Raw genomic sequence first — 56,853 nt, 5'->3', positions numbered from 1 at the left:
ACTACCTGCCGCGCACCTGCGACGGATCGACGCTCAGCTCACTCGTCCACGCTTGGATCCTGGCCCACGTGGACGGGGACGTGGCCTGGCGGATCTTCCTTGAGTCGCTGTTCAGCGACATCACCGACACACAGCGCGGCACCACGGCCGAGGGCGTCCACCTGGGCGCGATGGCCGGGACCGTCGATCTCGTCCAGCGCTGCCACGCCGGAATCAGGACCCGCGGCGGCACCCTCCATCTGGAGCCGCACCTGCCCGGCGCGATCGGCGAACTGCGCCTCGGGCTCCGCTACCGGGGCCACTGGGGCATCGACCTGACCTGCCGGCAGGATCTACTCCGCGTCATGCTCCGCCCCGACGCCACGTTCCCCATCCGCATCTCCTACGCGGACGAGGACGTGGAGATCCAGCCGGGCGCGTCCTGGGAGACCCCGCTCCAGCACGGCAGGACGACGCCGGGCGACCGACCCGGCCGGCCCGGATGAACTCGATCGGAGATGAACTCGATCGGACTCGTGTACGCCGACGGAGGCCACAGCCCTGCGGGACGGGCTGCGGCCTCGCGGTCTCGGCGGATCACCGGGTCAGGACGACCTTGAGCGCGCCGGTGCCGGCGGCGTCGGCGAAGACGTCGTAGGCCTTGAGGAACTCCTCCATCGGGAAGTGGTGGGTGACGAACCGCCCGGCGTCGAGCCCGCCGCCGGCGACCAGCCTCAGCAGCGTCGGCGTGGAGAAGGTGTCGACCAGGCCCGTGGTGATGGTGATGCCGCGGATCCACTGCTCTTCCAGATGCAGGACGGCCGGGCCGCCGTGCACGCCGATGTTGGCGATGTGGCCGCCCGGCCGGGCCAGCGCGACCGCCGACTCGAACGTCTCGGGGATGCCCACGGCCTCGATGGACACGTCCGCGCCCAGCCCGCCGGTGAGTTCGCGGACGGCGGCGAGCGGGTCCTGCCGGGAGTTGTTGATCGTGATGTCGGCGCCGAACCGCTTGGCCGCCTCCAGCCGGCTGTCGGCCAGGTCGATCGCGATGATGTGGCTCGGGCTGAACAGCCGCGCCCCCATGATCGCCGACAGCCCGATCGGTCCGGCGCCCACCACCGCGACCACGTCGCCCGGCCGGACGGCGCCGTTGAGCACGCCCACCTCGTAGCCGGTCGGCAGGATGTCGGCCAGCATCAGCACGTCCTGCGCGGGAACGCCCTCGGGCAGCGGGTGGACGGAGGTGTCGGCGAACGGCACCCGCACGTACTCGGCCTGCGTCCCGTCGATCGTGTGCCCGAGGATCCAGCCCCCGCCGCCGACGCACAGCCCGTAGCGGCCCTGGCGGCAGAACCTGCACGTCCCGCACGCCGTGATGCACGACACCAGCACCTGGTCGCCCGGTTTGACCGTCCGCACTCCCGCACCGACCGACTCGACGGTCCCGACCGCCTCGTGCCCGAGGATCCGCCCGTCGGTCACCGCCGGGACGTCCCCCTTGAGGATGTGCAGGTCGGTCCCGCAGATCGTCACCGCATCGACCCGTACGACCGCGTCACCGTCCTCGATGATCTCCGGGTCGGGGACGTCCTCCCAGGCCTTGTTCCCAGGCCCGTGGTACACCAGCGCTCGCATGACGCGCCTCCTTCATCGGTTCGGCTGTCGTTTCCAGCGTCGATTCCCACGAACGGCCGTTGCAGTGCCCAACGTCCCGGCACACACGCCTAACGTCCCCACCCGGTCACCGCGGCGGCGTTCGCATCGGCGGTGCGCATGGGCGCGCCCGGGCATACCCATGGGGGTATTTGCACGGTCGCCCATCCATCGGCTACCGTGGCACCAGAGATACCCCAGGGGGTATATGACCACGGCCGATGGCCGTGCCCTGGACCGAATCGGAAGAGGTGCCGATGAAGGACATGCCCACGAGACTCGATGCCGCCGGCCTGCGTGCCCGGCTCGACGGCCCCAGGCCGCCCCGCCTCCTCGACGTGCGGACGCCGGGCGAGTTCGCCGCGGCCCACATCCCCGGCTCGTACAACGTGCCGCTCGACCTGCTGCGGGAGCACCGCGACGAACTGTGCCGGCACCTCGACGAGGAGGTGGTGCTGATCTGCCGCTCGGGCGTCCGCGCCGGGCAGGGGGAGCAGGCGCTGGCCGAGGCGGGCCTGCGCAACACCCGCGTCCTGGAGGGCGGGATCCTCGCCTGGGAGACGGCCGGAGCGCCGCTCAACCGGGACGGGCGCAAGCGCTGGGATCTGGAACGCCAGGTCCGGCTCGTCGCCGGGACGATCGTGCTGGTGGCCGTGGTGGGCAGCGTGGCTTTGCCCGGCCTGAAGTGGGTGGCGGCCTTCATCGGCGCCGGCCTGACGTTCGCGGCGCTCACCAACACCTGCGCGATGGGAATGCTGCTGGCGAAACTGCCCTACAACCGCGGCGCGAGCTGCGACATCCAAACGATCAGGGCCCGCCTGGCGGACGACGGGCGACCGGCATGATCCTCGCGCTCACGCTTGCAGCGGCTGTGCTGATCGGGGTCACGCTGGGGTTGTTCGGCGGGGGCGGTTCGATCCTCACCACCCCGGTGCTGATCTACGTGGCCGGTGTCGACGCCAAGACGGCGATCGCGATGTCGCTGTTCGTCGTGGGCGCGACCAGCGTGGTGGGAGCCGTCCCGCACGCACGGGCCGGCCGGATCCGGTGGCGCACCGGCCTGTTGTTCGGCGCCGCCGGGATGGTCGGCGCCTACGCCGGAGGCAGGCTCGCCGCGTTCATCCCGGCGAATGTCCTGCTGATCGCCTTCGGAATCATGATGACCGTCACGGCCGCCGCGATGCTGCGCGGCCGGAAGGAGACCGGGCCCGATCAGCACGCCGGGAACAGGCCGCTCGCCAGAATCTTTCTGGAGGGCTCGGCCGTCGGCCTGGTCACCGGGCTGGTCGGCGCGGGCGGCGGCTTCCTGGTCGTTCCCGCCCTGGCCCTGCTGGGCGGGCTGCCGATGCCGGTCGCCGTCGGCACGTCCCTGCTGGTCATCGCGATGAAGTCCTTCGCGGGACTGGCCGGCTACCTGCAGAGCGTGCAGCTCGACTGGTCACTGACCCTCTCGATCACCGCGCTGGCGGCCGTCGGCGGCCTGCTGGGCTCCCGGCTCTCCGGAAGGATCGATCCCGAGCGGCTGCGCAAGGCCTTCGGCTGGTTCGTCCTGGTGATGTCCGTCTTCGTCGTGGCGCAGGAGCTTCCCGCGCAGGCCAAGCCGATCTTCCTGGCGGCCGTCGCCGTCATCGCCCTCGCCGGGGCGGCCATTCTGACCGCCCGGCGGTCTCGACACACCACACCCAGACTCCGCACCCTTGAGTCGCGAAAGGAAACCGAAGCAATGGAGACTCGGATGTACTTCGCCCAGCACTACCTGGAGTGCCTGTCCCAGGCGTCCTACCTGATCGGCGACAGGCAGACCGGACGCGCCGTCGTCGTCGACCCGCGCCGGGACGTCTCCGAATACCTCGACGACGCCGCCGCCAACGGCCTGCACATCGAAGGCGTGATCAACACCCACTTCCACGCCGACTTCATCTCCGGCCACCTGGAGCTGGCGGCCCGCACCGGGGCCTGGATCGGCTACGGCGCGCGGGCCGAGGCCGAGTTCCAGATCCGGAAGCTTCACGACCGCGAGCGCATCAGCCTCGGCGACGTGACCCTGGAGATCCTGGAGACCCCGGGCCACACCCCCGAGTCGGTCAGCGTCCTGGTCTTCGAGCACGCCGATGACACCGTGCCCTACGGCGTCCTGACCGGGGACGCCCTGTTCATCGGAGACGTCGGCCGCCCCGACCTGCTGGCGTCCATCGGCGTCACCGCCGACGAACTCGGCAGGATGCTCTACGACACCGTCCAGCACAAGCTGATGGCGCTGCCCGACCAGACCAGGCTCTTCCCCGCGCACGGAGCCGGCTCGGCGTGCGGCAAGAACCTGTCGGCCGAACTGCAGTCCACCATCGGCGCGCAGCGGCTCAGCAACTACGCCTGCGTGCCCATGGGCGAGCGGGAGTTCGTCGACATCGTCACCGAAGGCCAGCCCTCGGCCCCGAACTACTTCGTCTACGACGCGATCCTCAACCGCAAGGAGCGGGAACTGCTGAAGGTCGAAGAGCACCTGAAGGAGCTGCCGTTCACCGACGTCCTGGCACGCCGCGACGCCGGCGCGGTCGTCGTCGACGCCCGCGACCCGCAGGAGTTCGCCGCCGGCCACCTCACCGGCTCGATCAACGTCCCCGCGGACGGCCGGTTCGCCGAGCAGGCCGGCATGCTCATCGAACCCGGGCGGGACATCGTCGTGATCGCCCCCGAAGACCGCGCGGAGGAGATCATCACCCGCCTCGCCCGGATCGGACTGGACACGGCCGCCGGCTACCTGCCCGATCCCGAGGACGCCTTCACTCTGGCGCCCGAGGGGAACATCGTCCAGGCCGAGCGGATCACCTTCGCCGACCTGCGCGACGAGCTCGACGGCGCCGAACCGCCGCTGGTGATCGACGTCCGCAACACCGGCGAGCTGGCGGACGGCGCCATCGAGGGGGCGGTCAACATCCCGCTGGCCGAGCTGCCCGGCCGCCTGGACACGATCCCGTCCGACCGGCGGATCGTCGTCCACTGCGCGGGCGGCGTCCGCTCCTCGGCCGCCGCGAGCCTGCTGCGCCGCTCCGGACGCACCGACGTCGCCGACCTGCTCGGCGGCTACGGCGCCTGGGCCGCGGCCCACTCCCCGGCCGAGGCCTGATCGGCCCCAGCGCGCCCTGCCGGGCCTGTTCCGGGCGGGGCGCGCCCCTTCTGGAAGGAGTTCTCCATGTCCGCCACCCCGAACCGGCACCGCGTCCTGATCGTCGGCGGGGGCACCGCCGGGATCACCGTCGCCGCCAGGCTGCGCCGCAAGGGCGTCAGCGGCGTCACGATCCTCGAGCCCTCCGACACCCACTGGTACCAGCCGCTGTGGACCCTCACCGGCGGCGGGCAGGCGCCCCTCGACGTCGCGCGCAGACCCGAGCGGTCCGTCATCCCGCGCGGCGTGACGTGGATCCGCGACGCCGCGGCCGCCGTCGACCCCGACGCCCGGACGGTCACCACCGCGAACGGCACCGAACTCCGCTACGAGTACCTGGTCATGGCCCCCGGTCTCCAGCTGGACTGGTCCGCCGTCCCCGGTCTCACCGAATCGCTCGGCCGCGACGGAGTGTCCAGCAACTACTCCCCGGAGTACGCTCCGAAGACCTGGGAGTTCATCCGGAACCTCAAGTCCGGTACGGCCGTGTTCACCTATCCGGCCGGTCCGATCAAGTGCGGCGGAGCCCCGCAGAAGATCGCGTATCTGGCGGCCGACCACTGGCGCCGCGAGGGCAGGCTGCGCGACATCCGCATCATCCTCGCCGTCAACGAGCCCACGCTCTTCAAGGTCGAGACCTACGCCCGCGAACTGGACAAGGTCGTCGCCCGCTACGGCATCCAGACCCGCTTCCAGTCCGAACTCCTGTCCATCGACCCCGACCGCCGCGAACTGACGCTCGCCGGCGAGGGCGCGGGCGCCACGGAGAAGATCGCCTACGACCTGCTGCACGCCACCCCGCCGCAGAGCGCCCCGGACTGGGTGAAGAAGTCCGTTCTCGCGGACCCGGCCGGCCCTTTCGGCTATGTCGAGGCCGACAAGCACACCCTCGCCCATCCGCGTTACCCGAACGTCTACGCCCTCGGCGACGTCGCCAATCTGCCGACGTCCAAGACCGGCGCGGCCATCCGCAAACAGGCCCCCGTCGTCGTCAGGAATCTCATGGCCGACATGGCCGGCCACTCCCGCACCGCGAGCTACGACGGCTACACCTCCTGCCCGCTCGTCACGGCCAGGGACAAGATGCTCCTCGCCGAATTCGACTATGACCTGACCCCCACACCATCACTGCCGATCATCAACACGAAGAAGGAACGGCGCGACATGTGGTACCTCAAACGCTACGGTCTGCCCGCCCTCTACTGGCACGGCATGCTCAAGGGCCTTGCCTGACCAGTCCGTTGAATGACAGGTCGAGCAGCAGCGCCAGGTGGTCGGCCACGCCGGACGCCCGGTCCTCGGCCCAGTCGCGCATGGCCGCCTCGAAGGTGCGGGCGATCTGGGCGGTGATGAGAGTCGGCGGGATGTCGGTCCGCACCGCGCCGGCGGCGGCGCCGCGCTCGATGAGCCGTTCCACCTCCTCCATGACCGGAGGGCGGGCGCCTTCGCCGAGCAGCGCTGCGTGGCGGATCGGGAGCGTGTAGACGAACCTGGCGAGTTGTTCGTCGGCCACCATCCGGGTGGCGGCGGTGGTCAGGAGTTCGCGGACGCGGGGCAGCGCCTCGGCGTCGGTGCCGGGCGGTGTGGGCACGGGCCGGTCTTCGACAAGGCGGGCGAACAGTTCGGCGAGGATCTCCTCGCGCTCGGCGAAGTGCTTGTAGAAGGTCGCGCGCGAGACGCCTGCCTCCTTGGCGATGTCCTCCACCCGCACGCCGATGTAGCCGTGTTCGGCGAACAGCCGCAGCGCCGTGTCGAGCAACTGGGAGCGGACGCGCTCGCGTCCGTCCTGACGGGTCCGGCCGAAGCCGGGTGACCGTACGGTCATCTAGGTCCTCCGGCGGTCGTCGGGTCGGCGCGCGTCGTACCGCGGCCGACATCGAATCTACGCCACTCCGGCGGATCGACTCTCCCCCGAACATGTGAAACACGTGTCTACACACGTGTATAACGTATGTAGACACACATGTTTCTCTGGAGGTGACGCCGTGCTCTCGGCTCTCGGTCGTTTCTCGGCCCGGCACCGCTGGTGGGTGCTGGCCGCGTGGATTCTGCTGGTCCTCGGCGTGGCGGCGGCCGGCCGCGCGTCCGGGGGCTCGTTCACCAATGACCTCACGCTCTCGGGGGCCGATTCACAGGCCGCCTATGACACGCTGCGCGCACGGTTCCCCGATCTGTCCGGGGACGGCATGCAGGTCGTCGTCCGCAGCGAACCGGGAGCGATCTCGCCGGAGGTGCAGCGGAAGGTCGAGGCCGCCGTCGCGGAGGCCCGGCGGCAGCCGGACGTGGCGGCGGCGCAGTCCCCGTTCGGGCAGGCCCGGCACATGGTGTCCGATGACGGCCGCACGGCCATCGCGACGGTCCAGTTCACCGGCCGGGCCAAGGACATTCCCGAGGAGGCGGTCCGGCGGGCGCAGGAGGCGTTCGATCCGGTGCGCGGTCCCGGCGTCGAGGTCGCCTTCGGGGGCGCGGCGGTGCAGGCCGAGTCCGGGCCGTCCGGCCAGGAGATCTACGGCCTGATCGCCGCGGTGGTGGTGCTGCTGATCGCCTTCGGGTCGCTGGCGGCGATGCTGGTGCCGATCCTCACCGCGGTGGCGGGCGTCGGCGTCGGGCTGTCGGTCATCACGCTGCTGTCCGGTTCGATGACGATCGGGACGTCCGGGCCCGTCGTGGCCGCGATGATCGGTCTCGGGGTGGGGATCGACTACGCGCTGCTGGTGGTGACGCGGCACCGTGAGGAGATGTCGCGCGGCCTGGCCCCGCCCGATGCGATCGCCGCGGCGATGGCGACGGCGGGACGGTCCGTGCTGGTCGCGGGCACGACGGTGATCGTGGCCATCCTCAGCCTGTACGTGATCGGTGTCCCGTTCGTGTCCGCCCTGGGGCTGGCGAGCGCGGTGACCGTGGCGGCCACGCTGCTGGCCTCGGTGACGCTGCTGCCGGCGCTGCTGGCGGTGTTCGGACGGAACCTGGACCGGCTGCGCATCGGCCGGCGCAGGGCCGCGAACGAATCCGGGGGCGGCTGGATCCGCACCGTGGTCCGGTACCGCTGGGCGGCGATCGTGCTCGCGGTCGGCGCGTTCGGGCTGCTGGCGCTGCCGCTGGGATCGCTGCGGCTCGGCACCGCCGACGGCGGCTCGCAGCCGCCCGGCACGACCCAGCGGCAGGCCTACGAGATGGTCGACGAGGCGTTCGGGCCCGGCTGGACGGGTCCCCTGCTGGTCACCGTGGACTACGGGCAGGACGGCCGGGCACCGCGCGAAGCGGCCGCTCTGCGCGAGACCGTCGCCCGGACGGACGGGGTCGGGCAGGTGCTGCCTCCGCGGCCGGATCCGCAGGGCCGCACCGCGGTGCTGACCGTCGTGCCCACCGGGTCGCCCGACGCCGAGGCCACCGAGCAGCTGGTGCACACGCTGCGGGCGGACGTGCTGCCGGACGCCGCGCCCGGCGCCGAAGCCCACGTCGGCGGTGCGACCGCCACGAGCATCGACCTGGCCGACCGGCTCGGTGCCAGGATGGGCTGGTTCATGCTCCTGGTCGTCGGCCTGGCCTTCCTGTTGCTGCTGGTGGAGTTCAGGTCGCTGGCGGTGCCCGTCGTGGCGGTGCTGATGAACCTGCTCGCCGTGGGCGCGGCCTACGGGCCGGTCGTCGCGGTGTTCCAGTGGGGCTGGTGGCCGGCCGGGCTGATCGGCGCGCAGCCCGGCCCGGTGGAGTCGTTCGCCCCGGTGATGCTGTTCGCGGTGCTGTTCGGGCTCTCCACCGACTACGCGGTGTTCCTGCTCAGCCGGATCCACGAGGAGTTCCGGCGCACCGGAGACGCGCGGCGCGCGATCGTCACCGGGGTGGCGTCGACCTCGAAAGTGATCCTGGCGGCGGCCTCGGTGATGGTCGCCGTCTTCACCGGCTTCGTCCTCAACGACCAGCGGGTGGTCAACCTGTTCGGCTTCGGGCTGGCCACCGCCATCGCCCTGTACGCGGTACTGGCGATGCTGGTGCTCGTCCCGGCGGTGCTCACCGTGCTGGGCCGATCCGCCTGGTGGCTGCCGCGCAGGGCCTCCGCACGGCGGGGCGAGGACATCGGTGACCGGGAGCCGGCGACGCTGCGGTGACGGCACGGGCCTGGCGCGCAACGGCCGATTAGGACGGCGTCGATCGCCTCTGCTAGTAAGGAGGCGTGCCGGCACAACCGCATGTCCCGCGCGAGCGCAGCGACGTACGACGCAACCGGCGGGCACTGCTGGAGGCCGCCGCCGAGGCACTGGCGCAGAACCCGGGCGCGTCGATGGTGGAGGTGGCGCGGGCGGCACGGCTCACCCGCGCCACGGTGTACCGGCACTTCAGCAGCCGCGGGCAGTTGATCGAGGCGATGCGCGCGGAACTTCTCGAGCGTGCGCGCCTGGCCATCGCCGACGCCCGGCTGGACGAGGGCCCGGCGCTGGACGCCCTCCGCCGGGCCGTCGACGCCCTCGTCCCCCTCGGCCTGCGTTTCCGGGCGCTGCTGGCCGAGGGGGGCGTCCTGGAGCCGGATTTCGTGCGTGAGCGGGGCGAACTGCTCGGCCCCGTACTGGACGTCATCGACCGCGGACAGCGGGCCGGCTCCATCCGGACGGATGTTCCGGCCACCTGGGTGCTGACGGTGATGGCGGCGACCCTCGCCGCGGCGGTGGCGACCTCGCCCGCGACACCCGATACGGCCGTCGCCGATCTGGTGTTCAGCACGCTCACCGAGGGTGTCGCGGCTGCGCGCTGAGGCGCGCGTCCCCACGATCACGACCGGCGGTGCCCGCACCGGCCACGCCCTCGCCTCCGTTTGTCCGGACACGTGCGTCTTCGGGCTGCCTTCAACCGAGAACACCCATGTCGCGAATCGAAACGATACTTTAGTGTCTCATTTTCCGTATGCTGGGGCGTCCGTGGCCCATGCACCCAGGAGACGCCATGTCACCGTTTCCCCCGTCCTCTCGCGATGTACTCCCGGCAAGCCCGCCCCCGTCGGCCGACGTCGATGTCCTGGTCGTCGGTGGCGGCCCCACCGGGTTGACCGCCGCGCACGAGGCGCTCCGCCACGGGCTCACCGTGCGGATCATCGACCGCAAGCCGGAACGCGAGGCCATCTCCAAGGCACTGGTCGTCCACGCACGGACCATGGAGGTCTTCGAGGCCATGGGACTGGACGGGGCCGTGCTGGCCGAAGGCCTCCCGTTCGCCGCGCTCAACGTCCACGCCAGTCGGAGCGAGCCTGTACGGATCGACATGCGCCGGCTGCCATGGGGAGACACTTCCTACCCCTTCTGGCTGTCGATCCCCCAGTACGTCACCGAACAGATCATCGAAACACGTCTCCGCGCGGCCGGGACCGCGGTGGAATGGCTGGTCTCCCTGGAGAACCTCCACGACCACGGCGACCACGTCGAGGCGAGCCTGGCGCATCCGACCGGACGGATCGAAACGGTCCGCGCCCGCTGGCTGATCGGCTGCGACGGCGGACGCAGCACCGTGCGCGAACGTGCGGGGCTCAGGCTGAAGCGGTCGGACGCCGGAGCCTCCTTCGTCCTCGCGGACGTCAGGACCACGGCGCCGCTCGCCCACGACGAGGGGCACGTCCACCTGGACCGGGCGGGGCTCCTGCTCATCGTCCCGATGCCCGAACCGGGACGCCGCCGGATCATCGCGCACATGCCCGGGGCCGTCCCGGATGCCCCGCCCGCCGTCGACACCGCCTTCCTGGACCGGCTGATCCGGGACCGGACGGGCATCGAGTTCGGCGGCCACGACCTCACCTGGGTTTCGCGGTTCGACCTCAGCCACGGCCTGGCCGACCGCTACCGCCGGGGACGGGTCTTCCTCGCCGGAGACGCCGCCCACGTGCACAGCCCGGTGGGCGGGCAGGGCCTCAACACCGGCGTCCAGGAGGCCCACAACCTGCTGTGGAAACTCGCGGCGGCCGACCGCCTCGACGCGGAGGCGGCGGAGCGGCTGCTCGGCAGCTACGAGGCCGAACGGCGATCCATCGCCCAGCGGATGGTCAAGGGCACCGCCAGGGCGACCGGCGTGATGACCTGGAACCTCCGAGTCGCGCAGAGACTGCGCACCACCCTCGCACCGCGCGTCATCAGCCGCCCCTCCGTCCAGGCCAGGCTCGGGCGCCAGGTCGGGATGCTGGAGACCGCCTACCGTGGCGGGCGCCCTGCCGCGGGCGCGTCCGCGGGCCGCAGGATGCCCAACCCGGAACTGCGCTCCGGCGGCCGGATCTACCCGCGGCTGAGCGGCCTCGGCCACACCTGGGTGGCCTGGGTGCGCCCGGACGAGCCGGTCCCCGACCCCGGTGACTCCAGGTGGAGGGGACTGCCCGTGCTCTCCCTGACGGAAACGACCCTCGCCGCCGGACAGCCTTGGCCGGACGAAGGCGAACGCGTGGCACTGGTCCGCCCCGACCGATATGTCGCGGCGGCCGGGACGAGCCCGGAAGCCGTGTGGTCAGCGCTCCAGCACCGCGGCTACGGAACTCCGCTCGGCGACGTCAGGCGAGGGTGACGTCAGGCGAGGGTGAGGAACAGCCTTTCCAGCTGGGCCCGGTCGATCTCGGCCTGCTCGGTCCCAATGTTCTCGCCCGTGACGCACTGTTCCAGCCCCGTAGCGATGATCTTGAATCCCGCTCGGTCGAGTGCACGGGACACGGCCGCGAGCTGGTTGATCAGGTCGGCGCAGTCACGCCCCTCCTCGATCATCTTGACGATCCCGCCGATCTGCCCCTGCGCACGCCGGAGGCGTACGACGACGTCGGCCAGGGACTCCTTCTCCAACTCCATTCGCGCTGCCCTCCTCAGGAGGCGTGCCGGTGCTCACCGGCACGCCGGCGCACGTCGTCCAGGTCGACCGACCGGGCCTCTTCGATCAGCTTCTCGAGTTCGGGCTCGCGCAGCGCCCCGGGCTGGGCGTACAGGACCACCTTGTCCCGGATGATCATCAGGGTGGGGATGGAGCTGATCTGGAACGCGCCGGCCAGCTCCTGCTGGGCCTCGGTGTCGACCTTGCCGAACACGATGTCGTCGTGCCGTTCGGAGACCCGCTCGTACACGGGTCCGAAGAAGCGGCAGGGCCCGCACCAGCTCGCCCAGAAGTCGATCAGGATCATCTCGCCGCCGTCGAGGACCTCTTCGAAGTTCTCGCGCGTCAGTTCGGTCGTGGCCATCGTCGCCTCCAGCTCTTGGATGGATACCCCTACGGGTATGACAACACGCCTCCGCCGTCTCTAATTCCAGGCTCGCAGCCGGTTCGGTTATACGGGTAGGGGTATCATGGATGGAGTTCACCGAGGATCCATGACACCCGAGGGAGAGACCAATGAGCTACGGCATGACCGTCCGGCTGCACCGGCCCTTCGCCGACACCGTTGAGGAGGTCAGGGCGGCACTGAAGGAGCAGGGGTTCGGCGTTCTCACCGAGATCGACGTGCGCGCCACGCTGCACGAGAAGCTCGGCGAGACGATGGAGGACTACCTCATCCTCGGCGCCTGCAACCCGCCGCTCGCGCACCGCGCCCTGGAGGCCGACCGGCAGATCGGCCTTCTGCTGCCCTGCAACGTCGTCGTCCGGGCCGACGGCGACGACACCATCGTCGAGGCGATGGACCCCGAGGTCATGGTCACGGTGAGCAAGAACCCCGACCTCGAACCGGTCGCCGGCGACGCGGCCGGCAGGCTCACCAAGGCGCTGGACTCCCTTCACTCCTGAGTCACCACTCACTCCTGAGTCACCACTCACTCCTGAGTCACCACTCACTCCTGAGTCACCACTGGCCGCGGCGGCACCGGCGGCGACGGCGCCCGGCGGCCCGTTCGATCGCGACGCACACCGGATACCCTGGCGGGTATGAGGAGGGTGACGTGAAACTCGAAGCGGACACGCTGGCTGACGCCCTCGTGCGTCTGCGGCGCGCACAGGGCCAGCTCGGCGGTGTCATCCAGATGATCGAGAACGAGCGGGACTGCAAGGAAGTGATCGCTCAGCTCGCCGCGGTCTCACGGGCACTGGACCGCGCCGGATTCAAGATCATCGCGACCGGTCTGGAGAAATGCGTCCGGGAGGGCACCGACTCCGAACAGGCCCAACTCGACCGTGCCCAGCTGGAAAAACTCTTCATGAGCCTCGCCTGACCCCGGACGGCGACGCGGACGGGCGTTGCCGTCCGCGGTCCACCGCAGATGCGCCTAGGCCGCGGGACGCGCCACCTGCGCGACCTCTGCCTTCGTGTCAGGAGGCCGGGCGGATGAACTGCATGAACCAGTGGCCGGTGAAGTACTCCGCCGCGCTGTAGAAGGGGCACTCCGGGTCGGTCATCTGGCGGAACAGGAACTCTGTGGCCGTGCACTCGAACCGGGTCCCCTCATCGGTCTCGTTCACGGCGTAGACGGGCCAGCGGTCGGGGTCGGGGCCATCGGTGATCCAGAAGAACGTCTCGTGGTGTTCGTTGTCCGACCAGGGGATCAGCCCGCCCGGCAGGGGGAAACCCGGAAGTCCTCCCGCCGCCGGGTCGTCGCCGGCATAGTCCTGCCATCTGTCGATCAGCTCATCGGGGTCGCAGACGCGGAAGAACACGTCGAACCGGCCGTCGCAGCCGAAGACCTCGACGAGCCGTCTGTAGTCGCTCGGCAGCGGCGTGCCCAGCCGGGACTCGACCGCCGCCCAGTCCGGCGGGGGCGGCGGTGACGACGGCCCCCCAGTGATCGCGGCCAGGCGGTCCACCCAGGGCATGTCCGCAGGCAACTCGTCCGGGCCGGGCATGTTCCGCTCCGTGACCGCGAGGACGGGACGGCCGTTCGCGCCCCGGCCGAGCGCGATCGCACGGGAGGCCCATGTCCAGGCGTGCGTCCACTCGTTCTGCTCCGCGACAGGAAGCGGCGGGAGCCCGTGGGAGCGGGTGCGGGGGGCCGAGAACCGCCCGGTGAACGCCTTGACCAGGTCGTCCGCGTCCACACCGGCGGACACCGGCAGGCACGTGTGCCCACCCGGGTGCCCCGGCTCGTCGCACACCAGGCCGGCGGGACGATCCGCGCCCGTGAGGTGGGACGCGGCCTTGAACAGTTCCTCATGGTCCATGACCAGACCCAACCATCCGCCCCCGACAACCTCCGCCGTTCTCACGTTTCCGGACGCGGCCTTCCCTGTGGTCGGAGAGGGCCTGTGGTCAGAGAGGGAACGAACGGCCGGCGTGCTGGACGCTGACCCAGTGGTCGGTGGTGAACTCCTCGATGGCCCAACGGCCGCCGAAGCGGCCGATGCCGGACGCCTTCTCGCCGCCGAACGCCGTGTTGGAGTCGTCGTTCACCGGTGAGTCGTTGACGTGCGTCATGCCGGCGTCGACGCGCAGGGCGAAGCGCACTCCGCGTTCGACGTCCTCCGTGAACACCGCGCTGGACAGGCCGTACCCGGTGTCGTTGGCGATGCGGAGCGCGTCGTCCTCGCCGTCCGCGCGGATGATGGTGATGACCGGGCCGAAGACCTCTTCGCGGGCCGTGGCCGCGTCGTTCCCGGCGAGCAGGACGTGCGGCGGCAGCACCAGGCCGGACGGGCCGCCCGGGTCGCCGCCGAGCACCTGCTCGGCGCCCTCCTCGCGGGCGCGGGTGAGCTTGTCGCGGATCCCGTCGAGCTGGCTCTGGTTGATGACGGGCCCGATGTGCGTCCCCTCGTCGGACGGGTCGCCCACCGTGAGCGCCTGGACCCGTTCGACGAACCGGCCGACGAAGGCGTCGTGCACGGACGCGTCCACGATCACACGGTTGGCGATCATGCAGATCTGGCCCGCGTGGAAGAACGAGCCGAAGACCGCGGCGTCGACGGCGCGGTCCAGGTCGGCGTCGTCCAGGATCACCAGCGGGCCGTTGCCGCCCAGTTCGAGCGCGACCTTCTTCACCCCGGCCTTCTTGATGATCCCCTCCCCGACCGGCGTCGATCCCGTGAACGACACCATCCGCGCGAGGGGATGCTCGACGACCGCGTCGCCGATGTCGCGGCCCCGGCCGATCAGCACGTTGAGGACGCCCGGCGGCAGGCCCGCGTCCTCGAAGATCTTCGCCAGGAGCAGCCCGCCCGTGACGGGCGTGTCGCCCGCCGGTTTGAGGACGACGGCGTTGCCCACGGCGAGCGCCGGCGCGACCGAGCGGGCCGACAGCTGCAGCGGGAAGTTCCACGGGCTGATGACGGCGACCACGCCGACCGGCCGCCGGTAGACGCGGCTCTCCTTGCCGGGGACGTCCGACGGCATGATCCGCCCCTCGACGTGGGACGACATCGACGCGGCCTCGTACAGGACGGACCGCACGAGGCCCCACTCCAGCTCGCCCTTCGCGACGGTCCCGCCGGACTCGCGGACGATCCAGCCGACGATCTCGTCCTTGCGCGCCTCGAAGATCGCGGCGGCCGTGCGCATGACCTCGGCCCGTTCCGCCGGCGCCTGCGCCGCCCAGGCGGGCTGCGCCTCATGGGCCATGCGGAAGGCCTCGTCCACGTCTTCGGCGTCGGCCAGCGGGATCTCCACGAGGGTGTCGCCGCTCCACGGGTCCAGGTCGGCCTTGGACCCGCCGCTGCTCCCCGCCCGCCACGTGCCCGCGATCGGCATCTTGTCGAAGCCGTCGTAGCGCTCGGATGCTCTCAGCTGCGGGGACATGGTCTGAGTCATGCCGTTGAGCTACCCGAGCACGGGCACCCAAACGCGACGTGACCTGCGCACCGGTCGTCCGGCGGGCGCCCGGCCGGCGGTACGACCCGCGGCCCCGGCCTGCCGGCGAAGACGGGCCAGGGGGGCCGCGGGCGGGGGAAGGGTCAGCGGACCTTGCCGAAGAACTGCCGGATGTCGTCGACGAGCAGGTCGGGGGCGTCGTGCGCGGCGAAGTGGCCGCCCCGGTCGTAGACGTTCCAGGAGACGATGTTCTTGTGGTCGCGGTCGGCGAACGTCCGGATCGACTGGTAGTCCCAGGCGAAATTGGCCAGTCCGAGGGGCACGGTGGTCGGCTCGGGCACGGTGGTTCCGCGGCCGTTCGACTTCTGCCGTGCGGGGGCCGCCGCCGCGTCCTCGTAGTAGAACCGGGCGGCCGAGGCGGCGGTGTTGGTCAGCCAGTAGAGCATCACGTTGGTGAGCACGTAATCCGGGTCGAGCGTGGCGCCGAGCAGCTGCGCGTGCCAGCCGAGCAGGCCGGCCGGGGAGTCGGCCAGGGCGTGCGCCAGGTTCTGCGGCTCGGTGGACTGGAGCTTGTCGTAGGCGCCCCGGTTCTGGACGAACCACTCGGCGAACGCGAGCTTGCCGCGCTCCTCCTCGCTGAGGTCGGCCAGTTCGGCGGGGTCGCCCGTCGGGAACGAGAAGACCTGCGTCACGTGCACACCGCAGACGTGCTCGGGGTCGGCCCGTCCCACCTCGGGTGAGATCAGCGATCCGCCGTCGTTGCCGGCCGCGCCGTACCGGTCGTATCCGAGGCGGCGCATCAGCTCGGCCCAGGCCCGCGCGACCCGGTACCGGTCCCAGCCGCGCTCCCGGGTCGGCCCGGACAGGCCGAAGCCCGGCACGGACGGAATGACCAGGTGGAACGCGTCCGCCGGGTCCCCGCCGTGGGCCCGCGGGTCGGTGAGCGGGCCGATCACGTCCAGCCATTCGGCCACCGAGGTCGGCCAGCCGTGGGTCAGGATCAGCGGCGTCGCGTCCGGTTCCGGCGACCGCACGTGCAGGAAGTGGATGTTCTGGCCGTCGATCTCGGTGGTGAACTGCGGGTAGGCGTTCAGCTTCGCCTCCCAGGCGCGCCAGTCGTACCCGGTACACCACCGCTCGACGAGCTGCCTGACATAGCCCACCGGGACGCCGTACTCCCAGCCGGGCGGCACCGGGCCCGGCGCGGCCGGCTCGCCGGCGGGTAGTTCCTCCGCCCACCGGGTCCGGGCCAGCCGCTGCTGGAGGTCGTCGAGGTCGGCCTGCGGGATGTCGATCCGGAACGGGGTGATCGTGCTGTCGTTCGTCATGCCCCCTACCGTAGGAACCAATTAGGCACGGATCGTTCCTATTGGACGGGCAGACTCCGAAGAATGCTGGAAACATCGGCGCGGCTGCTGCGCCTGCTCTCGCTCCTGCAGACACCCCGCGAATGGACCGGCGCCGAACTGGCCGAGCGGCTGACGGTCAGCACCCGGACCGTCCGCAACGACGTGGAACGCCTGCGGAACCTCGGCTATCCGGTGAACGGCACCCGCGGCGCGGCAGGCGGCTACCGGCTCGGGGCCGGGGCGGCGCTGCCGCCGCTGCTCCTCGACGACGAGGAGGCGGTCGCGGTGGCGATCGGGCTGCGCACCGCCGCCGGGGGCACGATCACCGGCGTCGAGGAGACCTCGCTGCGCGCACTGGCCAAACTGGAACAGGTCCTCCCCGCCCGGCTCCGGCGCCGCGTCAACGCCCTCCAGCGCTACGCCGTCGCGGTGCCCCGGGACGACCTCGGCCCCCGGGTGGACGCGGACACGCTGAGCGCCCTCGCCGCCGCCTGCCGCGACCACGAGCGCCTGCGGTTCGACTACCGGAGCCACGACGACACCGCGAGCCGGCGCGAGGCGGAACCGTACCGGCTCGTCAACTGGGGACGGCGCTGGTACCTGGTCGCGTTCGACCTCGACCGGGCCGACTGGCGGACGTTCCGGGTGGACCGGCTCCACCCGCGCACCCCGGCCGGCCCCCGGTTCACGCCCCGGGAACTCCCCGAGGAAGCCGTCGACCACGTACGACGGGGCGTGTCGTCGGCGGCCTGGCGGTACAGGGCCCAGGTCGTCGTGCACGCACCGGCGGAACAGCTCGCCGAGCGGATCAACGCCGCCATCGGCGCGATCACCCCGGTCGACAACACACGATGCCTGCTGGACACCGGCGCCGACACCATCGAGGCGCTCGCCGTCCACCTCGGCCTGCTCGGCGCCGACTTCACCGTGACGGAACCCGCGGAACTCGTGGACCTCGTGCGCGAACTCGCCGGACGCTACCACCGCGCCACCGGACCGCAGCCGCAGAAGACCTAGGGTGGGCGGGCCAGGGGCCACCTTGACCTGGAGCCGGCCCCGCCCTGGCGCCGGCTCGTTCCCCGACCGGTCACCCGCTCTGCTCGGCCAGCGCGACGATGATGCCCGCGGGTCCGCGGAGGTAGCAGAGCCGGTAGCTGTTCTCGTACTGCACCAGCTCGCCGAGGAGTTCGGCTCCGTGTGGCCGCAGGCGGTCGAGGATGTCGTCGATGTCGTCGACGGCGAACATGACGCGATGCGCGCCCAGCGTGTTCGCCGGAGCGCGCCGGTCACCCTCTCGGCTCGGCGGCGCGTGGTACTTGGTCAGCTCGAGCCGTCCGTGGCCGTCCGGGGTGCGCATCATCGCGATGTCCGATCGGACCCCCTCAAGCCCGACGAGGCGATCCACAGCGCTGCCCTCGACCGTCGCCTCGCCCTCCAACTCCAGTCCGAGTTCCGCGAAGAACGCCATGGCGGCTGCGAGGTCGTCGACGACGATGGCGACGTTGTCCAGCCGCAGGATCGTCCCTCGCCCGGGTCGGGGGCCCCGCTGGTCGGTGTCGTTCATGATGATCTCCTTTCGGGGCTCGTGGTCCAGGTCGGCTTCACGCGTCAGCGCGCTGCATCCCGCCGTCCAGCAGACACGACCGGGGCAATGCGGACGGGCTCTGACCTGAATGCACCCTAGGGTCGCCGCCATGGAGATGCGACGGAACACGCAACGGACCTACCCCGAGGGAGTCACCTCGTGGATCGATGTCGAGCACCGCGACCTCACGGCCGCCGGTGAGTTCTACGGCGGACTCTTCGGGTGGACATTCCTGGAGGCCGGGGGCGAGGGTCCGGAGTACCTCGTCGCGCAGCTCAATGGCCAGGATGTCGCCGGGCTCGCCGAGAGTGCCGATGTCGCCGGGCCCGGCAGCGGAAATTGGAACACCTACGTGGCGGTCGACGACGCGGACCGGGCAGCGGCCCGGGTGACCGCGGCGGGTGGACGCGTCGTCCTTCCTCCGGCAACGGCCGGCGACGGCGGACGAGTGGCACTGTGCGAGGACCCCGGCGGCGTGCCGTTCCGGCTGCGGGAGGCCGGAACCCGCCCGGGTGCCCAGCTGACCAACGCGCCCGGCACCTGGAACTTCAGCGACCTCCACGCAGCCGAACCCGGGGCGGCCGACTTCTACACCGCGGTGTTCGGCTGGGACGTCTCCGACGCCGGGTTCGGCGCGATGATCCGGCGGCCGGGATATGGCGACCACCTCGCCGCGACCGTGGATCCGGGCATCCACGAACGCCAGGCATCGGGGCATGCCCCACCCGGCTTCGCCGATGCGATCGGCTGGCTGATACCGGCGGCCGCCGGCGAACGGTCTGGCTGGCATGTGACCTTCACCGTGGCCGACCGCGACGACACCGCCGCCGCTGTGGAGCGTCTGGGCGGCACGGTGGTCGCCACCGAGGACACCGACTGGACCCGCACCGCGGTCGTCCGCGACCCGCAGGGCGCCGCCTTCACCGCGAGCCAGTTCACCCCACCGGCGAACTGACCACCGCCCGCACCAGGCGTTGAAGACCGGTCTAGGACCTGCGTGACCAGATGAACGGCTGGACGCCGATCCAGACGACGCCGACGACGATGAATGAGTAGAAGAGGGAGTCGTCCGAGAAGGAACTGTCGAAGACGTCCAGGCCCGATCCCGCCAGTTCGTAGACGGCTTCAGGCCAGAACAGGGCCACCGTGCCTTGGACGAGCACGGCCACGATGATCAGGGCGTAGCGGGCGGGCGGGGCCGTCACCCGTCCGGCGAGCGACGGGTTCACCGCGGTGAAGGCGAGCATCAACGCGAGCGTGCCCAGCATCCAGGAGAGCTCGAACGCGTCGTTGGGGTCGATGGCCTCGGCGGTCCCGTTGTACTGGTACCTGTAAACGACGAGGGCTTCCAGATGAAGGCCGCTGAGGATCGCGAAGACGAGGCCGAGGACGACCGTCGGCCGGCGCGGCTGGAACCACATGACGCATATGAGGATGACCGCCGCGATCCAGGGCAGCGGCAGGATGATCAGCGTCTCCGGCGAATAGAACGTCAGGGTGCGCGTACTGCCGGGTCCGGGCCACGGCCCGAACAGGTAGGCCAGCATGGAGAGCGCGGTGCACACGAGGGCGGCTCTGACGAGGAGGATCTGGCCGCGCCGAAGTGGGACGTCGCCGGGGGACGCGCGAAGGAGCGCGGTGCGGAGCGGCCGGTGAGGGATGCGCGGTCCGGCGCCGGTCGCGGTCCCGCCGGTACCGGTGACGGTGGTGGGGTTCGGGCCGGTGGTGGGGGCGAGGGCGGCGTTGAACAGGTCGCGGACTTGGGCGGGGTGGAGCCGTTCGCCGGGGTCCTTGCGGAGCAGGCCGTTGAGGGCTTGCGCGAGTGGGCCGCCGCAGCGGGGGGCGGGCGGCTGCCGGGTGGCGATCGCGACGAAGACGGCGCCGTGGCCGGGTCCGTCGAACGGGCGGCGGCCCTCGACCGCCGCGTACAGGGTGGCGGCCAGGGACCACAGGTCCGAGGCCGGGGTGACCGGCTTGCCCTCCACCTGTTCGGGGGACATGAACGCGGGAGTACCCAGCACCATGCCCGAACGGGTAATGGTGGCATCGCCCTCCAGCGCGGCGATGCCGAAGTCGGTCAGCAACACCCGGTCACCTTCCAGCAGCACGTTGGCGGGCTTGACGTCCCGGTGGACCACGCCCTGCGCGTGCGCGGTCGACAACGCGTCCAGCAGCGCCAGCCCGATCACCGCGACCTGACGCGGCGGCAGCGCCCCCTGCTCGGCCAGCACCTCCCCGAGGGACCTGCCATCGACCAGTTCCATCACGATCCAGGGACGGCCGTCCTCGCCCATCACCCGGTCATGGACGGTGACGATGCCGGGATGCCGCAGCCGCGCGGCGGCACGGGCCTCACGCTCCATCCGCGCGTACCAGTCACGCCGCTCCTCGTCGGTGACCTGCTCGGGCACCAGAAGCTCCTTGACGGCGACCGCACGGTCCAGGTCGGTGTCATGCGCTCGCCACACCGACCCCATCCCGCCCTGGCCGATCCGGCCGAGCCTGCGGTACCGGCCCGCCAGTACCCCGTCACTGTCCCAACCCATGATCAGAACCTATCGACGCGGAACAGCGGGAAGAAGACGAATCGGGCGACCGCCGGACGGGTGCCACCGGACGGGTGCCATCGGACGGTGCGGGGTTCGGTGCGCTCATGGGGTCGGGCTCGCTCGTTATGCCGGGCCCCGGGTCTCCGGGCGGAGTGCCTCCCGGGCCGCGATCGCCGCCCCTCGGGCGCCCGCCATTCGGCCGGGAGCCACTGCAGCCCCAGGCCGTACAGGGACCCTGATCGGCGTCCCGTGAGGCGGCCGTCCAGCATCTCCCGCAGTTGCGCCGGCTTCAGCAGGCGTCCGCGCAGCGCGCACACCTGTTGACGCCCGGTTCGAAGGGGCTACGGTCCTTTGATGACCTGGTTGAGCGATACCCGCGACTCCTACGACGCCATCGCGGCCGGCTACGCCGAGGAAACCCGCGACCTGCTCGACAGGCTGCTCCACGTCCGCGCGGGGGTGGTGCTGTTCGCCGACCTGGTCCGGGCGATCGGCGGCGGGCCCGTCGCCGACGTCGGCTGCGGGCCGGGGCACACCACCGCCCTGCTGCGGGAGCTGGGCGCGGACGCGTCCGGCATCGACCTGTCACCCGCGATGATCGAGATCGCCCGCCGCGAGCACCCCGGCGCGCGGTTCGAAGTCGGTTCGATGACCGACCTGAAGCTCGCCGACGACTCCCTGGCCGGTGTGCTCGCATGGTGGTCGCTGATCTACATTCCGGACGAGGCGGTGCCGGGCGTGCTCGGGCAGTTCCGCCGGGTGCTGCGGCCGGGCGGGGTGCTGGCCGTGGGATTCCACGTCGGCGACGAGTCGAAGATCGAGACGACCGGTGACGCCGACCAGCCCGTACAGACGTACGTGCACCATCGGCGGCCGTCCCGCGTGGCCGGCTGGCTCCGCGAGGCGGGCTTCACCGTGGAGGCGCAGCACCTGCTGAATCCGGACGGGCCGAAGCCGGGCGCGATCCTGTTCGGCCGCCGGCCCGCGGCACCGCCCCCGTAACCTCCGCCAGGCAAGCCCGCCTGGACGAATTCGCCATCGGCGCGGGGGGCCTGACGCACCCGACGGCGGCCCGGCATCGAGATGGATGACGGCGTGGAGCCGGGGCGTTCCCGGCTCCACGCCGTTATGCGGGCATGTCATTCATGCGGGCGTGTCATTGGAACTGTGCGAAGAACCTCCAGATCTCTCCCTTGGTCCAGGTGGCGATGCCGCTCTCGTTGGTGGAGCCGTCGACCGGACCGGGAATGTGGCCGCCGTCGAACGCGGCCCACTGGACCGGGTACCCGGCGCGGCAGCCCGAGTAGGCAGTGGTGATGTGCGTCCGGCTGCCCTGGGCGGGCTCGCGCGGGCTCTGGGCGGTGCAGCCGTTGTTGGCGACGAACTTGTCGCGCAGGGACCGTCCTTGCGAAATGTTGAGGACGGAGTCGCTGATGCCGTGGATTCCGAAGTAGGCGATGGGCTGGGCGCCGCCGCTGCACCCGCTGATCTGGGCGCCCGAGATGACCGCGACGGCCCTGAATTCGTTCGCGCGGGCGCAGGCGAGTGCGTAGCTCATACCGCCGCCCCAGCTGAAACCCGTGGCGAAGCGCTGGGTCGAGTCGACGCAGAGGCCGCTCTCGATTCGCCGGATCATGTCGTCGACGAAGGTGACGTCCTCACCGCCCGAATTGGCCCAGCCGTTGCCGAGGCCCTGGGGGGCGACGAGGATCGCGCTTTCGTTCGACTGTTCCTGCTGGCCGTAGTAGGACCAGGCGCTCCCGCTCGTTCCACCTGAGGCGACGTCGCCGGCGGTTCCGCCCCGCCAGTGGAACGCGAAGATCAGCCGGTAGGGGTGGCTGTTGTCGTAGTTGGAGGGAACTCTGAGGATGAAGCTGCGGTTCTGACCGCCGCTCTGGATCGTGTGCGTACCGCTGGTGAGCGTCGGGGCGCTGCCACAGCCGCCGCCGTCGCCGCCGCCGTCATCGCCGCCGCCATCGGACGACAGCTCGACCATGGTCCACTGCTGGTTGGCGCCTCCCCAGTCGGTGTACTGGACGACGTTGCCGCCGTCGGCGGTGGAGGCGCCTTGGACCTCCACCGCCTTGCCGCTGCTGCGGCTGATCAGGCGGACGTGGCCCGCGTCGGAGTCGGCCGGCCGGAACTGCTGGTTGGTTCCGCCGTGGTCGGCCCACTGCTGGATCGCGGCGCCGTCGGCCGTCGAGGCACCGGCCACGTCCAGCACCTTGCCGGAATGCCGGGCCTTCAACCGGTAGAAGCCGCCGCCGGAGTCGACGAACTGCCACTGCTGGTTGGTCCCGTCGTGGCGCGTCCATTGGTTGATCCGCGCGCCGTCACCGGTGGACGAGCCGGACACGTCGAGCGCCTTGCCGCTGTTGCGGTTGACCAGGACGTACCAGGCGTCGGTGTCCACCGTCGCCGCCTCGGCCGGCGCCGGGTTCACCGCGACGAGCATGCTGATCGCGAGGGTCGACGCCACCGCGGCGGCGAGCCGGGACCGCCATCGACGCCTTCGCGGAGGGGCGGGGGAAGCCGCACCGTAGGTCTTCATCGATTCGCCCTTTCGCTCTGGGGCGGGTCAGGTGCGGGTCCAGCGCTGGTTGCTGCCGTTCCAGCAGGAGTAGAGCTGGATCGGGGTGCCGTTGGAGCTGCCGGCGGCGTCCAGGCAGAGGCCGGACTGGACGCCGACGATGGATCCGTCGGAGTTGAGCTGCCATTTCTGGTTGTCGCCGCCCCAGCAGCTGTAGATCTGGACCTTGGCGCCGTTGCCGGTGCCGGCGGCGTCCAGGCACTTGTCGCCGTAGACCCTGAGCTCGCCCGCATCGGTGTAGGACCACTGCTGGTTGGCGCCGGTGTGGCAGTCCCACAGCTGGAGCTGGGTGCCGTCGGTGGTGCTGGCGTTGGGCACGTCCAGGCAGCGGCCTGAACCGACGCCCACGATCGTTCCGGCCTCGGGGTCGGTGGGAGGGTCGGTGGGGTCGGGCGGGTCCGTGGCACCGCCGTTGAGGGCGTTGAGGACCGAGGTGTAGGCGGCCTTCTTGTTGCCGTTGCCGTCGAACAGCAGCGGCCTCTGCTCCGAGCGCCAGGAGTCGGTGTCGCGGACGCCCCAGACGGTGATGCCGAGGCAGCGCGGGACGGCCAGGCAGTCGTTGGTCACGTTGGCGTAGGTCGTGGCCGAGGCACCCTCGATGTCGAGTTCGGTGATGGCCACGTCAACGCCGAGGGCGGCGAAGCTCTCCAGGGTGGTGCGGAAGTTGCTGTTGTAGGGGCTGCCGCTGTTGAAGTGGGACTGGAAGCCCACGCAGTCGATGGGCACGCCGCGCTGCTTGAAGTCGCGGACCATTGCGTACACGCCCTGGGTCTTGGCCCAGTTCCAGTTCTCGATGTTGTAGTCGTTGTAGCAGAGCTTGGCGGCCGGGTCGGCGGCGCGCGCGGTGCGGAAGGCGACCTCGATCCAGTCGTTGCCGGTGCGCTGCAGGTTGGAGTCGCGGCGGCCTCCCGAGTTGCCGTCGGCGAAGGCCTCGTTCACGACGTCCCACTGGACGATCTTGCCCCGGTAGTGGGCCATGACCCCGTTGATGTGGTCGATCATCGCCTGGCGCAGTGCGCCGCCGCTGAGGCTCTGCATCCAGCCGGGCTGCTGGGAGTGCCAGGCCAGGGTGTGGCCGCGCACCTCCTTGCCGTTCTGGACCGCCCAGTTGTAGACGCGGTCGGCGGAGGTGAAGTTGAACTGGCCTCGCTGGGGTTCGGTGGCGTCGATCTTCATTTCGTTCTCGGCGGTCACCGAGTTGAACTCGCGGTTCGCGATCGTGGTGTACACCGAGTCGTTGAGTCTGCCCGAGGCGATGGCGGTGCCGAAGTAGCGGCCGCTCTGCGCCGCCGCGGCGCCCAGCGTGGTCTCCGCGGCGGTGGCCGGAGCGGGCGCCACCAGAGCCGCGGCCGCGCTGAGCACCCCGACGGCGCCTGCGAGCAGGGCCCGCTTGCGGATCCCGGACCTGGGCATGGCTTTCGTACGCACGTCTGTTCCTCCATGAATGGATAACGGGGGTTGGAAGCACGGGCACAGCCGTGCGACAGACGCCGCGCTCCATCACGGAAACGCACACACCACCGGGGCGTCGCGGACACAGTGTGCGAGCCCGCGCAGATCTCGTCAATAGTTTCAAAATGTTTCATCGCGCGAATCTGGTCGCCGACGTGATGTGCGCGTCCTAGCAGCTGGTTTGTCGCTCGAAATTTTTCGAGGGTCCGGGGCTCTTGACGATGCCGGTGTGCCTCGTATTTACTCCGGCCACCACCACCCCCCGATCCCCCCCGATGGAGAGAAGGTCCCGCCCGGCTGGAAATGTTAGCGCTAACACTCACGCTGACGAAGGGAAGAAGTTCATGTTGAGGACCGGTGCAGCAGTGCTGGCATCGCTCCTGCTGTCGGTGCTCCTGTCCGTGATGACCGCACAAACGGCCCAGGCCGCGGCAGTGGATGTGAACAAGTGGTACGTCCTGGTCAACCGCAACAGCGGCAAGGCCCTGGACGTCTACAACCTGGCGACCAACGACGGCGCCCGCATCACCCAGTGGACCAGGAACGACCAGAACCAGCAGCAATGGCAGTTCGTCGACTCCGGCGGCGGTTACTACCGCATCAAGTCCCGCCACTCCGGCAAGGTGCTGGACGTCTACAACTTCTCCACCGCCAACGGCGGATCGATCGTCCAGTGGTCCGACCTGAACGGCACCAACCAGCAGTGGCGGCTGGCCGACAGTTCGGACGGCCACGTCAGGCTCATCTCGCGCCACAGCAACAAGGCCCTCGAAGTCCAGGGCGGCTCCACCGCCAACGGCGCGAACATCGTCCAGTACGACGACTGGGGCGGGAGCAACCAGCAGTGGGAGCTCGTCGAGGTCGGCGGCGGCGACGACCCCGGTACGTCGTGCGATCTCCCGTCGACATACCGCTGGACGTCAACGGGCGCGCTCGCGCAGCCAAGGTCGGGCTGGGTCTCGCTCAAGGACTTCACCGTCGCTCCCTACAACGGCAGGCATCTCGTCTACGCGACCACGCACGACACGGGGACGAGATGGGGTTCGATGAACTTCGGCCTGTTCAGCAACTGGTCGGAGATGGGCTCGGCCAGCCAGAACGCGATGTCGAATTCCACCGTCGCTCCCACGCTCTTCTACTTCGCGCCGAGGAGCATCTGGGTGCTCGCCTACCAGTGGGGTGGAACCGCCTTCTCCTACCGAACGTCGAGCGACCCCACCAACCCGAATGGCTGGTCGTCCGAGCAGGTGCTCTTCTCCGGGAGCATCAGCGGCTCCGGGACAGGACCCATCGACCAGACGGTCATCGGCGACAGCACGAACATGTACCTCTTCTTCGCCGGTGACAACGGCAAGATCTACCGGGCCGGCATGCCGATCGGGAACTTCCCGGGCAGTTTCGGCTCCTCCTCAACAGTGATCATGAGCGATTCGACCAACAACCTGTTCGAAGGCGTTCAGGTGTACAAACTCCAGGACCAGAACCGCTACCTCATGCTCGTCGAGGCGATCGGTTCGCAGGGGCGCTACTTCCGCTCGTTCACGGCCACCAGCCTGAACGGTTCGTGGACACCGCAGGCCGCTTCCGAGGGCAACCCCTTCGCAGGCAAGGCCAACAGCGGCGCCACCTGGACCAACGACATCAGCCATGGCGAACTGATCCGCGCCGGCGCCGATCAGACCTTCACCGTCGATCCCTGCAATCTGCAGTTGCTCTACCAGGGGCGCAGCCCCAACTCCGGCGGCGACTACGGCCTCCTGCCCTACCGGCCGGGTCTGCTGACACTGCAGCGCTGAACGACGCGACACGGGTCCGGCTCCACTGCGGACCCAGCGTGGCGGGCCCGGCGTGGCGGGCTCGGCGAAATGCCGGGCCCGCCACCCGGGTCACCGCGGACCAGGACGCCCCCCACGGAACCGGCCTTCGAATCACTGCGGAGCGGTCTCTATGAGAAGGAAACGAATCCGCGCGCTACTGGCGACGGTGGCCACGGCCGCGGCAATGGCCGTGGCGCTCGGCCCGGCTCCCCAGGCCCAGGCGCTGGACAACGGCGTGGGCCGCACCCCGCCGATGGGGTGGAACACCTGGAACACGTTCGGCTGCAACATCGACGAGACACTGATCCACCAGACCGCCGACGCGCTCGTGAACTCCGGCATGCGCGACCTCGGATACCAGTACGTCGTGGTCGACGACTGCTGGTTCGACCCCGACCGCGACTCGTCCGGCAACCTGAGGGCCAACCCGTCGAGATTCCCGAGCGGCATGAAGGCGCTCGGCGACTACCTGCACGCCAGGGGCCTGAAGTTCGGTCTCTACCAAGCGCCCCTGGACCGCACCTGCGCCCAGTACTTCGGCTCCTATCCGGGTGCCACCGGCAGTCTCGGCCACGAGGCCCAGGACGCCCGGCAGTTCGCCGCCTGGGGCGTCGACTACCTCAAGTACGACTGGTGCTCACCCACCGGCACCATCGACGACCAGGTACGCACCTTCGCGAAGATGCGCGACGCCCTGGCCGCCACCGGCCGCCCGATCCTCTACAGCATCAATCCCAACAGCATCCACGAGAAGACCGGCCCTCAGCGGAACTGGGGTGACGTCGCCAATATCTGGCGCACGACCGAGGACATCACCAACGTCTGGGACTCCGGCCAGACCAATGGCTACCCGATGGGCATCCAGAACATCGTCAACGTCAACGTCCCCTTGTCGGGCTACGCCAAGCCGGGGCAGTTCAACGACCCCGACATGATGGTGGTCGGCCGCGGAGGCATGACGGACACCGAGATGCGCAGCCACTTCGCCCTGTGGACCATCATGGCCGCGCCGCTGATCGCGGGGAACGACGTGCGGAACATGGACGCCGCCACCGCCGCGATCCTGAAGAACCAGAACCTGATCGCCATCGACCAGGATTCTCTCGGCCGCCAGGCGAACCAGATCAGCAACGACGGCACCCGCCGCGTCCTGGCCAAACCGCTGAGCAACGGCGACGTCGCGGTCGCGCTGTTCAACCAGGGCGGCAGCACGACGACGATCAGCACCACCGCCTCGGCGATCGGCCTGTCCGGCAGTTCCTTCAGCCTCCGCGACGCCTGGACGAACGCCGTCACCACGACCACCGGGGCCATCTCGGCGAGCGTGCCCTCTCACGGCACCGTCGTCTTCAGGGTCAGCGGCGGAACCCCGAACCCCGCGTCCCAGATCCGGGGCGCGGGATCGGGACGATGCCTCGACGTCACCGAAGCGTCCCAGGCCAACGGAACGCGGGTCGAGATCTGGGACTGCAACGGCCAGAGCAACCAGCAATGGACCGCCACGGCGGCCGGTGAACTGCGGGTCTACGGAAGCAAGTGCCTCGACGTGTACGACAACGGCACCGCCGACGGGACCAGCGTGATCATCTGGGACTGCAACGGCCAGAACAACCAGAAATGGCGCCTCAACTCCGACGGAAGCATCACCGCCGTCGGCGCGAACAAATGCCTGGACGTACCCGGAAACGCCACGGCCAACGGCGTCTACGTCCAAATCTGGACGTGCCACGGCGGCACCAACCAACGCTGGACCCGCCCCTGACCGTCCCCTCGGTGGATGCTCTGTGGTCCAAGGCACATGCGGTTCCTGTCAGCAATCGGGGCGCTGTCCCGCTCAAGTCACCGAAGGAGCAAACGAACCGACAGGAGCGACACATGAAGCACCGCATCGTCGTCCTCGGCGCCGGCTATGCCGGGGCCTACGCGGCCGGGGTCCTGGCCCGCCGGCTGTCCCCCGCGGACACCGAGATCACCGTGGTCAACGCCGTACCGGAATTCGTCCAGCGGCTGCGGCTGCACCATTTCGCGGCCGGCCGCACGATCCGGGTTCCCAAGCTCACCGACGTCTTCGCGGGCACGGGGATACGGCTGCGCGTGGCCCGTGTCACCGCCGTCGACCTCGAACGCCAGGTCGTCGCCGTGGCCGACGCCGACGGCGGCGGCGAAGTCGGCTACGACACGCTTCTCTACGCGCTCGGCAGCCACGTCGCCGACCAGGGCGTCCCCGGCGTGGCCGAGCACGCCTTCAACGTCGCCGGCCGGCCCTCGGCACTGCGCCTGCGCGAGCGCCTGGACGACCTGGGCGGGCGGGGGGACGGCGGGAGTGTGCTGGTCGTCGGCGACGGGTGGACCGGCATCGAGACCGCCACCGAGATCGCCGAAGCCCGGCCCGGCCTGTCGGTGACGCTGATCGCCCGTGGTGAGCTGGGCGCGCGGCTGTCCGCCGGAGCCCGCGACCACCTGCGCCGGGCCTGCGACCGGCTGGGCATCGCCACCGTGGAGCACACCCGCGTCGAAGCGGTCGAAGCGGCGCGGGTGCTGTGCGCCGACGGCACCGTCCTCGCGTCCGACGTCACCGTGTGGACGGCCGGGTTCGAGGTCGGCCCCCTCGCCGCCGCCAGTGGGCTGGAGGTCACCGACAACGGGCAGATCGTCGTCGACCGCACCATGCAGTCGGTTTCACACCCGAACGTCTACGCCATCGGCGACAGCGCGTACTCCCTCGGCGACAACGGCCGGCCGCTGCCGATGTCCTGCGCTTCGGCCGGCTACACCGGCAATCAGGCGATCCATGCGATCGTCGGACGCCTGACCGGCCTCAAGGTCCCCCACACGAAGCTGCTCTACTACGGCAACCACATCAGCCTCGGGCGGCGGGACGGGATCGTGCAGATGGTCGACGGCGAAGGGGCGGCGAAGCCGAAACACGTGGGTGGCTGGAAGGCCGCGCGAATCAAGGCGGGCATCGTCACGACGTCTCTGTGGGCCACTTCGCACCCGACCTTCGGCCTGCCCAAGCGCAAGCGCCGCCTGGCCGCCGCCGCGGCCGCGTCCGCCGGCGAGGCGGCCTTCGCGCCGGATGCGTCCGCCGAGAGGGCGGCCGTGTAGCCATCTAAAGTGGTTCGCGTGGACGGCGCCGCCGCCGATCGCTTCGACACCGGTCGGTTCGAGGCCAGCCGGAACCGGCTGGCCTCGCTGGCGTACCGTCTCCTCGGGTCGGCGGCCGACGCCGAAGACGCCGTGCAGGACGCGTTCCTGCACTGGCAGGCCGCCGACCGGCAGCGGATCGAGGTGCCGGAGGCATGGCTGACCAAGGTCGTCACCAACCTGTGCCTCGACCGGCTCCGCTCGGCCCGGGCCCGCCGGGAACGCACCGTCGGCGCCTGGATGCCCGAACCGCTCCTCGACGGTGACCCGCTGCTCGGCCCGGCGGACACTTTCGAGCAGCGCGAATCGGTCTCCCTGGCCGTGCTGACCCTGATGGAGCGCCTGTCGCCCATCGAGCGGGCGGTCTACCTCCTGAGCGAAACGTTCTCCTACAAGCACGCCGAGATCGGCGGGCTGCTGGACATCACCGAGTCCGCGAGCCAGCAGCACCTCCACCGGGCCCGGCGCCGCATCACCACCGCGCGCCGCCGCGGCGGCGAAGCCGACCCGGCATCCGCCCGCAAGATCGTCGAGGAGTTCCTCGCCGCCGCCTCATCGGGCCGCACCGAACGGCTCGTGGCGCTGCTCACCGACGACGCGACCGCGATCTCCGACGGCGCGGGCCTGACCGAAACGCTGCTGCTGTCCGACACCCCGCAGCGCATCGCCGCCCTCGCACGAGGCGGCTTCAAGCCCACCCCCGCGAAACGGCGATTCGCCGGCGGCACGCCCGCCGTCCACTACGCGCGCGTCAACGGCGCCCCCGCCCTCGTCTTCGTGGTCGACGACCGGGTCATCGGCACCGTGACGTTCGACCTCGCCAACGGCAAGATCGCGACCGTGCGCGGCATCGCCGCCCCGCCCCGCCTCGCCCGCCTCACCGAAGCCTGGCGGCAACACCAACCGGACACGCCGCTCATCCCCGAATGGTGAGCCCTCCGCCTGGGGTAGGGCAAGGCGCACCCGTGCCTCGCTAGTCCCCGGATGCTCGGTGCCCGGATGGATGCTCAGTGCTCGTTGCCCGCGCGCAGCCAGGCGATGTAGTCGGCGACTGCGCGTTGGGTGTCGTGTTCGGGCTTGTAGCCGGTGTCCTGCTGGAGCCGGGTGATGTCCGAGGTAGTTCTGCCGTCCGTCCCCGCCGGTGGGCAGTTCGGCCCTGGCACCCGGCACCACCTGCCCGATCGCGGCGATGATCTCGGCGTTGGTCGTCGCGCGGCCGGACGCGACGTTGTAGGTGCGGTGGTTGAGCCGGTCCGCGAGTTGGAGGAGCGCGATCGCCCGAGCGGTGTCCTTCACCTAGCACAGGTCGATCGAATCCTCCGCGTGCGCGGGCCCGGCGAGCGTGGACAGATCCGGTTCGGTTCCGCGGACGGCGGCATGGACGAGTTCGGGAGCGGCAAAGAACAACGCGCCATGGGGGAACCTCCTTGCAGAAGCTCGTACTTCCCGCAGACGACTAGACCTCCCAAAAAGGTCTCGCGGGTGCACGACACGCTCGCGCCGGACGTCCGCTGTCAGAGGATCAGGTCCTCGGGGCGGACGATCTCGCGGGGCGCTGGAACCGTCTCCAGCCGCTCCAGCGGATCGGCCCGGACGTGCGGGTCGACGTTGAGGCCGGTGAGTTCGCCGATCCTGCGGACCGGCACCTGGAACGTCTTGTACGCGCCGTAGGAGAAGGCCTCCTCGCCGGCCAGATCGTCGATCAGGACCGCCTGGCTGAGCAGGTACCCGGTCGCCGAGAGCCGGCCGGACGCGTCGGCCATCGCGACGATCTTCCAGAACTGGCGGGGCAGGCGGACGCCCCGGTAGACGTCGTCGTCGTCGGCCAGCACCGGCCCGGTGAACACGCTGACCGCCAGGTCATGGTTGTCGGCGTTGTTCAGGACGTAGTCCTCCAGCCCTAGCCACAGCGTCTGGCCGGCGTTGAACGCGTGGTGCTGCGGGGTGGCGTTGGTGAAGTGGAAGGTGTCGTCGTTGGCGGCCTTGGCGATGGCGTCCGTCCCCCAGGCGGGGTCGATCCGGCGCACCAGATGGCCGCGGTCCAGGTCGTTGGCGCGGTAGACGTCCTCGCCGGTCTGCTCTCCGGCGGGCAGCCGCGGGTCGAAGAGCCAGCGGTCCCCCTCGCGCCGGGGGCGCCGCGCGCTGCGGCCGTCGATGTTGCATGCGGTGAACAGCGCGAGCGCCCGCCGCCGGTGCATGACGACGCTGAAGTGGTGATAGCGCAGTTCGGCCGACGCGACGGCGGCCAGGTCGGGCGGCAGTACGGGCATCGGCAGCGGACGGGCCAGGAACGCGGGATCGTACCCTTCGCGGGCGCTGTAGTCGGGGTCGATCGCCCCGGGTTCGCCCGCGGCCTCGGCCGACCGCCCGTCCGCGAGCCGTACCGTGACCTCCATCGGGATCGTGACCATCCCTTCGCGCGTCTGCGCCGCGGGGACGGCGGACAGCGCCCGCGACGCCGCGCGCGAGACCGGAGGCGGGCCGACCGGCGAGTCCTGGGGAGGCACCGTGCGCTCGCTCCCCGGCGGAGCGAACAACTCGTCGACGAGCGCCCGCTGCGCCTCGGGAAGCGACGTTTCCCGCACCGTCCGGCAGATCCGGCTGATGCGGATTCCTTCGTTGACGAACCCGCCGGTCTCCTCCGGATCGGTCACCGGCACGCTCGCGTGGTGCAGGGCGACGACCTCCCACTGGTCGTTGAAAACCGGCGACCCGGACGACCCGGGCTCGGTGTCGGCCGCGTAGTGCAGGAACCGCTCGGGGATGTCGACGATCCGGTTCTCGCGCAGCGCGACCTGCTTCCTGTCCCCGCGCGGGTGCTGGACGATCGTGACGAACTCCCCGATGATCGCCTTCCCCTCGGTCTCGATCAGCCGGTTGTGGCCGAACGCCGCCAGCTCGGCGGCCGGGGCGCCGACCGCCGCGATGGCGAAGTCGAGATCGATGTCGGCGAGGAAGAACCGGTCCGGATCGAGCGGGTACGCCACGACGGCCAGCGGCCGTCCATCGACGCCGTCCTGGTAGTTGAACTCGACCATGCTGGTACGGGCCGTAGAGGCGTCGGGCAGCACGTGGTGGTTGGTCAGGAACAGGGACGGGGACACCATCGAGCCCGTCCCGTACCCGACCGTGCGGCCGCCCTCGTCGCGGATGTTCACCCGGCCGACGGTGCGCGCCGCCGCCACCCCGGCGTCCAGATAGCGGACGCCCACGTAGTCGACCGTATAGATGATCTTCTCCAGTCGCGCGGCGGGCTCCGCGACCCCGGGTTCGAGCAGGGAGCCGTCGCCGTAGAACCGGCTGAGCCTGTCGACCCGCTTGGCGACCCGCTCGGCCGTATCGGCCTCCGCCACGCCGCCGGACGAGGCCAGAACGGTCAGGTGCTCCCGCCGCTCCGGAACGCGCTCGGCCACCCGGCGCGCCGCCGACTCCCGCTGGCCCTCCTGTTCCCGCTCATAGAACCCCATTCCAATTCCCCCGGGTCATTGAATATCCGTGAACCACCCACTTCTCCTAATTTCCTCGCCTTTCACCGGATTTCGCTAGCCCGGGATTGTCCTCTTTACCCGCACCTGGAAACGTTTGACGAAGACGACGCGCGAGAGGGGTCATCAGGGAGCCGCACAGCAAGATCGCCGCGGCCATGACCGGCGGCAGCGCCTGCTCCGCCCGGCCCCCGGCGAACCAGTGGGTGACCTCGTCCATCGCGCCGGGGGTAACGGATGGCGCGAACGGAACGCGTTCGGCTCTCCGGCGATCTGGTTGCACCAGACCTTGTAGCGGCAACGCCGTGATCAAAAAGCGACGAGACTTCCCCATGAGAATGTCAGGCGATCTCGTTGATTCAAATAGCCGTCATAACCTGATCACGCGCTCGAATCCGTTGTCATCCCACAGGTCACCCGATAGTGTGAGCAGGTGTGCGTACCCCTCCGCCCTCATGCCGACCGAGCTGTCGATGTAGGGCCAGCCGAATGCCTGGCTGTCCCCGAGGGTGAAACCCTGCTTGTTCTGACAGAAGAAGTCCCACTCCTGGCGGAGCGGGCCCTGCACGAATTGTTCGACCGGAGACTCCCAGTGGTCTTCGTCGAAGTCGGGTTCGGCGCGGTAGTCGAAGGTCTCCAGGACCGGGTCGCCGGTGTCGATTCACCCGAAACCGCCGGCAGGGTCATGATCGGTGTGGCGTGTAGCCCGACCATGCTCAAGGTGTGCGCCGACGGCGGCACCGGCACCTCCACGGCGCGCGCCGGGTCTGCACAGACGATGGCGCATTCCTCGGAAACGCTTCCGACCGCGCTGAAGACGTTGAGCAGGCCGAGCCGGGTGGGCATGTGGTCGCCGAGCCACGGGGCCAGTTCCTCGGTATCCAGCACGGCGAACTCGATTTGACGGTTCCACTGGCTGTGGCGGCCTTGGCCGACGGTGACCGTTTGCACGTTTCCGCGTTCTGCCGGCTCTAGCCGGCCAAGGTGTCGTCGTAGTCGCGCCGGGCCTGATCGACCTGGTCGAGGTTGGCGGCGGCCCAATCGGCGAGGTGAGCGAACAGCGGGGCGAGGCTGCGGCCGAGGTCGCTGATCTCGTACTCGACCCGGGGCGGAACCTCGGGGTGGTAGGTGCGGACGACCAGGCCGTCGCGTTCGAGCTGCCGCAGGCGCTGGGTCAGCACCTTCGGGGTGATGGTGGCGATCCGCCGCTGCAGCTCGACGAAGCGCTGCCGGCCGTGCTGGTGGAGCGTCCACAGGATGGGGGTGGTCCACCGGCTGAACACGATGTCGACCACCGGGGCGATCGGGCACGCCTGCTCCGGGCCGGCTGCGGCGGTCTCCGGGTTCCACGCCGTGTCGGCCATGGGGCTCCCTAAGGTAGTCACTTTCCTCTAGGTACCTACTATATTCAGGATGTTAGCGTCGCCTGCGTCCAGCAACGGACCGCCCGTCCCGGGCGGCCGGAAGACGACAGGAGAACGACATGATCATGGTGACCGGAGCGACCGGGAACGTCGGCGGCGCGCTCGTGCGGGCGCTCGCGGCGGCGGGCGAGAAGGTGACCGCCACGTCCCGCAACATCGCGGAGGCGGACGTGCCCGAGGGTGTCGAGTTCCGCCGAGCGGACTTGGCCGACACCGAGAGCCTGCGCCCGGTGTTCGACGGCGCCGACGCCCTGTTCCTGCAGAACGGCGGTGCCAGTGCTCACACCCTGAACGTCGGCGACATCCTCGATGTGGCCAAGGCCGGCGGTGTCGAGCGGGTGGTGCTGCTGTCCTCGCTGGGGGTGGCGACCCGGCCGGAGTCGGCCTCGCACGGAGTGCTGGGATTGTCCATCGAGGAGGCCGTGCGAGGGTCGGGCGTGGATTGGACGATCCTGCGGCCCGGCAACTTCGACTCCAACTCCTACGCCTGGGCTGCGTCGGTGCGTGCCGAGCGGACCGTCGCCGCGCCGTTCGCCGACGTCGGGCTTCCGGCCATCGACCCGGGCGACATCGCCGGTGTGGCGGCCGCGGCGCTGCGGGAGGACGGCCACGACGGGCGGATCTACGAGCTGACCGGCCCCGCCTCGGTGACGCCCCGGGAGCAGGCCGAGGCGATCGGCGCTGCGCTGGGCGAGCCGATCCGGTTCGTGGAGCAAACCCGCGACCAGGCGCGGGCCCAGATGCTGAACTTCATGCCGGCGGACGTAGTGGAGACGACCCTGGCCGTCTTGGGCGCGCCCACCCCGGCCGAGCAGAGGGTCAGCCCAGATGTCGAGAAGGTGCTGGGCCGAGCACCCCGCACGTATGCCGACTGGGCTCGTGCCAACGTCGCCGTCTTCCGCTGATCAGCACACTCGATGTCAGTTTGCGGTCAGTCGTTTCGATGAGGGTGCGGCTGATCTCCTGCAGTTCTTCGTCGTCGTCGATGCTGTCGTATCTGCCGCGACGCTGGGTGTGGTGCAGTTCGGAGCGGAGTCGGGGCAGGGCGGGTCGTGCGGCGGGTCCCATGCGGTCCAGGCATGCAACGACATGGTTGGCGGTCGAAGGGTTCTGTTCCCAGGCTTGGAGGAGCGTGTCCAGCACGGCCGGCGCCTCGGCGTCGCCGCCGATTTCCCAGAGCGCGGCCGCGCAGGGGACGCGGACCCATTCGTAGCTGTGGGTCAGCAGGTTCCGGAGGCGAGGCAGCGCTTCTCGCGCGGGAGGGTTGATGTCGGCGAGTACGTCGGCCGCCTCGTTGATCCGGAACGGGATGGAGTCGTCGAGCAGGTCGAGCAACGGCTGCATGACTTCGTCCGGGTCACCGACGATGCCCACAGCGCGGCGACGGCGGCTGTACGCACATGGGCGTCGGAGAACGTGGTCAGTGACCGGGGAGGACGAGCAATGTTCGACAACGTCAACGGGCTGTCGGCCGAGCAAGCGGCGCGTTGGACCGCGCTGGTCGAGGAGTGCCGTCCCGTGCTGGCGAACGAAGGGATGGAGGCCGTTCAAACCCTCTTGGCCGAGCGGGGCATGGGCACGATCGCCGCGATCGCGATCACGAAGGCCCTGCTCGGCTGGGCGGAAACACCGCTACGAGTGGCCATCGACACCGTGACCAGCAGCGCTGCCCAGACTGCCACCATGAACGAATCACCACCCGCAACACCCCCCAGCCATGAGGCAGGCCCATGACCGAGCTCGAACGAGTGCTCGCCAAGACCCTCATGGAGCCGGCGACCAACGGCCCTGGACCTGCCCGCCGCACTGGGCCTCATCTAGCTGCCGCCGCTCCATCTGGCACAGGCCGCCTGCGAAAGGCTCGGGTGGTGTTCGCGCGTCCTGACGGATCTGCCCTCCGTTCAGAGTGGATCTCCCAACGCTCAGAGACCTGCTGAACCTGAGGTACGACCGATTCACTCTGCCGAATACCTGGATCGTTGGGATCGCCGCAGCCGCCTTGATCCGCCATGGCTCCCTTCAATATGTACGAAGCCCTCCATTGTTGCTCCGGCGTCTGGCCCTGGAACGGGCGGTGGCCGATAACGATGTGGTGCTGCTCGCGCGGCTGGTGGCGATGGGCTGCGACCCGGCGGAGGAGATTCGCAGCGGGCTGAGTCCGCTGGAGGTGGCCCTGCTCCATCGGGCCTTCGAGGTCATCGCGTGGCTGCTCGAACAAGGTGTTCCGGTCGAGAACTCCTTGCGGGTCGGTCGGCGCGCACGCCGTCGATGTGGACCTTGCCTGGACTCTTCTTGACCGTGGCGCGTCGGTCGATGCGAGCACGGTGACGAGGGCGTTGGAGAACGAGGACCCGGAGGTCGTGCACCTACTGTCCCGCGCTGTGCGGCCGGACGAGGGGCTCGCCCGACTTGGGCCGCGGCTGCGGATGCTGGCCGCCCAGGCCGCGCTCGCCGGTGACCGGCTATCGACCCGATCCGACCCAACGGCTGCCGAGCGTGAGCAGCGCCGGTCTTCGGTACCGACAGAACTCGCGGACCGATTCGACCCCGACCGCCGCACCTGACCGCCCAACCGCGCCGGTGAACGCCATCACAGACATCAACGCCAGCATGCTCTCCGCGGCAGTAGAGGATGTTCGCAGAGTCGGGTCGCGGGGATGGACGGTGGTCAGTGGTCCTGCTGGGTCGTGTGGTGCTGGCGGTAGTGCTCGGCCAGAACGTCGTCGCCGAAGTCGTCGGCGGGGTTGCGCCAGACCGAGTGGATGTGGGCGCCATTGTTTTGAGAATTGTCGTGTTCGATCAGCAGGACCGGTCCTTGGATTCGGAAGTAGTGCCGGTCTCCGGGTGAGGTGCCGCCGGCCCAGGCGAATACCAGGTTCTGCAGGCCGGCGTGCTCAATGTTGCGGAGCTGCGCTGCCGCCACGTCCGATGGCAGCCGCCCGGCGAACGCTTCGACGATGGCGAACAGGGCGCTGAGCTGGTGCTCGCGCAGCGCGTTTCCGGGCAGCCCTTTGGGGGCGTCGCGAACGTAGCTGAGGATGTCGCGCTCGGCCTCGTCGAGCACGTAGTCGGGTTCTGGCGCGAACACCGGATCCGGCCGCTCAAGGTGACCGATCTTGGGTGTGATGCGGGTCGCCAGATCCGGCGGCGGTCGATGGTGGATGATCGCGGAGGCGCGTTGGTCAGGGTCGAGGGAGTTGACGAACCGGTAGCCGGCTTCCTCGTCATCGGTGAGCGGGGAGAGTGTGCCGAAGGTCGCCGGCTGCGAACCGAGCAGGGACGGGGTGGGAGACACATAACGTCCGTCTACCACGGTCAAGTTGAGCGAGACGTGGTGCCCGGCGAGCTGCCACCCCCACGCGCCGGTGTCGCCGGGGCGGCCGAACACCTTGAAGCAGTACCGTCCCGGGTCGAACAGCTCCGCGCTCGCCGGGCTTTGCAGCGCAGCCAGCGCGTGGAGTACATGCTCCATGGCGATCACCGAGACGACCTTGGCGTAGCCGGGCATGCTGGTACCGGCCACGATCAACTCGTGCGCCAGCTTGCGTTGCGCCTCGTCGAGCGCGCCGAGCGGCAAGCCGTCGCGTTGCCTGGCGGGCAGGAACGACCAGTCGCGCCGCTGAGCCTCATCGGCGAAGTCGAAACCGACTTTGTCCCGCTGCACTTCGGTCAGCGCCGCAAGGAAGTCGGCTGCAGCGCCGGCCATCGCGCTCGCGGTCTCGGGAGCAGTCAGCGGCAGTTCATTCACTGTGTCCATCCTCGGTCTCGAAGTCTGCACAAACCCCCAGAGCCCTGTCCAGCGCTCGGCATCGTCCGAGAGGTGAGTATGTGCAGCGGTCGCAAAGGCTCGAGCATCGTCGCGATGGCCGTCTCACGTCACGCGCCACGCCTCGACCAGGTCAACCTCCTACACCACCTCCGTGGACCGCAACCGCCACAACGTTGTTCCAAAGGTCCCATGCGCGCTGTGACTTTCGCGGCGCACCAGGAGTTGCGAAAGACTTGCTCCGAAACCTTCAGGCGATTCACTCTGACGACAGCCCGAGATCGTGATCAGGTCGTCGAGGTGACCGCCGGCGGCCTCGGTCTCTACGATTGCGGCGGCAGCGCCCCACAATCATTGGTCCTCACATACCAAGTCATCGGGCGGCTGTCTCGTGTCGCACGCCCTGCCGATCCAGAGAGATCGCGATCTTCGACCATACGAGGAGGATGATGAACGGCTCCGCACCGTTCCAGGAACGCTATGTCCGCGTCGTTGAGCAGCTGGCGGCAAGCCCGCTCGTCTCTATCGACCATGAAAAGTCCGGTGAGGACGTGCTGGACGGGGCCGCGGCCGACGTCGTGTTCGCGGGGTTGGCCGCGGACTACGACCTTCACCTGGATGAGGCCTTCCGCCGCCTGTACTTCACGTCCAAGCAACTTCACGTCGCGTGGCGGCTGACAGCCGACAGCACGTGCACCGGAGAAGTCTGCCTGCAGAACATCACTGAATGGGCGGTGGGCGAGTGGGGTCCCGACGAGGGGGCGCTGCCTCCCGAGGAGCACGCCATAGTGGCGGACCTCTACACCATCGACTACGAGCCGCGCAGCGGGACGGGGTCGGTCACTGCGATCTCCGTACCCCACGCGCGCCCGCTGTCCCTCCGAGCGGACAGGAAGATCTGGTACTGCGATGGCGGTCACCGGCTCGAACAGTTGGACGTCGACTACGCCGGCTACCTCGACGCGGTACTGCTCACCGTGGGCGCCCCCGGGTGGCATTACCTTTTCGCCGACGTCAACCTGCGGCGCGAGGTGACGCCCAGCGTCGTCGCGGCTTTGGAGCACTGTCTCGCCGTCCTTCCGGAAATCTTTCCCGGACACGATTACGAGCCGCTTCGCAGGCGCTTCGACGCCCGCATGTGAGCCGCGCGGCCTACCGGCCCGGTACCGGTCGTCCAGTCGTGCGGGCAGGTTGACGGCAAGCACTTGCCAGCCCACCGCCAGCGCGACGTCGCGTGCAACGCTTCCTGCTCGTCATGGATGACGAGGAAGCCACCGTCGCCGCGCCAGTTCCACAGGGCGACCCTGGCGCAGCCCTTGTTGGCTGCCAGTTCCCGGATGATGCCCCAGATCCGGGCTGCGGCCAGGTCGTGGACCGAGCCGCGCAGCGGTCCCGATACCCACAGCAAGGTCCCGTCCGGTGCGGCGATGACCTGGAGGTTCATGCCGTGGCGGTGATGTTGTCCGCGCCCTGGCCCACCGCGACCACGACGCCGAGTGCGAAGACCCAGGCCCGACACGGGATGGGGTGGCGCATCCGCCAGACTGAGGCGGAGGCGCGCATGTTCGATTTATGGAGGCGGTATGGGCTCATCCCGGCGGTTGCCCCGGCGGATCTACGAGCGTGAACTTCTCCGGCTGCAGGAGCAGCTGATGCTCATGCAGGACTGGGCACACGCCGAGGGGGTGCGCATCGCCGTGGTGTTCGAAGGACGGGACGCCTCCGGCAAGGGCGGCACCATCAAACGCGTCACCGAGTACCTCAATCCCCGCGTCGCCCGCATCGTCGCGCTCCCGACGCCCACCGAGCGGCAGCGAACCCAGTGGTACTTCCAGCGGTACGTCGAACACCTGCCCGCGGCCGGGGAGATCGTCCTGTTCGACCGGTCCTGGTACAACCGCGCGGGCGTCGAACGGGTCATGGGCTTCTGCACCGACCAGGAGTACAGACGCTTCCTGCACCAGTGCCCGACCTTCGAGCGCATGCTCGTCGAGGACGGCATCCTGCTGCGCAAGTACTGGTTCTCCGTCAGCGACGCCGAGCAGGAACGCCGCTTCCGCAAACGGCTCGAAGATCCCATGCGGCGATGGAAACTGTCCGCCATGGACTTGGAGTCGATATCGCGTTGGGAGGAGTACTCGCGCGCCAAGGACGAGATGTTCGTCCACACCAATATCCCCGAGGCGCCCTGGTTCGAGGTCGAAAGCGACGACAAGCGCCGGGCCCGCATCAACATGATTTCCCATTTGCTGTCGAGCATTCCCTACCACGAGGTGGAGCATCCGCCGCTCCAGCTCCCCGAACGCCCGCCTTCCAAGGGCTACGAGCGGCCCCCGCGAGGCGCGCAGACCCACGTCCCGGACCACGCGGCGACTCTCCGAGGCTGACGGGCTTCCCGGTGCCCACTCGCTGAAGATCTCGGTGTCGGGCTTCCGTGCAGATATCCGTAAAGATGATCTGCGCTTCCGGTTCGTCTCTGGGACGCCACGTCCGGATCCGGACGTCGTGGGGAGACCACCAGGAATCTTCTGTGGCCTGCTCTAGCCTTACTGGGATCCGACCGATGGAGTTCGGGGGGCGGTTATGGCAGAGCGCTGGATCACGAAGAACGGTCGGCGGATTCCGATCGATGACGGTGGCGGGGGAAAGGCCATCGCAGCCGGATTGGCCGCGATCATGATGGTGGGAAGTGGCGGAGTCGCCGGCGGCGCCGCGGGCGCGGGGGCGGGCGAAGCCTCCTCAGTGAGTGCGAAGACCGTCAATGCTCGCAAGGGGGATGCAAGGCGTTCCGCCCGTAAGGGGAATGCCGACAAGGCATGGCGGCGCCTGGGCGTGCGGCAGGTCAGACGGTCGCTCGATCAACGGGACGCGGGGTGTGTGCGCGTCACGTGGGGGGAAGTGCAGCGAACCGTCATCCGAAATCCATGCACCTCGCTGGATCGGAGGCTTTTCGCGATCGCCGACCGGAGGGGGAACACCGCCCTCGTCTCGGTCGCTTGGGCAAGGTTTCGCAACAGCGGTGACCGGCGACGGTTCCAGCGGGTGATCGATGTTTACGGTACCGGCGACATCAAACCGCTGGCCGCGAGCAAGCTCGGCTTGGCCGGTATTCGGTTCACCGGCCGCTATTACCATTCGATCCCTAGAAAGGCGCGGCTCACCGTCGCCGAAGCCGAGGCCGTCAAGGGTACTTTCAGCCCCGAAGTGTTGGACGGATTCGCCGAGATCGCCGCTGAACTGCCGAGACCACCGAACAGCCGGAGGCGACGCTGAGGAGGAGAAACGCTCGCCGAGCCGGGCGACGTCTGCGAACCGGGAACCGTGCTGGTCGCGTCAAGACCCGAGGGTGCTCGCGCCGCATTGACCTGGTTGCCGACCACCCCGAACCGGGGGTGGTCCTCGCGGTGCGCCCGTCCGAGCCCTCGGACCGCTGGTGGCTGCTGCACGAGCTTCGGTCCCGTAGCGGGGCAACCGGCGAGCAACATGAACTTCTGGCTGCCGTTCGTCCCCCGCTCGGCCGAGAAGCCGCCCATGTGCCAGGGGTCCGCCGTGCGGAAGACGCAACTGGAACTCGAGGTACTCATCGGCCATCGGACTCCTTTGTCCTATGGGTCAGTCGCCGGGCGCGGCCAACGTAACAACGCCCCCGGTCGGCTCAGGTGGCGTGACGCCAGGGAACGCCGGGAAGTTCTTCCTCCCGGCCGTCCGCGCGCCTCAGCCTTACCTCGCGTTCCTCGGTGGCATAGCCGATGTCGCAGAAGTCGAGACCGGCGTCCGCGAAGATCTTGGAGAGCTGCGACACTCCGTCTTCCGCGACGGTGAAGACCAGTTGGAAGTCCACCGAGTCGCCCAGGACGACCGAGGTGAGATCACCGTTGGTCAGCCGTGCGACCTCCGCCACGATGTCGGCGACGGGGAGTGCGCTCTCCTCGACCACGAAGCCGACGCCACCGGCGGCGGCCAGCGACTGGACGCCGGCCTTCAAGCCGTCGGAGGTGTCCTGGCAGCTCGTCACCACACCGCTCGTGCTCAGGCAGCGCCCTTCCCGCACGAGCGCCTGGGGACGTCGCCATGCGGATATCAGCACTTCCTCCTCGGCCGGCGGGAGCTTCGCCGAGCCGGGGCCGAGACCGCCGAAATAGCGCTGTGCGGACGCCGCAACCCCTGTCGGCCCTGTGACGCAGAGGCGATCTCCTGCGCGGGCACCGGTCCGCAGCAGTGATCCGCCTCGCTCGACGATGCCCACGGCGGACGCGGACAGGATGATCCTCTCCGCGCTGCCGATGTCGCCTCCGACGTTGGGCGTGCCCGCCTGCCGGCAGGCGTCGCGAATCCCTTCCATGAGAGCCGTGAAGTCGTCGTCCGGCAGTGAGCGCGGATAGCGGACGACCGTCAGGAGCGCGATCGGCAGCGCGCCCATGGCGGCGATATCGCTGAGATTGGCCATCGCCAGGTAGTAGCCGATGTCGTAGTTCGACAGGTAGCCGAGTTCGTACAGTTGGAATTTCGGTCCGCGGACGTAGTCCGATCCGACGACGATCTCCATGGCGCCGTCGATTCCGAAGACCGCGCAATCGTCTTGGGCGTCGGCGCCCGCGATGAGTTCGGCCTGGACTCCGTTCTGCAACCGCTGCGACCATCCTGACTGCCCGCCGAACATGGGCGCGATGATGTCGGCCAGCCGCGTCGGCTCGTCGGAGGCGGTGCCGGTGCCGGTGCTCTGCATGGAACCCATCCCATCCTCAGCTTTTGGCGGGGGTGTCAATGGCCTAAGGCAGCGAAAGCCTCCAGCGCGCAGTCTCTTTCATCGTCGCCGTCAGGAGATCTTTTCGGACGACGACTGCGTAGTCCCACTCCGGGTCCGGGATGCCCAGAATTCTCCCTGCCACTGATCGGAGATATTGGCGGGGCCTCGCCTGTACCGCAGCGTACACCTGGTGTTCGGCCGTGTCCCCGCAATAGAAGTACGGGCGATCGTCGTATCCGAACTGTTCTAGATCGGCCAGTCCGCCCAGGGTGGTCGACACCAGGCCATCCCTTGCCATCAGCGCGTTGACCTGCCCGAACGGAAGGGGAAGCAGGTGAATATGGGCGTGGGTGACGCATGCGGAGCCTTCCATTCCCATTGTTGAGCCGTGCTCAAGGAAGACCGGATCGCCGAAACTTGCCGTGTATAGTGGGATTATTCGTTTAAGTGCCGTTGCCACGTCTTCGGCGTGGTCGCACATCACAGCACCAAAGCTGACATAGTGGGCGGTCGGTATCAGCAGCAGATGCCCCCTGGTCAGTGGCGACATATCCGCGAGCAGCGCGAGGGTGCTGCCGCGTGCGAGGATCCTTCCCGGCGGGGATCCGTTGTAGACGCGATGGAAGGTGACGTGCTCGGCCCCGGTGAGCTCTTGACAGAAATCGGACCCGGCACAAGAGTCTCGTTCGGTCACGGATCACCTCGACCGCAATTCGGACTAGCCTGATTGCTTTATTTGACCGACCAGAATATGGCCCTGGCAAAGTCGGCAGCCATATTGTTACTCGTCCCGGGTATGGTTTGGCAAGGGTGCGGCGGGATTGCGGTGTGCCGAACGGGGATGAGCGGTAGATGAAGATGGCGGCAGCGCGTACCATAGACCGCTCAATCGTGCTGGCGGCAACGGTGCTGCTCGCCGGCAAGCAGTACGGCTTCCCTTCGGCCGAGTTATGGAAAGATGTCGAGCATGAATACTCGTACGTCTTGATCGTATTGATCTTGACCGCCGGGTTCTTCGGTGTCGTTTCCCCCTGCGCGTCGTGGTCTCACCGTCTCCGTGTCGAGCGCCGTCTGGTCATGCGCAGGCATGTCCTCACCGCGTTCGGGCAACTGATCGAAGTTTGCAGAGCGGTGACGCCCGAGATCGCGGTGAGCGATCCAGGGCTGCACATCTGGCAACGGAAACACAATCACCGGCATCCGCTTCGCGGTGAGCTCACGCGCGTGGCCACTTACCGCCTCGGCGCGTCACCGGCGACTCGCAGGATTCGCCCGACACCGGGTGTCGGCGTTGTGGGGCTATGTTGGAAGCTCGATCAGGAAGTGAGCGTCGATGTGGCAAGGCTCGCCCGAAACCTGGTCGACGAGGCCACATTCTCCTCATATCGGGCACAGGAAGGCGTGGATTCCGTGATGGGGTTCGGTTGGGAGGAGTTTCAGCGCTACCGCCATCGCGGTGCGGTCTTCGCCACACCGATCAGAAACGGTCGTTCCGGGTTCGTGGGCTGTGTCAGCTTCGATGTATCACATGGTCACGATGCCCTCGATGTGCAGCGCATCTGGCATATCCTCAATTCATTGAGCTTCGTGGTCGGGGAGGACGGGTTCGAGAATGTCTGAGGTGGGCGAAATCACCCGTCAGACCTGCGGCTGCTACGACGCCAATGCGAACTCCTATGGCGAAGCCTCCGAGGACTACGACAGGTTTCCCGGACTACGCACGGAGGTCATCGAGTTCGCGCGGCAAGCACCGCATCCCATGCCCGTCCTCGACCTTGGATGCGGTGGTGGCCGAGACACCAGGCTGCTTGCATCGCTCGGCCGTACGGTGATCGCGGGTGACTACGCTCCGGCCATGCTCGAATGGGCCCGCAGCCGATCACGCGAGGAGGGGCGCACGCTCGGCTACCTGCGGCTGAACGCCCTGACACTCCCGCTCCGGGACGAGTCGGTGGCCGGGGTGTGGGCGTCGGGAAGCCTGCTCCACATCCCATCGGCCGGGCTGGAACGCGCGCTGGCGGAGGTTCACCGCGTACTGGTCCCGAGCGGTATCGCGGCGATAAGCATGCGCGTCGGCGACGGGGAGGGCTGGAAGGAGGGCGGATCGCTGGACGGGCCGCGCTGGTTCACCTTCGTCGATCCGGACGCGTTCGCGGACCGCTTGGAGGCGGCGGGATTCACCGACGTCCGGATCCGCTTCGCCGGCCGTGCCGGTTGGTTCATCGCGGTCGGGACGCGATAACCCGCCTCATTGCCAGGCATCCGGGTCGGAGTTGGGCGCGGCCCGGCGAATGCCTCCGCGAGGATCATCGACATCGCCATGGTGTCGGGGGATCAGGTGGATGTGCAAGTGGTCGATGCTTCGCCCCGCCGCCTTGCCGTCGTTGATACCGATCGTGTACGCCTCGGGAAAGTACTTCTCGTCGATGTGGTCCCGCGCCGCGCGCATCAGGCTGTAGGCGCTGAGGACCTCCTGATCGTCCAGCTCGAAGAACGAGACGACATGCCTTCTTGGGACTATTTCGATGTGTCCGGGATTGGCGGGAAAGTTGTCAAAGCGTGCATAGAATAACTCGTTCTCGCAGAGAATCCTGTTGAGTGACGGGTCATCCGGTTGGCAGAAGAGGCAGTCGGTTGCGACCTCGCGAGGCCGGGACTGGAGCTTGTTCTCCTCAAGCCCACGGCGCCCCGAGAGGAAAACGATCAGGCGTCGAAGTCCTCTGCTTCGCTCTTCTCCCGACGTATGCCCGATGAGCATTGTGCTTCAAGTCTCCCCTGTCGCCGAAAAGTATGGGTATGCGCAAGACTGATGATCAATCGGGTAGCGGAGTATGCGCGGTCAGACTTCGCAGATGTTAGCGGCTGGGATGGCTGCATGAAGGTGAATGGTCACAGGAGTCATCGGGGTCACGGTAGATCCTGACGGTGGACTATGTCACAAATGTCGTATCCGCCCACTAGAACACGTTACGACTCTGGCGTTTCGGACTGCAAGGTTTCCGCCGCGTGAAATAGCGGCCGCTTGGGTGTTCGGTCGGTGACGGTCGGTCGGTGCAGCAGCGTCGTACGTGGTCAGGGAGGCTCAGGTTTTCGCCGCGGTGGCAGCGCTTCGTGCTCGGGAGATCCGGTGTCCGGGTCGGCCGCCCAGTCCGGAGTGTTGACGACGCGTGAATTCTGGCTCTGGCACACATTCCGTGAAGGGGCTGGTCTGGTAGGTCACGGTTCGGGGGTTCTTGCCGGTACCGGTGTCATGATCGCGAGCATCGCCGATGTGTCGATCAAGGAGGCCGCTGAGGCAGCCGCAGCCGTGGTCCCCGCCGCGTCGGTCCCCCATCGGCCCCCCAACGCAAAACCAGCGGTCCCCCCGACCCGAACTAGATCAAGGAAACCGCTGGTCAGAGGCGGAGGATCGGGGATTTGAACCCCGGATGGGCTTGCACCCAAACCGCATTAGCAGAGCCCCGTAACCCGTCCGCAGAGGGTGGCCGCATGCCACAGAATCCACCCAAACGAGGGCATGCGGCCGCCCCATTCACCAAGATCCATCTCTCTCCCACGCAGTTGGGCCACACCCTGGCCACACCAGCGCGCCCGCTCCAGTGAAGTCACGGCAGCGCACAGATGATCCAAACGAGCGATCACTCTCCGTACAGCATCGGGCTGTCATCCGACCCTGTCGGTGCCGCACGTATGCGAGCCGCGACATGACGAAAGGTCACGCTGGCAATAGTCGCGGTAGTACGCGCTCCGCGGCATGAGCGGACGTAGCTAGCCTCCAAATTCATCCCGACGTCACCAGATCCGGGGAATCTCAAGGAGCTGAACGCCGCCGTGACGGCAGACCGCGGTCCTTGGCTTCGGCAGCGGTCCCCCATGTGGGTTCGCCCGATCCGCTGGCCCATACCCCCGCGCATCGCGGCTGCTGTTCTGGGCGATCGGCCGACAGGTGCGGGTCCTCCCGGCGGGGATACCACACGACCCGTCTTTTCAGTGGCTGTCCGCGCCTTCTGGGAGCGCTTGAACGAGCTCAGACCACGCAGCTGGCCAGGGCCCGCTGCATGGGATAGAGGTGACAGAGCGCGGCGAAGGACGGAACGGACGCTTTTCTCCTTACAAAAGGACGGCTTCGTCAGCCTTCATGGCCGCACCGTGTCATTCGCGGATGACGAGAATTATCCGTCTCCAATCGATCACCTGGTCATCGGACCCACCGGTGTTTTCATCATCTATTCGGAAGAATGGGATAAGCGTTTGCCGGTTCGCGCGCTATCTCCCCCTCTTCGGCTCTTGCATGGGCCCTTCGACAAGAGGGCCCGACTCGATGAGGCTCAACAGGCGGCGGATGCGGCGAGTCAGTTGCTCAGCGCCGCAACTGATCTTGAAGTTCGCGTAACACCTGCTCTCGCGATCTTCGGACCCACTGTGCCTTTTAAAGTCCTCACCATGCGGGGTGTGGATATCTACAGTGGAACCAGAGTTCGCTACTACCTGCGCTCCCGAAAAGCACTAAGTCTGACCGGTGTAGAAATCGAAAGCATCCTGCAGGCCGCCCGGACAGCGTTTCCCGCTTCCACCCGGTAACAGCCGGGCGCATTTAGGCCCGCTGACCTGCTCGATGGGACTGTACGGGTAACCAATCACAACCTGGACACACCCACGCTGGGATCTGGCGCGTCAGAAGCCGCCCGCCTCGAGGTTTCTTGGTCCACAGCGCCGAGAGTCGCCTTGGCTGGAGCTTTCAGAACTCACGAACCCAACCGCCAGGTCCGCACATGCGGCGTAGTCCCACGCCGGGTATGCAGCTCAGCGCCACCTCGACCAAGCCCGGCTGCTCGCCGAAGGAGCTAGAGGGATTCATGTCAGCGGCCAAGATCATTTCCCCGGGTACGGCCAACGACTCCCCACTGACGGTCCCCACGGACGGCCACTTCTGTTCCCCATCTCCGGTGACCAACGACGCTGGGTGTTCGCGGGGCGTCGAGGCTCGCGTCACGCAGAGGCCGACACGAGCCGCGTCGCTTGGCGTTGGTCACAGGGGCCGGGCCTGCTCCGTGCTTCCGGCCTGGACAAAGGCTCCCGGAGCCAGGACCAGTGTGGCGGCCAGGAGAAGGTCGGTGTGAGCTGGAGGGGGCTTGAGGGTCGCTACGGAATGTAGTTGACAGGCGTGGCCAGATAACTCCCCGATCGTGGCCGTCCACGGGGAATCACAACTGGCCACTGACAGATTCACGCTCGCCCCTCCTCCTCGCCCCCGGTACCCACCTGCAAGGTCGAGGGGCTGAGCCATCGCAGAAGATGATCGAACACGTGGCCAAGAGCAGACGCTGGAAGTGGATGCCTAAACCCGGGTGTCCGCATGCGGGCATCTGTAGTCGATGACCTGTGTTGAGGAGTGGACGGGGGCGATGATGTTGGACGTGGCGGTGCGCGTACTGATCTGGGCCGGTGGACTGATCGCGGTGGCATCGGCCGTCGGTTTGGTCGTGTACTTCGCGGTCAAGGGATTCCGCTGGGTAGATATGGTCGGCGTGATAGGTGCCGTGGTCGGCATCGTCGGACTGGTGATAGGAGTGACCGGAATGATCCTGGCCCGCCGTGCCGGGTCATCAGACCAGTCGGCCGCGCAAGAGCAGGCGGTACAAGCAAGAACGACAGGAGAGCAGCCAGTGCGCTCCGGGCGGGCCGCTGGCGACCAAAGCGCCGTGTCCCCAAAAGGTGACAGCGCAACTAAACATTCGATGAAGGCCCGCGCCTCCGGACACAGCCGAATCTACCAAGCCGGCGGAGATCAGCACATCAATGATCAGTGAACGGTCCGCAGCTGACTTCCCCGGCCAGTTTCCGGTCGGCGCTCGGAAGCCCTCCGGAACGGCTTGATCAGTGTAGCCGTCCCCAACCGGAGGACAGATCGAAGGCCGACCAACGATTCTAGAACAGTCTCGTCATCCGCCTTGCCCGCGTCGCACTGATCGCATTCCTCCGCGGCAGCGCCACCACCATGGGCGCTGGCCTTGTCAGCTTCACCATCTGGTGGGTCAGCCGCTAACTTAGACGGTCCTGGAGCTCCCGACGCCAGGGCCATCTCAATGGTCCGCTCGTCGGCAGTACCAAGCGGACTGCGGCAGTAGAGTGCGTGCGTTTGACGGCCGTCAGTCGTTCGCGGCTGCGCTGGATGCCCCTGAGGCGGCGTGGAATCCGACGAGGCCGGGGGCACGAAGATCTGGAGAGCAACCTTCGCGGTGGTAGCGGCTGTTTCTGCTGGTGAACATCTTAAGGCCCGGCCAAGCCTTGACGATGATCGTCGCGGCTGGATCGGCTGGATCGTTCAACGCGACCCAACCGTCGTTGCGGCGTCTGCGCTCCTGCGTCGACCGCTATCGGATCGGGGTGATTCCGGCCAGGTGGATGACCTTGCGGATCTGTTGGAAGAAGGACCGGTCGGGGTCGGTGTCGCTGGTTCGCCATGCCTTGAGGTGGTCGGCCAGGGTCTCGAAGTGGCGGTCCAGCGGGCGGTGTTCGGGGGCTCGAGGGCGGTGTACGTCGGTGTGGGTGATGAACTGTTCCAGTACCTGAGCGGCGCGTCGTACCTCGTTGCGGTGGTTCAGCGTCATGGGCGTGGGGGCCATCACGTCGCAGACGTGGAGGCGGCACAACATGACTCCGCAGTCGTAGTACCGGACACCGGGAGGCCCGACAGCGATGCGTGCGGCTTGCATGAGGTGCTCGAGCCGCCGCCTGGTGCGGGTTCTGCTGAGGATCCAGCCCATGATGAGGTCGCTGCTTCGGCTGGCGTCGACTTTCGGTTGGTTCTCCTGGGTGGGGATGCCTTCCAGCGCGTCCTCGAAGATGTCGATGAGGGACGGATCGATGTTGATGTCGTTGAGCCGGTCGACCGCCCAGTCGCTCCGGTCCCTGATCAGCAGGGCTTCGCGGCCGGAGAAGAGGTAGAGGTTGTCCTCCTGGATCTCGGAGTAGCCGCTGTAGACCTCCTCCAGTTCGAAGCCGAGGCGGAGGTGCCAGGGCGACGGGTCGCCCGGTGGGACGTTCGTCATTCTTCGCTGGTCCTTTCCCGGACGGTTGCGGCGACGACCGTTGAGTGGTGGACCGCTGGCCCAGCCTTGCCAACGAGCTGGTCCAGCTTCTCCATGCACATGATCGTGTAGTAGTCGGCGAACTCGCCGAGGACGTGGGCTGCCTGGACGCATCGCCGGAGCCCGTTCACCTGTTGATCGAGGTCGGTGGTGAGCATGGCCTCGGTGTAGCTCCGCCACCATCGCGCGTAGTCCGGATCCAGCACCTCGAGACGGGCCATCGCGGTCTCCGCTCCCGGCCGGTCGGACCGGCCGATTAGGGCGATGACCGTGGCGCCGAGTGCGAGGCGGGCGCCGACCGTGTCACCGGCCCGCCGGAAGGCGTCGACCGCCTCCTGCGCGTGAGTAAGCATCTCTTCGTAGTCGGCGGTCGCCAGCGGTGAGTTGTTCATGACCAGCAGGAAAAGGCCCAGCTCGGCCTCCCCCTGGGTGCGGGCGCCGCGAGGACCGTCTGTAAGCGGACTCAACCGTGCGATGGCCCGCCGCGCACTCCGGATCTGCCGCTCGTCGCGTAGTGGGCGGGTGAGGTCGAAGACGGCCGTGCCGGATCTGAGCGTGGAGAGCGGAACCTTGCTACCGGGGTCGCCCGTGGCCAGCCGCAAGGACGCGAGGATGCCCAGCTGCCGCACCAGCGCGGCGAGGTGGACGCTTCCGTAGTCGTCGACCAGTTCCCGGTAGAGCTCGACCGTGCGCTCTGCTGGGGGACAGGCGGCCGGGTGGTCGCCGACCTGTACCAACCGCGCCACCAAGTTCTTGAAGGCGACCGCCAGCTGGTTCAGATACTTCGGCCGGTCCTGCTCCGCCAGTGCCTCGAACAGCGCACAGGCCCGCCTGGTGCGGGCCAGCGCGTCGGCGTGGCGTTCGGCGGCGGCGAGCCGGTTGCCGTGGTTGGTCAGCGCGACCGCCAGTGCCGGGGTGTGGGTCACCGGATCGGCCTCGGCGAGTTCCTCGTACATCCGTACCGCGCGGTCGGACTCTGCCAGCGCCTCGCGATGCTCGCCGGCTTCGGCCAGCCGGACCGCGTGAAGGGTTAGTGACTCCGCGACCTGGGCGTTCGTAGCGGTCTCGGACAGCCGCTTGCGTATTGCGAGCGCACGTTCGGATGCAGCGAGCGCCTCGGCGGGCCGGCCCGATTCGGCCAGGGAGACCGCGTAGTTGTGAAGCAGTCCGGCGAACTTCTGCAGCTGCTGCGGATCGGGCGCATCGGCCAGCTCCTCCTGCAGTGCCACGGCATGCTCGGAGTGGCTTATCGCTTCAGCGAATCGGCCGACCTGGCTGAGGTGGTGGACATGCTTGAACAACGTGTCGGAAAGCGCCAGCAATGGCGCGGGGCCTGGCGCGTCGACGGCCAGTTCCTCCCGCATCCGGACCGCTCGCTCCGACCAGGTAACGGCCTCGATCGGGCGGCCCAACCGGTCGAGCAGCGCCGCATGGTTCGCCAGGGTACCCGCGAACGCATGTAGATTGGCCGCCCGGTCACCGGGACTGAAGTCCTCGAAGAGAGTGACGGCCCGCTCGATGCAGACGAGGGCCTCGGCGGTTCGGCCGACCTCGATCAGGCAGGTCGAGTAATTGGTCAGTGCCAGGGCGAGCCGGGGCAGGTGGGCCGCCGGCGCGGTCGCGGTGAGTTCCTCGTACTGTTTGACCGCCTGTCCTGCGGCTGTCATGGCCTCGGCGTGCAGCCCGGCGTGGAGCAGCCGCATGGCGTGGTGGGTGGTCGCACTCGCGAGATCGGGCAGGTAGACGCCGCGGTTCGCGGAAGCAAGTTCGCCACGTAGCGCGACGGCTCGTTCGCTCTGCTCCAAGGCCTCGGCATGCCGCCCAACTTCGGCCAGCTTGATCGCGTAATTGTTGATCGACGTCGCCAGCTCGGGAAGGTACCTGGCGCGGTCGGACTCGGCGAGCGCGGTGCGCAGTTCGACCGATTGGGAGGACAGCGTCAAAGCCTCCTCCGCCTTACCTGCCTGCCGCAACCGGGCCGCATGGTTGTCGAGCGCATTGGCCCAACCGGCGTCGTCCCGCCCGATCCCGGCCCTGGACAGCCCCTCATAAAGGGCCACCGCTTCGCGGGAGGCGGCCATCGCGTCGGCCCGCCGGCCGACCTGATCGAGCCTGAGGGCGAGATTGTTCATGGCCTCGGCGAGGTCCTCGCCCCAGAATCTAGTGCCGTAGAGCGCTCCTTCGGCGGCGTCCTCCATTGTCCGTACGACGAAGTCCGGCGAGTTGGGATTTGGCAGGAACTCGAGGACCTCCTCGGCATACCGCAGCGCGTCGTCGTGACGTCCGACCGCGGCCAGGTCGTCCGCGTGGTTGGACAGCGCTCCTGCCAGCAGGCTCCGGGCGCCGAAGCGGTCGGCGGCCACGAGCCTCCGGCCGACCTCAACGGCGAGCCCGGACTGTTCCAGCGCCTCACCGGTCCGTCCCGCGGCCGCGAGCCGGTTCGACAGCGCGAGGCGGAGACGTGCCTCATCGTCGAGATCTTCGGTCTGCGGCAAGGTCCGGGAGGCCCAGGCGAGGTCGATCGCGGCGGCGCCGATATCCAGGTCGACATGTCGCCCTGGGGGCAGCAACTGTTTTACGGCGGCCAGGATCTCGTCGGGGAGGTCGTCGATCGAGGCGAGGCTGGACAGTGTGGCGCTGCCGGCCTCCAGCGCCAGGGCCGGGTCGGAACGCAGCAGTGGGTAGAGGACCTTGCCACGGAGGTGCGGCCAGCGTTCGGCGGCCGAGGTGAGGAACAGCATCGCCCGCCCGACGACCACCGGCCGCAGATCCTTCCCCTCGGTCAGCAGCGTGGCCGGGACGTTCTTGGCCCAGGGATCCGGATCGTAGGCGCTGATGTCGTGGCCCGGAGTCAACAGGGCGATGAAGTCCTCGGCCAGCCGGTCGGGGTAGAGCGGCTCCAGGACCAGTTCGCGGTCGCTCGGCGGGTAACAGAACCGGTGGTCGACCAGCAGGTCCTGCGGATGCCCGGGCAGGTCCAAGCGCCGGATGGCCCGCGACCCGCAGTCCTGGTCCACCGCCCCCGTCAGCGCGGCCGTGAAGACCGCGCGGGCCATGACGGCAGGGCGGGTCTGGAAGTCCTGCCCGTGGGCGCCCGCCTCGAAGAGCCGCTGCCAGACCTGGTACTCGCGATCGAGGAGGTACGCCGAGAGCTCGTGGGGGCTGGTGGGGGCCTCCGCGCCTCGGCGGAACGCGTCAACCGCGACCAGCGCGGCCATCTGTACGGTCAGCGTGAGGCCATAGTCGGGGTGATCTGGCAGAACGGCAGGCGCGGACACGGCACTGGCGTCCTGGAGGCCGTAGAGGTCGGCGAACCGGTCCCGCGCGGCGCGGAACATGGCGGGCCGGTCCTCGCCGAGCGGCGTCAGCAGAAGATCGCCGGCACCGGCCCGGAGGTCGGCCAGCACGCCGCGGAGGCCTGCGAACCATCGAACCGTCCGCCCTATCAGCAGCACCCTCGTGGGCCGCTCCTGCTGGAGCGCCGGATCCGACAGCAGCCGTTCCAGCTCGCTGAGGGCCCAGCGGTCGGCGTAGTCGACGACCAGCAGAACGCCGACCGTGTCCACCTCGGGGACACTCGGCTCGCCGCGGTGCGTCGGCAAGGTACCGGCCTGCAACACCTGCCACCGCCGGTCACGGGATCGCTCGGCGAACTCGCAGGCGAGCCGGGTCTTGCCCTGGCCGCCGGGGCCGTGCAGCAGCAGCACCGACAGATGGCCGTCGGCGTCCCGCCATTCCCCGAGCCGCCTCAGTTCGGTCTGGCGGCCGACGAACGGGACCACCTGACTCCGCGCGCCCAGCAGGCGGCTCGGCTGCTCCAGCAGCCACTCCGTGTCGGGTGGGGCAGAAGCGACAAGATCGCCGATGAGATACGGACGGGTCCGCCCGTGGTAATGGAAGTTCTGGTCTCCGCCGGCCTGGAAGATCCGGGCGCTGCCAGCGGCGGTCGCCTCAAGGTGGACGTCTCGGTCCTGGCCTGCTGCGCCGTCCTGGCCCGAGGCGGGATTCATGGATCAGCTCTCGGTGATGTGCTGGTCGCGGCCGGCCTGGAAGATCCGGGCCGCCCCGGAAGCCCTCGCGCGCATCGACGTCCCCGGGGGTGCGACCCCGTCATCCGCCGCCACCTCGCCGCCCGAACCAGCCAGGTCCGGGACTGGGCTCGAAGGCGTCCGGGTACCGGTGGAGCCGCCCAGGGACCGTGCGTCGTCGGGCAGGCAGACCCACGCCGTGGTCCGGGTCTCCTTCACCTCGACCTCGATCTGGCGGTAGGTGTCCGGGCGGCTCGCCGGAGTGTGGCGGATGACGTCGTGGTAGATCGGCTCGGACGCGATGACCGCGACCGACCCCGAACTTGTGGCCAGCGCGTCCCTGAGCGGACGCGCGTCCAGAAGGCGGAACGCGGCGTTTACCGCGTCGCCGACCACTCCCCGACCATCGTGCTGCACCTCTCCCGCGTGCACCGCGATCCGCAACCTGACCTGTGCCTGCACGGCGTGGACATGGTTGTGCTCGGCCAACGCGGCCGCCAGGGCCCACGGCAGATCACGCACCACACGGTCCTTGGGGACGTCCGGACGGAACAGCAACAGCAGCCCGTCCCCACGGTCCTCGTGATAGCAGTCCGCCCACGTCACCCCACAGGCGCCCAGAGCAGCCTCAACCGCGTCGTACATCCCGTCGTGCGCCGCGACCCGATGCGCGTCGGACCGGTCCGAGTCGGAGAAACGCTCGATGTCGGCGCAGAGGATCAGCCGGTGCAGCCGCGACATCCAGGTCATCTCCACCCGCAGCACTCCTCCCCGCACCCATTCACGACACCTGGGACTGGTGGGGCTCAGGCTAGCCCTGGCCGTCAGCCGACTCTATGTAGAAAGTCACATTCCGCCAGCTCGCTCGCCGACCACCTCACCGCGTACGGCATCGCCTGAAATGCTGGCCTGTCCGCTGGCCGGGGATTAGGACTTGCCGGCACCGGGCGGGTGTTGTTCTTGTTCTTGGCCGCGATGGCCGAAACCGAACGGGAGAACGTCCGCGAAGCCACCCTGGAGGACTGAACGCCGCCGCAAGGGAAACCGCGGCGGCCGGCCCCATGATCATCGAGGACATCCCGCACACCCGTGCTCCGCCACCAACCCACTGCCCGGCAACCTGTTCCACGAGGTCATCGCCCTCCACACCGAACCGGGCGACACCCTCACCTTGATGACGGCGACCGTCCCCGCAGCCGCGGCGGTTGGGGCTACCTCGACCCGGCACCGGCCACATCACCCCGCCCCACCCGCGAGCGACACGTTCCGGCACGCATGGTGATCCCTCAACACGCACCTCGCCTCGCCGACGCGCGGCCCGCGCGGAAGCCGCTACTGACTGTCCCGGTCCCCCCGCGGCCCGGTCCGCGCAGCTCGTCACACCCGCGCCGCCCTAGACACCGCCGAACACATCGCCCGGAACTCGGCAGAGTGCGCGGTCAGCGGCAGATCCGGACGTCATTATCGCCGATGTACTGCGAGGTGGTCATGAAGCCCGACTCGCCGCTCCCCACAGGTAGTAGGCGGGGAGTCCGCGCTGTAGCCCGGACCGATAGATCCCGACTCCCGCGTCTGGCAGCACATCACCGAGGTGCCGAGCCTGGACGGCCTGAGCCTTGCGGAACAGTTCCCCGACGGTGAAAGCATTGCCGTTGTCCGCGTCAACTCGAACGCCTGCCTTGGTGCCTCCGCCGGGTCCGAACGGCAACAGGTAAACCCGGGACGCGCTCAGCTCTGCCCTAGTGTCAGTGACCCGACCGGCATCGCCCGACGACCACGTCATCGCCACGTCCTGCACCGCGGCGAACGGCAGGTCAGGCCGGTGCACCGCCAGCTCGTCGGCTGTCAAGGGCGCCGTTCCCAGATGTGTCGCCTTCTCTATCACCGTGGACGCCGTGGTGACGTAGTAGCTGATGCGCTGGCGCCTGATCGCTTCGAGATCTGCCAGGCCCCATGCCGCGAGGTGTGGCCACCAGGCGTCATACATGACGACATCGCTGTCGCAAAGAAGCACCCGCAGCGGTCTGTCGTCGTGCGGGAACCGGAACACGGCCCCCGGCTCGATATCAGCTGCCTCCACGCGCGCAGCGTAGTCGCTTGGTGGATCTGAATCCCTGTCACCCTGTCGGCTCGCGATGCACTGTTCTCGGCAGAGCCACGCGGACCGCCGCATGAGCGGACGTTAGGTACAGATCGATCGGTTTGGTCACGCACTGTAAACAGTCGGGACGGCAAAGATGCAGGTGTGCATCTACCCCTGGTCTTTCACGAAGCCTGGCTGTTGAGTGGCGCGCCTAAACAGAAAAATGCTCCTGAACTGGGATGATGTGGAGTGTCGAAGTCCGTATCA

At 68.8% G+C, this 56,853-nt stretch carries 52 protein-coding genes and 1 pseudogene (1 of these 53 only partly in view); 28 read left to right on the top strand and 25 right to left on the bottom strand.

The genetic code is table 11. The features are described from left to right. A protein-coding gene (locus ACGFK0_RS31725; RefSeq protein WP_392911561.1) for a glycoside hydrolase family 65 protein crosses the window boundary here: on the top strand, window positions 1-485 show its 3' end. It extends 1,948 nt beyond the left edge of the window; only the last 485 of its 2,433 coding nucleotides appear in the window; its start codon lies off the left edge, out of view; it ends in the stop codon at window positions 483-485. 91 nt (window positions 486-576) lie between these two features. On the opposite strand, the gene ACGFK0_RS31720 is transcribed toward ACGFK0_RS31725, so the two are convergent. Continuing rightward, window positions 577-1,617, bottom strand: coding sequence for a zinc-dependent alcohol dehydrogenase family protein (locus tag ACGFK0_RS31720; RefSeq protein WP_392911559.1), 1,041 nt, complete (start codon window positions 1,615-1,617; stop codon window positions 577-579). Between the two features lie 275 nt (window positions 1,618-1,892). Between ACGFK0_RS31720 and ACGFK0_RS31715 the strand changes: the two genes are divergently transcribed. The 3 genes from ACGFK0_RS31715 (at window position 1,893) to ACGFK0_RS31705 (ending at window position 6,031) form a co-directional block, all read left to right on the top strand. Continuing rightward, window positions 1,893-2,480: a rhodanese-like domain-containing protein gene (locus ACGFK0_RS31715; RefSeq protein ID WP_392911557.1), complete on the top strand. Its 588-nt coding sequence runs from the start codon at window positions 1,893-1,895 to the stop codon at window positions 2,478-2,480. Beyond that, a complete protein-coding gene (locus tag ACGFK0_RS31710; RefSeq protein ID WP_392911555.1) occupies window positions 2,477-4,759 on the top strand; it encodes a TSUP family transporter in 2,283 nt (760 codons plus the stop codon). Before ACGFK0_RS31715 ends, ACGFK0_RS31710 begins: the two co-directional genes overlap by 4 nt. Before the next feature lie 66 nt (window positions 4,760-4,825). Continuing rightward, window positions 4,826-6,031: an FAD-dependent oxidoreductase gene (locus tag ACGFK0_RS31705; protein ID WP_392911553.1), complete on the top strand. Its 1,206-nt coding sequence runs from the start codon at window positions 4,826-4,828 to the stop codon at window positions 6,029-6,031. On the opposite strand, the gene ACGFK0_RS31700 is transcribed toward ACGFK0_RS31705, so the two are convergent. Continuing rightward, a complete protein-coding gene (locus ACGFK0_RS31700; RefSeq protein WP_392911551.1) occupies window positions 6,015-6,623 on the bottom strand; it encodes a TetR/AcrR family transcriptional regulator in 609 nt (202 codons plus the stop codon). The genes ACGFK0_RS31705 and ACGFK0_RS31700 overlap by 17 nt on opposite strands. Window positions 6,624-6,783: 160 nt before the next feature. On the opposite strand from ACGFK0_RS31700, the gene ACGFK0_RS31695 reads away from it, so the two are divergent. From ACGFK0_RS31695 to ACGFK0_RS31685, 3 genes are all read left to right on the top strand, one after another. Then, entirely contained in the window at window positions 6,784-8,904 is a 2,121-nt protein-coding gene (locus ACGFK0_RS31695) for an MMPL family transporter (protein ID WP_392911549.1), read from the top strand. A gap of 65 nt (window positions 8,905-8,969) precedes the next feature. Further along, a complete protein-coding gene (locus ACGFK0_RS31690; protein WP_392911547.1) occupies window positions 8,970-9,545 on the top strand; it encodes a TetR/AcrR family transcriptional regulator in 576 nt (191 codons plus the stop codon). Between the two features lie 188 nt (window positions 9,546-9,733). Beyond that, window positions 9,734-11,329: an FAD-dependent monooxygenase gene (locus tag ACGFK0_RS31685; RefSeq protein WP_392911545.1), complete on the top strand. Its 1,596-nt coding sequence runs from the start codon at window positions 9,734-9,736 to the stop codon at window positions 11,327-11,329. Window positions 11,330-11,331: 2 nt separating this feature from the next. Here the strand turns inward: ACGFK0_RS31685 and ACGFK0_RS31680 are convergent, their stop codons facing one another. Continuing rightward, window positions 11,332-11,604 carry a metal-sensitive transcriptional regulator gene (locus ACGFK0_RS31680; RefSeq protein ID WP_392911543.1) on the bottom strand — a complete coding sequence of 91 codons (273 nt, stop codon included), beginning with the start codon at window positions 11,602-11,604 and terminating at the stop codon, window positions 11,332-11,334. 14 nt (window positions 11,605-11,618) lie between these two features. Then, window positions 11,619-11,987, bottom strand: coding sequence for a thioredoxin (gene trxA, locus ACGFK0_RS31675; RefSeq protein ID WP_392911541.1), 369 nt, complete (start codon window positions 11,985-11,987; stop codon window positions 11,619-11,621). A gap of 152 nt (window positions 11,988-12,139) precedes the next feature. Here trxA and ACGFK0_RS31670 point away from each other — a divergent pair, with 152 nt between their 5' ends. Next, window positions 12,140-12,529, top strand: coding sequence for a DUF302 domain-containing protein (locus ACGFK0_RS31670; protein ID WP_392911539.1), 390 nt, complete (start codon window positions 12,140-12,142; stop codon window positions 12,527-12,529). A gap of 152 nt (window positions 12,530-12,681) precedes the next feature. Continuing rightward, entirely contained in the window at window positions 12,682-12,951 is a 270-nt protein-coding gene (locus ACGFK0_RS31665; protein WP_392911537.1) for a metal-sensitive transcriptional regulator, read from the top strand. 97 nt (window positions 12,952-13,048) lie between these two features. Here ACGFK0_RS31665 and ACGFK0_RS31660 read toward each other — a convergent pair whose 3' ends face one another. From ACGFK0_RS31660 to ACGFK0_RS31650, 3 genes are all read right to left on the bottom strand, one after another. Next, window positions 13,049-13,894 (bottom strand): SMI1/KNR4 family protein, encoded by an 846-nt coding sequence (locus ACGFK0_RS31660; RefSeq protein ID WP_392911535.1) that lies wholly within the window; start codon window positions 13,892-13,894, stop codon window positions 13,049-13,051. 88 nt (window positions 13,895-13,982) lie between these two features. Continuing rightward, window positions 13,983-15,473, bottom strand: a complete 1,491-nt coding sequence (locus ACGFK0_RS31655) for an aldehyde dehydrogenase family protein (protein WP_392911533.1) — start codon at window positions 15,471-15,473, stop codon at window positions 13,983-13,985. A 143-nt stretch (window positions 15,474-15,616) separates the two neighbouring features. After that, the gene (locus ACGFK0_RS31650; RefSeq protein ID WP_392911531.1) at window positions 15,617-16,801 is read right to left on the bottom strand and encodes an epoxide hydrolase family protein; all 1,185 of its coding nucleotides are present in this window, start codon (window positions 16,799-16,801) and stop codon (window positions 15,617-15,619) included. A 63-nt stretch (window positions 16,802-16,864) separates the two neighbouring features. Between ACGFK0_RS31650 and ACGFK0_RS31645 the strand changes: the two genes are divergently transcribed. Continuing rightward, complete coding sequence (locus ACGFK0_RS31645; RefSeq protein WP_392911529.1) at window positions 16,865-17,839, top strand: helix-turn-helix transcriptional regulator; 975 nt, start codon at window positions 16,865-16,867, stop codon at window positions 17,837-17,839. A gap of 70 nt (window positions 17,840-17,909) precedes the next feature. Here ACGFK0_RS31645 and ACGFK0_RS31640 read toward each other — a convergent pair whose 3' ends face one another. Further along, window positions 17,910-18,332 carry a VOC family protein gene (locus ACGFK0_RS31640; RefSeq protein ID WP_392911814.1) on the bottom strand — a complete coding sequence of 141 codons (423 nt, stop codon included), beginning with the start codon at window positions 18,330-18,332 and terminating at the stop codon, window positions 17,910-17,912. A gap of 184 nt (window positions 18,333-18,516) precedes the next feature. On the opposite strand from ACGFK0_RS31640, the gene ACGFK0_RS31635 reads away from it, so the two are divergent. After that, entirely contained in the window at window positions 18,517-19,362 is an 846-nt protein-coding gene (locus tag ACGFK0_RS31635) for a VOC family protein (RefSeq protein WP_392911527.1), read from the top strand. A 31-nt stretch (window positions 19,363-19,393) separates the two neighbouring features. On the opposite strand, the gene ACGFK0_RS31630 is transcribed toward ACGFK0_RS31635, so the two are convergent. Further along, a complete protein-coding gene (locus ACGFK0_RS31630; protein WP_392911525.1) occupies window positions 19,394-20,953 on the bottom strand; it encodes a serine/threonine-protein kinase in 1,560 nt (519 codons plus the stop codon). A 357-nt stretch (window positions 20,954-21,310) separates the two neighbouring features. Between ACGFK0_RS31630 and ACGFK0_RS31625 the strand changes: the two genes are divergently transcribed. Next, window positions 21,311-21,958 (top strand): class I SAM-dependent DNA methyltransferase, encoded by a 648-nt coding sequence (locus ACGFK0_RS31625; RefSeq protein WP_392911523.1) that lies wholly within the window; start codon window positions 21,311-21,313, stop codon window positions 21,956-21,958. 154 nt (window positions 21,959-22,112) lie between these two features. Here the strand turns inward: ACGFK0_RS31625 and ACGFK0_RS31620 are convergent, their stop codons facing one another. After that, window positions 22,113-23,507, bottom strand: coding sequence for an RICIN domain-containing protein (locus tag ACGFK0_RS31620; protein WP_392911521.1), 1,395 nt, complete (start codon window positions 23,505-23,507; stop codon window positions 22,113-22,115). Between the two features lie 27 nt (window positions 23,508-23,534). Next, entirely contained in the window at window positions 23,535-24,974 is a 1,440-nt protein-coding gene (locus ACGFK0_RS31615) for an endo-1,4-beta-xylanase (RefSeq protein WP_392911519.1), read from the bottom strand. 428 nt (window positions 24,975-25,402) lie between these two features. Here ACGFK0_RS31615 and ACGFK0_RS31610 point away from each other — a divergent pair, with 428 nt between their 5' ends. From ACGFK0_RS31610 to ACGFK0_RS31595, 4 genes are all read left to right on the top strand, one after another. After that, window positions 25,403-26,794, top strand: a complete 1,392-nt coding sequence (locus ACGFK0_RS31610; RefSeq protein WP_392911812.1) for a non-reducing end alpha-L-arabinofuranosidase family hydrolase — start codon at window positions 25,403-25,405, stop codon at window positions 26,792-26,794. A 151-nt stretch (window positions 26,795-26,945) separates the two neighbouring features. Further along, window positions 26,946-28,577 (top strand): glycoside hydrolase family 27 protein, encoded by a 1,632-nt coding sequence (locus ACGFK0_RS31605; protein WP_392911517.1) that lies wholly within the window; start codon window positions 26,946-26,948, stop codon window positions 28,575-28,577. Window positions 28,578-28,690: 113 nt separating this feature from the next. After that, complete coding sequence (locus tag ACGFK0_RS31600) at window positions 28,691-29,923, top strand: NAD(P)/FAD-dependent oxidoreductase (RefSeq protein WP_392911515.1); 1,233 nt, start codon at window positions 28,691-28,693, stop codon at window positions 29,921-29,923. A gap of 18 nt (window positions 29,924-29,941) precedes the next feature. Continuing rightward, on the top strand, window positions 29,942-30,895 hold the full coding sequence (locus ACGFK0_RS31595; protein ID WP_392911513.1) for a sigma-70 family RNA polymerase sigma factor: 954 nt from the start codon (window positions 29,942-29,944) through the stop codon (window positions 30,893-30,895). 74 nt (window positions 30,896-30,969) lie between these two features. On the opposite strand, the gene ACGFK0_RS31590 is transcribed toward ACGFK0_RS31595, so the two are convergent. The 3 genes from ACGFK0_RS31590 to ACGFK0_RS31580 form a co-directional block, all read right to left on the bottom strand. Further along, on the bottom strand, window positions 30,970-31,125 hold the full coding sequence (locus tag ACGFK0_RS31590; protein ID WP_392911511.1) for a hypothetical protein: 156 nt from the start codon (window positions 31,123-31,125) through the stop codon (window positions 30,970-30,972). A gap of 351 nt (window positions 31,126-31,476) precedes the next feature. Continuing rightward, a complete protein-coding gene (locus ACGFK0_RS31585; RefSeq protein ID WP_392911509.1) occupies window positions 31,477-33,429 on the bottom strand; it encodes a DNA/RNA non-specific endonuclease in 1,953 nt (650 codons plus the stop codon). A gap of 46 nt (window positions 33,430-33,475) precedes the next feature. Next, entirely contained in the window at window positions 33,476-33,667 is a 192-nt protein-coding gene (locus ACGFK0_RS31580) for a hypothetical protein (protein WP_392911507.1), read from the bottom strand. Window positions 33,668-34,039: 372 nt separating this feature from the next. Here ACGFK0_RS31580 and ACGFK0_RS31575 point away from each other — a divergent pair, with 372 nt between their 5' ends. Continuing rightward, window positions 34,040-34,351 (top strand): hypothetical protein, encoded by a 312-nt coding sequence (locus ACGFK0_RS31575; protein ID WP_392911505.1) that lies wholly within the window; start codon window positions 34,040-34,042, stop codon window positions 34,349-34,351. Between the two features lie 67 nt (window positions 34,352-34,418). Here the strand turns inward: ACGFK0_RS31575 and ACGFK0_RS31570 are convergent, their stop codons facing one another. Further along, window positions 34,419-34,811, bottom strand: coding sequence for a winged helix-turn-helix transcriptional regulator (locus ACGFK0_RS31570; RefSeq protein WP_392911503.1), 393 nt, complete (start codon window positions 34,809-34,811; stop codon window positions 34,419-34,421). Window positions 34,812-34,930: 119 nt separating this feature from the next. Between ACGFK0_RS31570 and ACGFK0_RS31565 the strand changes: the two genes are divergently transcribed. Beyond that, window positions 34,931-35,776, top strand: coding sequence for an NAD(P)H-binding protein (locus ACGFK0_RS31565; protein ID WP_392911501.1), 846 nt, complete (start codon window positions 34,931-34,933; stop codon window positions 35,774-35,776). Here ACGFK0_RS31565 and ACGFK0_RS31560 read toward each other — a convergent pair. Then, window positions 35,691-36,245, bottom strand: coding sequence for a HEAT repeat domain-containing protein (locus ACGFK0_RS31560; protein ID WP_392911499.1), 555 nt, complete (start codon window positions 36,243-36,245; stop codon window positions 35,691-35,693). The two genes, ACGFK0_RS31565 and ACGFK0_RS31560, sit on opposite strands and share 86 nt — an antisense overlap. A gap of 69 nt (window positions 36,246-36,314) precedes the next feature. On the opposite strand from ACGFK0_RS31560, the gene ACGFK0_RS31555 reads away from it, so the two are divergent. The 3 genes from ACGFK0_RS31555 to ACGFK0_RS31545 all read left to right on the top strand — a co-directional run bounded on the left by ACGFK0_RS31555 (window position 36,315) and on the right by ACGFK0_RS31545 (window position 37,435). Then, on the top strand, window positions 36,315-36,605 hold the full coding sequence (locus ACGFK0_RS31555) for a hypothetical protein (protein WP_392911497.1): 291 nt from the start codon (window positions 36,315-36,317) through the stop codon (window positions 36,603-36,605). A gap of 340 nt (window positions 36,606-36,945) precedes the next feature. After that, the gene (locus tag ACGFK0_RS31550) at window positions 36,946-37,167 is read left to right on the top strand and encodes a hypothetical protein (RefSeq protein WP_392911495.1); all 222 of its coding nucleotides are present in this window, start codon (window positions 36,946-36,948) and stop codon (window positions 37,165-37,167) included. 28 nt (window positions 37,168-37,195) lie between these two features. Continuing rightward, window positions 37,196-37,435, top strand: a complete 240-nt coding sequence (locus ACGFK0_RS31545) for a hypothetical protein (protein WP_392911493.1) — start codon at window positions 37,196-37,198, stop codon at window positions 37,433-37,435. A gap of 104 nt (window positions 37,436-37,539) precedes the next feature. On the opposite strand, the gene ACGFK0_RS31540 is transcribed toward ACGFK0_RS31545, so the two are convergent. Continuing rightward, window positions 37,540-38,619 (bottom strand): DUF3500 domain-containing protein, encoded by a 1,080-nt coding sequence (locus tag ACGFK0_RS31540; RefSeq protein ID WP_392911491.1) that lies wholly within the window; start codon window positions 38,617-38,619, stop codon window positions 37,540-37,542. A 467-nt stretch (window positions 38,620-39,086) separates the two neighbouring features. Between ACGFK0_RS31540 and ACGFK0_RS31535 the strand changes: the two genes are divergently transcribed. Then, complete coding sequence (locus tag ACGFK0_RS31535; RefSeq protein WP_392911489.1) at window positions 39,087-39,779, top strand: hypothetical protein; 693 nt, start codon at window positions 39,087-39,089, stop codon at window positions 39,777-39,779. Between the two features lie 125 nt (window positions 39,780-39,904). On the opposite strand, the pseudogene ACGFK0_RS31530 reads toward ACGFK0_RS31535, so the two are convergent. Continuing rightward, a pseudogene (locus ACGFK0_RS31530) lies at window positions 39,905-40,102 on the bottom strand (transposase family protein); the annotation flags it as partial. Between the two features lie 118 nt (window positions 40,103-40,220). On the opposite strand from ACGFK0_RS31530, the gene ppk2 reads away from it, so the two are divergent. Further along, window positions 40,221-41,024: a polyphosphate kinase 2 gene (gene ppk2, locus ACGFK0_RS31525; protein WP_392911487.1), complete on the top strand. Its 804-nt coding sequence runs from the start codon at window positions 40,221-40,223 to the stop codon at window positions 41,022-41,024. A gap of 196 nt (window positions 41,025-41,220) precedes the next feature. Continuing rightward, window positions 41,221-41,910, top strand: coding sequence for a hypothetical protein (locus ACGFK0_RS31520; RefSeq protein ID WP_392911485.1), 690 nt, complete (start codon window positions 41,221-41,223; stop codon window positions 41,908-41,910). A 382-nt stretch (window positions 41,911-42,292) separates the two neighbouring features. On the opposite strand, the gene thiL is transcribed toward ACGFK0_RS31520, so the two are convergent. Together thiL and ACGFK0_RS31510 are read right to left on the bottom strand one after the other, a co-directional pair. Further along, window positions 42,293-43,363: a thiamine-phosphate kinase gene (gene thiL, locus ACGFK0_RS31515; protein WP_392911483.1), complete on the bottom strand. Its 1,071-nt coding sequence runs from the start codon at window positions 43,361-43,363 to the stop codon at window positions 42,293-42,295. 43 nt (window positions 43,364-43,406) lie between these two features. Then, window positions 43,407-44,078, bottom strand: coding sequence for an HIT family protein (locus ACGFK0_RS31510; RefSeq protein ID WP_392911481.1), 672 nt, complete (start codon window positions 44,076-44,078; stop codon window positions 43,407-43,409). A gap of 158 nt (window positions 44,079-44,236) precedes the next feature. Here ACGFK0_RS31510 and ACGFK0_RS31505 point away from each other — a divergent pair, with 158 nt between their 5' ends. Together ACGFK0_RS31505 and ACGFK0_RS31500 are read left to right on the top strand one after the other, a co-directional pair. Further along, window positions 44,237-45,004, top strand: a complete 768-nt coding sequence (locus ACGFK0_RS31505) for a hypothetical protein (protein ID WP_392911479.1) — start codon at window positions 44,237-44,239, stop codon at window positions 45,002-45,004. A 1-nt stretch (window position 45,005) separates the two neighbouring features. Next, window positions 45,006-45,626, top strand: coding sequence for a class I SAM-dependent methyltransferase (locus ACGFK0_RS31500; protein WP_392911477.1), 621 nt, complete (start codon window positions 45,006-45,008; stop codon window positions 45,624-45,626). Between the two features lie 6 nt (window positions 45,627-45,632). On the opposite strand, the gene ACGFK0_RS31495 is transcribed toward ACGFK0_RS31500, so the two are convergent. After that, window positions 45,633-46,142, bottom strand: coding sequence for an HIT family protein (locus tag ACGFK0_RS31495; RefSeq protein WP_392911475.1), 510 nt, complete (start codon window positions 46,140-46,142; stop codon window positions 45,633-45,635). A 1,115-nt stretch (window positions 46,143-47,257) separates the two neighbouring features. Here ACGFK0_RS31495 and ACGFK0_RS31490 point away from each other — a divergent pair. Further along, window positions 47,258-47,965 carry a nuclease-related domain-containing protein gene (locus ACGFK0_RS31490; RefSeq protein ID WP_392911472.1) on the top strand — a complete coding sequence of 236 codons (708 nt, stop codon included), beginning with the start codon at window positions 47,258-47,260 and terminating at the stop codon, window positions 47,963-47,965. An 824-nt stretch (window positions 47,966-48,789) separates the two neighbouring features. Then, a complete protein-coding gene (locus ACGFK0_RS31485; protein WP_392911470.1) occupies window positions 48,790-49,194 on the top strand; it encodes a hypothetical protein in 405 nt (134 codons plus the stop codon). Window positions 49,195-49,758: 564 nt separating this feature from the next. Here ACGFK0_RS31485 and ACGFK0_RS31480 read toward each other — a convergent pair. From ACGFK0_RS31480 to ACGFK0_RS31465, 4 genes are all read right to left on the bottom strand, one after another. After that, window positions 49,759-50,436 (bottom strand): hypothetical protein, encoded by a 678-nt coding sequence (locus tag ACGFK0_RS31480; protein ID WP_392911468.1) that lies wholly within the window; start codon window positions 50,434-50,436, stop codon window positions 49,759-49,761. Beyond that, window positions 50,433-54,485 carry a tetratricopeptide repeat protein gene (locus ACGFK0_RS31475; RefSeq protein ID WP_392911466.1) on the bottom strand — a complete coding sequence of 1,351 codons (4,053 nt, stop codon included), beginning with the start codon at window positions 54,483-54,485 and terminating at the stop codon, window positions 50,433-50,435. Before ACGFK0_RS31475 ends, ACGFK0_RS31480 begins: the two co-directional genes overlap by 4 nt. A gap of 3 nt (window positions 54,486-54,488) precedes the next feature. Then, entirely contained in the window at window positions 54,489-55,259 is a 771-nt protein-coding gene (locus ACGFK0_RS31470) for a hypothetical protein (protein WP_392911464.1), read from the bottom strand. A gap of 730 nt (window positions 55,260-55,989) precedes the next feature. Further along, complete coding sequence (locus ACGFK0_RS31465; protein WP_392911462.1) at window positions 55,990-56,583, bottom strand: hypothetical protein; 594 nt, start codon at window positions 56,581-56,583, stop codon at window positions 55,990-55,992. Between the last annotated feature and the right edge of the window lie 270 nt (window positions 56,584-56,853).

Source organism: Spirillospora sp. NPDC048823 (genome assembly GCF_043198445.1).
In the GTDB taxonomy this organism is placed as follows: Bacteria; Actinomycetota; Actinomycetes; order Streptosporangiales; family Streptosporangiaceae; genus Spirillospora.
This window is presented reverse-complemented; position numbering and strand designations above follow the sequence as displayed.

Coding starts and splice junctions, on each gene's coding strand:
- ACGFK0_RS31565 (WP_392911501.1), top strand. CDS start 34,931: ATGATCATGGTGACCGGAGCGACCGGGAACGTCGGCGGCGCGCTCGTG.
- ACGFK0_RS31685 (WP_392911545.1), top strand. CDS start 9,734: ATGTCACCGTTTCCCCCGTCCTCTCGCGATGTACTCCCGGCAAGCCCG.
- ACGFK0_RS31660 (WP_392911535.1), bottom strand. CDS start 13,894: ATGGACCATGAGGAACTGTTCAAGGCCGCGTCCCACCTCACGGGCGCG.
- ACGFK0_RS31610 (WP_392911812.1), top strand. CDS start 25,403: ATGACCGCACAAACGGCCCAGGCCGCGGCAGTGGATGTGAACAAGTGG.
- ppk2 (WP_392911487.1), top strand. CDS start 40,221: ATGGGCTCATCCCGGCGGTTGCCCCGGCGGATCTACGAGCGTGAACTT.
- ACGFK0_RS31705 (WP_392911553.1), top strand. CDS start 4,826: ATGTCCGCCACCCCGAACCGGCACCGCGTCCTGATCGTCGGCGGGGGC.
- ACGFK0_RS31600 (WP_392911515.1), top strand. CDS start 28,691: ATGAAGCACCGCATCGTCGTCCTCGGCGCCGGCTATGCCGGGGCCTAC.
- ACGFK0_RS31715 (WP_392911557.1), top strand. CDS start 1,893: ATGAAGGACATGCCCACGAGACTCGATGCCGCCGGCCTGCGTGCCCGG.
- ACGFK0_RS31630 (WP_392911525.1), bottom strand. CDS start 20,953: ATGGGTTGGGACAGTGACGGGGTACTGGCGGGCCGGTACCGCAGGCTC.
- ACGFK0_RS31485 (WP_392911470.1), top strand. CDS start 48,790: ATGATGTTGGACGTGGCGGTGCGCGTACTGATCTGGGCCGGTGGACTG.
- ACGFK0_RS31605 (WP_392911517.1), top strand. CDS start 26,946: ATGAGAAGGAAACGAATCCGCGCGCTACTGGCGACGGTGGCCACGGCC.
- ACGFK0_RS31555 (WP_392911497.1), top strand. CDS start 36,315: ATGTTCGACAACGTCAACGGGCTGTCGGCCGAGCAAGCGGCGCGTTGG.
- ACGFK0_RS31645 (WP_392911529.1), top strand. CDS start 16,865: ATGCTGGAAACATCGGCGCGGCTGCTGCGCCTGCTCTCGCTCCTGCAG.
- ACGFK0_RS31625 (WP_392911523.1), top strand. CDS start 21,311: ATGACCTGGTTGAGCGATACCCGCGACTCCTACGACGCCATCGCGGCC.
- thiL (WP_392911483.1), bottom strand. CDS start 43,363: ATGCAGAGCACCGGCACCGGCACCGCCTCCGACGAGCCGACGCGGCTG.
- ACGFK0_RS31620 (WP_392911521.1), bottom strand. CDS start 23,507: ATGAAGACCTACGGTGCGGCTTCCCCCGCCCCTCCGCGAAGGCGTCGA.
- ACGFK0_RS31490 (WP_392911472.1), top strand. CDS start 47,258: ATGTGGGTTCGCCCGATCCGCTGGCCCATACCCCCGCGCATCGCGGCT.
- ACGFK0_RS31585 (WP_392911509.1), bottom strand. CDS start 33,429: ATGGGGTTCTATGAGCGGGAACAGGAGGGCCAGCGGGAGTCGGCGGCG.
- ACGFK0_RS31580 (WP_392911507.1), bottom strand. CDS start 33,667: ATGGACGAGGTCACCCACTGGTTCGCCGGGGGCCGGGCGGAGCAGGCG.
- ACGFK0_RS31650 (WP_392911531.1), bottom strand. CDS start 16,801: ATGACGAACGACAGCACGATCACCCCGTTCCGGATCGACATCCCGCAG.
- ACGFK0_RS31720 (WP_392911559.1), bottom strand. CDS start 1,617: ATGCGAGCGCTGGTGTACCACGGGCCTGGGAACAAGGCCTGGGAGGAC.
- ACGFK0_RS31655 (WP_392911533.1), bottom strand. CDS start 15,473: ATGACTCAGACCATGTCCCCGCAGCTGAGAGCATCCGAGCGCTACGAC.
- ACGFK0_RS31505 (WP_392911479.1), top strand. CDS start 44,237: ATGAAGATGGCGGCAGCGCGTACCATAGACCGCTCAATCGTGCTGGCG.
- ACGFK0_RS31700 (WP_392911551.1), bottom strand. CDS start 6,623: ATGACCGTACGGTCACCCGGCTTCGGCCGGACCCGTCAGGACGGACGC.
- ACGFK0_RS31680 (WP_392911543.1), bottom strand. CDS start 11,604: ATGGAGTTGGAGAAGGAGTCCCTGGCCGACGTCGTCGTACGCCTCCGG.
- ACGFK0_RS31480 (WP_392911468.1), bottom strand. CDS start 50,436: ATGACGAACGTCCCACCGGGCGACCCGTCGCCCTGGCACCTCCGCCTC.
- ACGFK0_RS31520 (WP_392911485.1), top strand. CDS start 41,221: ATGGCAGAGCGCTGGATCACGAAGAACGGTCGGCGGATTCCGATCGAT.
- ACGFK0_RS31535 (WP_392911489.1), top strand. CDS start 39,087: ATGAACGGCTCCGCACCGTTCCAGGAACGCTATGTCCGCGTCGTTGAG.
- ACGFK0_RS31475 (WP_392911466.1), bottom strand. CDS start 54,485: ATGAATCCCGCCTCGGGCCAGGACGGCGCAGCAGGCCAGGACCGAGAC.
- ACGFK0_RS31670 (WP_392911539.1), top strand. CDS start 12,140: ATGAGCTACGGCATGACCGTCCGGCTGCACCGGCCCTTCGCCGACACC.
- ACGFK0_RS31570 (WP_392911503.1), bottom strand. CDS start 34,811: ATGGCCGACACGGCGTGGAACCCGGAGACCGCCGCAGCCGGCCCGGAG.
- ACGFK0_RS31635 (WP_392911527.1), top strand. CDS start 18,517: ATGGAGATGCGACGGAACACGCAACGGACCTACCCCGAGGGAGTCACC.
- ACGFK0_RS31710 (WP_392911555.1), top strand. CDS start 2,477: ATGATCCTCGCGCTCACGCTTGCAGCGGCTGTGCTGATCGGGGTCACG.
- ACGFK0_RS31495 (WP_392911475.1), bottom strand. CDS start 46,142: ATGCTCATCGGGCATACGTCGGGAGAAGAGCGAAGCAGAGGACTTCGA.
- trxA (WP_392911541.1), bottom strand. CDS start 11,987: ATGGCCACGACCGAACTGACGCGCGAGAACTTCGAAGAGGTCCTCGAC.